Origin of the sequence: Enterobacter sp. MEB024 (assembly GCF_030209635.1) — a bacterium.
Lineage (GTDB): Bacteria > Pseudomonadota > Gammaproteobacteria > Enterobacterales > Enterobacteriaceae > Enterobacter > Enterobacter ludwigii.
Genome location: NZ_JARVRQ010000009.1, coordinates 57672 through 112363, shown reverse-complemented (window position 1 = coordinate 112363; position 54692 = coordinate 57672). Strand labels below are relative to the sequence as shown.

Here is a 54692-nt window from a genome sequence, read left to right as displayed (position 1 = left end):
TCTTTCAGAGTCAACCCTGAAGTTCAGGATTTTTTCTCTTCAACCGACCGGGTTAACTGTGAAGTGATTCACATCTGCCGTGTCGATGGAGGCGCATTATAGGGAGTTCTCAGCAGGCCGCAACCTAAAAGTTGCAAAAAGATGACTGACTGCTGTATTCCCCAGCAAAACCCCGCTTTATACCCTTTTACGCACAGACTTATCCACAATTGAGGCGGGATCTCTGTGCGATCCTACGGATTAACAGGCAAGATCAACTATACTAGCGACAAATATTCCCCCACCAGGCCACCCCATGACCACACAACAACTGACGCGTGACTGGCGCCTTCCTACAGCAGGCATCATGTTGCTGGCGATCCTCTTAGCCGGGTTTACCCTGCATACGCACTGGAACACCTTTCTTCAGTGGTGCCTTGCCACGCAAATTACCCTGCACCGTTATCTGGTGATGTACCTGCTCCAGCTTAACAACCACCAGTACAGCGGCGGGTTATGGCTATTAACCGGCGCCTTCTTCTATGGCGTGTTGCACGCCATCGGGCCGGGGCATGGGAAATTCATTGTGACGACCTACCTCACGACAAATAAAGAAAGCGAACGGGCCGCCCGGGTCGTTCCTTTTCTTGGCAGCCTGATGCAGGGCGTCAGCGCCATTCTCTTTGTCTTTATTCTGGCGGTAGGGTTTAACCTCGCATCGGGGGATATCAGTACCAGCCGCTGGTACGTCGAGAAGATCAGCGCGGTGCTCATCGGTGCATTTGGTGTATTTGTCATTTACCAGGCGCTGAAAAGCCTGCGACCTCGCCGGATGGTTATCTCAGCCATCACGCCCCTTCATCAACATAATGAACACTGTGGTTGTGGTCATCACGGTGTAGGTGCAGATCTGGCGCAAGGCGACTGGAAAACCCGGTTGGGCGTCATACTGGCGATTGGTGCGCGCCCGTGCAGCGGGGCGATCATGATCCTGATGTTTTCAAATGCGCTGGGTATTGTTACCTGGGGGATGGCCGCGGTCATGACCATGTCGCTGGGAACGGCGTTGTCGATTATGGGCCTGTCACTGGCGGTACGTTATGCCCGAGAGCGGACGGTGGCCTGGTTTGGCGGCGGGGCTTCACTCAGCTGGCTGGTTCCGGTCTTTAAAATAGCCGGAGGGATAGTCCTGATCCTGTTCGCGACCGTGCTGTTCCTGACGGTACTCCCCATCAGCGCCAATGGCGATTACATCGCCGCAGGCTGTTAATAAAAGAAAACCCGCCAACGGCGGGTTTTTTTATTACTCGTTGATTCGTGGATGCTGGTCCACCAGGCGGGAGCGTTTTTGCTGCAGCTCTTCAATCTCTGCATCAATGTCTTCAATCTTCTGCTCTACATTATCGTAGTGTTCGCGCAGGATCTCTTTCGCTTCCTGGATATCAGACGCCGCAGGCGTGGCCCCTTTAAGAGGACGATTCGCCGTCTCCTTCATGGTAATACCGGTAATCAAACCAATCACCGCGATAACCATCAGGTAATAAGCCGGCATCATCAGGTTCTGCGTACTTTCCACCAGCGAGGCGGCAAGCGTCGGGGTCAGACCGGCAATCAGCACCGAGATGTTAAAGGCAGCCGCCAGCGCACTGTACCGAATGTGTGTCGGGAACATCGCAGGCAGCGTCGAGGCCATCACCCCGATAAAGCAGTTGAGGATCACCGCCAGCATCAGCAGACCGGCAAAAATCAGCCCCAGCACATTACTGTTAATCAGAATAAAGGCCGGGATTGCCAGGGCAAACAGCGCGACACTCCCCAGAATAATGAACGGTCGACGGCCAAAGCGGTCGCTCAACAGCCCCATAATCGGCTGCACAAACAGCATACCCACCATGATGGCGATAATAATCAGCACACCGTGGTCTTCTGAATAGTGCAGGTTATGCGACAGATAGCTCGGCATGTAGGTCAACAACATGTAGTAGGTCACGTTTGTGGAGATGACCAGACCAATACAGGTCAGCAGGCTGCGCCAGTGCTTCGTCGCAATCTCTTTAAAGGAGACTTTCGGGCCATCCTGCAGTCCTTCGCGGTCGCCCTGCTCCAGCTTCTCAACGTGCTGCTGAAACGCCGGCGTTTCTTCAAGAGCATGACGCAGGTAAAGACCGATAATCCCTAACGGCAGCGCCAGGAAGAACGGAATACGCCAGCCCCAGGAGAGGAAGTTCTCTTCACCGACGACGGTAGAAATCAGCACCACTACGCCCGCACCCAGGACAAACCCGGCAATCGAGCCGAAGTCCAGCCAGCTTCCCATAAAGCCGCGCTTACGGTCCGGGGAATACTCTGCGACAAAGATAGAGGCACCCGTATACTCACCGCCTACGGAGAAGCCCTGGGCCATCTTACAAAGCAGCAGCAGAATCGGAGCCCAGATGCCGATGCTGGCATAGGACGGTATCAGGCCGATACAGAACGTACTGATCGACATAATGACAATGGTGATAGCAAGGATCTTCTGGCGACCATATTTATCGCCAAGCATACCGAAGAACAGACCACCCAGCGGGCGAATCAGGAAGGGGACGGAGAACGTACCCAGCGCGGCAATCATCTGCAGACTGGGGTCGGCGCCGGGGAAGAACACTTTACCTAACGCATAGGCCACAAAGCCGTAAACACCAAAATCGAACCATTCCATCGCATTACCCAGCGAGGCGGCGGTGATCGCTTTGCGCAGTTTGGCATCATCAATAATGGTGACGTCGCGAAGCGTGATGGGTTTGATTTTTTTCCTTCTGAGCATAGCTATCCTCGTAGACTCGGCCCTGTCCGTTTCACAGTCCCGTATGCGATCTGTGAACCATGGGATCCGCTCCATGCGAATCGCCTTATTCAAGCGTAGCAGGTTTACTTACATTGACGTTTTACGTCGATACAACCGAACCTGTTGACGCCTGCCTGGGCAGTTAATGACCTTTTTACCCTACCAGCGTTTATATTTGTGATCAACTTCACACATATATTTATGTTACGTCAGCTGGCTGCAGTTTTTGTCAATTAGCGCAAATCTGCACGTTCTCAATCGCCATAAAAACACATCCTCACACACATCATTATTTCCCGGACAACGGAAAATGAAACCCCATTACTTCACATCAGATTTACATAAATTCTAACCCTCCGACGCGCGTTTAAAACGTTTACGTCAATATGTGATGCAGATAACTAAAACAGTGTTTTATTTTCATTGAATCATCATTCCAATGATCGCATGATAATTCCGAACACCACGTTCCCGGTGCTGTGGCACCGCGTTTACCAGGATCGCTTTTTTAGTTTTATTGCATGGGTAATGACGCCATCGAACCCAGAGACATTCAATTCATTGAATTTATTGATTTATTTTTTGGTTTTTGCCGCCCGCCATGCGGGATACGATTTGAGGGTTATCTATGAAGATTAAAGCCACGATTGAACGCATACCGGGCGGTATGATGCTGGTTCCGCTTGTACTGGGCGCTATCCTGAATACCCTGGCCCCTGAAACCGGCGCTTATTTTGGCGGGTTCACAAAAGGGATGATTACGGGCACCGTTCCCATTCTGGCCGTCTGGTTCTTTTGTATCGGAGCCTCAATTAATTTACGTGCAACAGGCACCGTATTACGGAAATCCGGCACGCTGGTGATTACGAAAATTGCCGTGGCCTGGATAGTGGCAATGATCTGTGCAATGTTCATTCCGGAGAATGGAATTCAGACCGGATTCTTCGCCGGATTATCGGTTCTGGCAATTGTCTCTGCGATGGATATGACCAACGGCGGTTTGTATGCCAGCCTGATGAACCAGTACGGTACCAAAGAAGAGTCAGGTGCATTTGTCCTGATGTCTCTGGAGTCCGGTCCGCTGATGACCATGCTGATTCTGGGCTCTGCTGGCCTGGCGTCCTTTGAACCCCACCACTTTATCGGCGCGATCCTGCCCTTCCTGATCGGTTTTGCTCTGGGTAACCTGGATCACGATCTGCGTGATTTCTTCAGCAAAGCCACGCCGGTGCTGATCCCGTTCTTCGGTTTTGCGCTGGGTAACACCATCAACCTGAATGTCATCCTCGATACGGGTCTGCTGGGTATCGTGCTGGGCGTGGCGGTGATCATCATCACCGGTATTCCGCTGATTATTGCCGACCGGGTCATTGGGGGAGGAAACGGAACGGCGGGGATCGCCGCCTCTTCAGCCGCAGGCGCAGCCGTGGCCAACCCGGTAATCATTGCGCAGATTAACCCGGCTTTTGAACCGGTGGCCGCGTCCGCGACGGCACTGGTTGCAGCCAGCGTGATTGTGACCGCGATTCTGGTTCCCATCATCACCGCACTGTACGCAAAACGCGTCGGACATGTTGCTGAGGTTCAGACAGAGCCTAAGCCTGTTGAAACACACCACTAACCGGTGCTCCCCCTCCCGGTGAGAGGGGGATTTCAGCCACCAAAAATCTCTTCCACCATCCCATCCACAAGCCGTTTTGCCGAGCACAGCCTCGGCATACCCAGCGCGACAGTGTGCCAGCTTTGCGTCACCGACCAGCTCACCGGATGGTTATCCGCCTGACACCAGTCGCCCAGCCAGCCGAGCATGTCTTTATGATCTATCAGTCCCGGCGACGCGGGCGTTGTCAGCCACTGATGGTAGAAATGGCGGGTGGAAGGAGAAGCGTTGATGCCCTGCGCAAGATAGTTTGCCGCCATACTGCGTAAGTTATCCTTGAGCATCGCCGCCACGTCTTCATTCGCCAGGCGACAGGCATCACCAAATGCACCCCAGCGCAGCTCTTCCAGGACGACATAGCAACGCCCGGCCAGCGACCAGCCATCGTAGTGGCCGGCTCGCCAGCGGGTAAAAATTTGTTCACTGTGCTCACCCGCCTGCACCGTCAGCCCTCGCTGGGAGAGCGCCTTCTCTTTATAGGCGGCTCGTTGCGTAAAATGAGCGGAAAGCTCAGCGTACTGCTGAATCAGGCCGGGCGATTGCTGGGCCCGCGGGTTAGTCTGCTGACGCAGCGCAATCAATTTGTCTGCCATCAGCGTCAGCGCAAGGTGCCCGGGGTCAAGCATACCGGCCAGCTTTTCCGCCAGCCCCAGGCGCAGCGCCGCATTTTCATTAAGCATACCCGCCATCGCCCAGGGCCGTAGCCGGGTATGCGTCATTATCTCCTGGGTCAAACGCTCACGAAACTGCAGCTGTTGTGGTCCCGGGTGGGGATGACGCGCCGCGTCTACCCCCTGAACCAGATCGACCATAAATTTTGGATGAATACACTCCAGCGTTCGCCCGGGGCCGTCCAGTAGTTGTGTTGTCATGGTTGTTCTGCCGCGAATAGGGTTTGAATATCATCGCGTAACAGTCGGGTATCTTCCTGTATCCACGTCGCAGTCGTGATACTTTGCTTTAACAGCTGGCTGAGCGCTCGGGTCGAATGCTCATTTTGCTGACGTACTGCGAGGCTATCACGCAAACTTTCCTGTAACCCGGTTAGGCATAACGAAAATTCCGCAAAGAACGTTGCCATCCCCGCCGTAACAGAGACATCGACCTGGGCCGTCAAAGCTTTACGGATTTGTTCACAGAACTGGTCGATATGCTGCTTGAATTTTTCATGCAGCTGTTCAATATCAATGACATAGCGTGTTCGTGCGACAACATAATCTTCCCAGCCCCAGCCCGGGTTATTCAGCCAGCGAGAGACGGTTTCACGCATGCTCGCCGCGCCCGCTGGCTGGCCTGCCGGGCGGTGATCCTGCGCAATGGCATCGTTAAACAGCGCCCGGGTGTTGAAGTTAAGTTGATGCGCCTGAAACGCCGGGAAGCTTATCCGCGCGCGAAAACCCGCATGGCTGAGTTGTTCTTTAATACGCGTTTCGATTGGCCGCATGGCTTCATTCAGCGAGCGCGCCAACGTCGACTCCAGTTGATCGAAGCGTAACGCCAGCTCCCGGCCGATCTTCGTCTGCGCATCCAGCATGATCAGCTCGCAGGAGGAGCGGATTTTACTCAGCGCAATTTGCGCCTGCCCTTCATCATCCAGTACCAGCTGTTTCAGCGCCTGCGGCTCGTCACGGCGAAGATCCCGCGGTTCGATGCCAGCCAGGTCGAGAACAGAGCGGGCGCTAAACACATGGCTAATTGCCTGCTGGAGGGAAGTATTTTGCGACATCATAAAGTCAGCGGTGGCGTTAAGCGCCTGCTCCACTTCATGCTTCACTTCGTCGCTCACCACGCGCTGACGCGTATGCAGCAGGGCCATGTCCTCTTCCAGGCGCGCGATATTCAATTCCAGCGCCTCAAAAGCGACCGTCAGCCCCTGGTAGCGGAAGTCCAGGTACTCCCGGGCATTTTGGGCGTAGTTAAGCAGCTTATGCGACGCCGAACGCAGGGCGAAGAGCGATGCATTGGCATAGGCGGCATAAATAAGCTTGCGGATCGGCTGTTCAAATAACGAATCTTCCCATAGCAAATCGGCAGCATGACGAATATGGTCGATGTCGTCCAAATCCTCCGTACGCCAGCGGCGTCCCAACGCGGCTTCGGCAAAATCCTGAACCCAGCGCTGCTCCTTGTGATCCGGTAGCTGACCGTGGGTAGTCATCTCATAACGGGCGCGGTTCGCCAGATACGCCCACATCGACGAAACGGGATAAATTTGCCCCGGCGAAATATTCCCTTTCATTAAGGTGCCGGAGATCATCGCTTTAACCTGTTCTTCATCGTCGCTGTTACGGTCTTTCTGATCGAATTTATTGACCAGCGCATACAGCGGCACCGATTTACCGGCAACTGAAATGGCCTGCCGGACCTCGTGATCGGAAATCGATTTGAGCTGGGTGTAATCCATCACCGCCAGCACCGCCGACGCGCGGGATAACTGCTCGCTCAGCATTTTTTGCAGATGCGGTTGCCCGGCCTCATTCGGCCCGGGGGTATCAAGCAGCGTCAGTTGCCCAAGGTGGGCATCCAGACCCGCGAGATGCACGAACTCCACTTCAATCACCGGAATGTGTTCGATGGCCGCATATTCAGAGAACGGAAACTCGACGCCCAACGCCTGTGAGAGCCTCACCAGGTCGTTAAGGCTTTTCAGACAATGAAATATCGGCTGCGCACCCAGGTGATGCTTCTCGAAAGCCTCACCTTTTTCAATTCTTTCCAGCAGCATAATCATGTCCTTATCAATTTCCAGACACTGCGCCAGCTTCCCGCGATCGTAATCGCAGAGTTTTTTCTGTAACAGGAGGATTAATTCATCGATAGGAGAGACGTGAGCAAAATGGAGCACCGGCTCTTTCTGACCCGGCGTATGACGGATCAATGTCGGGAGCGCCGTCATCGGTCGGTTGCGGTTCGGCAACACTTCGGTTCCGACAATGGCGTTAATGGTGGTCGATTTCCCCGCTTTCATGGTGCCCACAATTGCCAGCACCATTTCCAGACGGGTTATTTTTCGTAATTCATTATTCAGCATAGCCTGCTGGGCTTCGACACCCCGCGCACTAAAATGCAAAGGTAAGACGTTGTTCTTTTCACCCGTAATGGCTGCGGCGGTGCTTTCCAGCTTCGCCGTCGGCATTGATTTCAACGTATCAAGATTTTGCAGGGCGAGCTGTAACAAACGCTCTGCTTCCTGGCTTAATTCAAAAATGGTCTGTGTGTGCATGATAAAAGCCTTTCCTTAACGCAAATTTATTACTTTTATTAAGCCACTGGTTTTAATTATGTTGTTCAGGCTTATATGATCACGTGTGGAAAACATGTTCACCGAAATATAACTGATTGAAGATAATCAGAAATAAATCGCTATCCTTGCATGGCGTGTAAAGCTTCCCCTCTGGCATGACAGCCAAAAGATAAAAGCCTGGCCCATTTTTAAGAAACTTCAGGATATATCATCATTATTTACCCACCTAAAAAGAGAGGTAATGCGTCACCGCCATAAGATATGGATGACGGGGAAGTCAGGAGATAAATAACAATGTGTCGCTTCACCTTATCCGAAATGGAGGTGCGTAGCAATTTGCTGCAATAAAATATTCGATATATTTACTGCCATTTCTTTCCACCGTGTTAATGCCGTCAGCATCGCTTAACTGACTGACAGGAAATGTCACTGGCGACACGCTTTTTGCTTTTTTTTTAAATAGAATATCACCGACAACGGTGTGGATTTGCGTTATACTTGCCCCCTTTTTCGGCACCCAGCCGTCATTTTGCTGGCACTTTCCAGCGTGTTACGCACTTTTTGAGGATACCCTTATGCAACTCCCACACTGCCCGAAATGCAATTCTGAATACACCTATGAAGATAATGGCATGTTCATCTGCCCGGAATGCGCTCACGAATGGAATGACGCCGAGCCGTCGCACGATACTGATACGCTTGTTGTAAAAGATGCGAACGGTAATCTGCTGGCTGATGGCGACAGCGTCACCGTGATTAAAGATTTGAAGGTTAAAGGCAGCTCTTCCATGCTGAAGATCGGCACTAAAGTGAAGAATATCCGTCTGGTAGAAGGCGACCATAATATTGACTGCAAAATTGACGGCTTTGGCCCGATGAAACTGAAATCAGAGTTTGTGAAAAAGAACTGATTTACCCGCCCGGTGGCGCTTCGCTTACCGGGCTGGCGAGAACTACACTTAACGGGCTCTTCTTACGTGAGGTATAGATTATGCCGTTAAGTCCCTACATCTCTTTCGCCGGTAACTGTGCCGAGGCCTCCGCCTTTTATCAGCACGCCGTCGGCGCAGAGCTCCTCTATAAAATCACCTTCGGTGAAATGCCAAAAGGCGACAGCAGCGAAGAAGGCTGTCCGTCTGGCATGCAGTTTCCGGATTCGGCGATCGCCCACTCGAATGTTCGCATTGCGGGCAGCGATATCATGATGAGTGATGGGCAGCCGCCCGGCAGCAAAGCGCAGTATGCCGGGTTCACGCTGGTGCTGGACACCCAGGACGTGGCAGAAGGCAAACGCTGGTTCGACAATCTGGCCGCGGAAGGCCATATCGAAATGGCCTGGCAGGAGACCTTCTGGGCGCACGGTTTCGGTAAAGTCACCGACAAATACGGCGTGCCGTGGATGATTAACGTCGTTAAGCAACAGCAGTGATCTTCTGGCGGTGGGCAGTCTGCCCCCGCCTGTCATCAAACTCCCCTCAACTCTTCAAACTCCCGCAACCGAGACTTAACCCAAATGTCATATTGATGCGCCAGCATGAGGCCACATTTATTGTGAGGCCCAGCATATGCAAACTGTTATCCGCGTCGAGAAACTGAGCAAGACCTTTCATCACAACAAGGCCCTGCATGCCGTTGATCTGACCGTCCAGCAGGGCGAAATGGTGGCGCTCCTGGGGCCATCCGGCTCTGGTAAATCCACCCTTATGCGTCATTTAAGCGGCCTTATCACCTGTGATAAGACCTCAGAAAGCCACGTCGAGCTGCTGGGCAACACCGTGCAGCGTGCAGGACGCCTGGCGCGGGATATCCGCAAAAGCCGCGCCCAGACGGGCTATATCTTCCAGCAGTTCAACCTGGTCAATCGCCTGACGGTACTGGAGAACGTGCTGATTGGCGCGCTCGGCAGCACCCCGTTCTGGCGCACCTGTCTGCGCTGGTTCTCCCCCTCTCAAAAGCAGGAAGCGTTGCAGGCGCTGACCCGCGTCGGAATGGCGCATTTCGCCCACCAGCGCGTCTCCACCCTGTCCGGTGGACAGCAGCAGCGCGTGGCTATCGCCCGTGCCCTGATGCAAAAAGCGCAAATCATTCTTGCCGATGAACCCATTGCCTCGCTGGACCCGGAATCGGCTCGCATCGTGATGGAAACCCTGCGCGACATCAACCTCAACGACGGCATCACCGTGGTGGTGACGCTGCACCAGGTGGACTACGCCCTGCGCTATTGCGAGCGCATCGTCGCGTTGCGTCAGGGGCATGTGTTCTTTGATGGCCCAAGCCATCAGTTTGATAACGACCGTTTCGACCATCTCTACCGCAGCATTAACCGCGTCGAAGAGAACGCGCAGGCTGCTTAATTAAAACCGATCCGAGGAAAGTACATGAGCTACAAAGCCGTTGCCGCGCTGGCGTTTACCAGCATGTTCAGCATAAGCACTCTGTTAAGCCCTGCGTACGCCCAGGAGCAGGAAAAAGCGCTGAACTTTGGCATTATTTCGACGGAATCACAGCAGAACCTGAAACCTCAGTGGGAACCGTTCCTGAAAGATATGGAAACCAAACTGGGGATCAAAGTGAACGCCTTCTTCGCCCCGGACTATGCGGGCATCATCCAGGGGATGCGCTTTAACAAAGTCGACATCGCCTGGTACGGCAACCTCTCCGCCATGGAAGCGGTGGATCGCGCGAACGGCCAGGTCTTTGCCCAGACCGTTGCCGCAGATGGCTCTCCGGGTTACTGGAGCGTGCTGATCGTCAATAAAGACAGCCCTATTAACAACCTGAACGACATGCTCGCCAAACGTAAAGAGCTGACGTTTGGTAACGGCGATCCCAACTCCACCTCAGGTTTCCTGGTGCCGGGCTATTACGTCTTTGCTAAAAACAACGCCTCTGCCAGCGAGTTTAAGCGCACCGTGAACGCCAGCCATGAAACCAACGCGCTGGCCGTGGCCAATAAGCAGGTGGATGTCGCCACGAATAACACCGAGAACCTCGACAAGCTGAAAACCTCGGCACCGGACAAGCTGAAAGCGCTGAAGGTTATCTGGAAATCCCCTCTGATCCCGGGCGACCCCATTGTCTGGCGCAAAAACCTGTCTGAGACCACCAAAGACAAGGTGTACGACTTCTTTATGAATTACGGCAAAACGCCGGAAGAAAAAACGGTTCTGGAACGTCTGGGCTGGGCACCTTTCCGCCCGTCAAGCGACCTGCAACTGGTCCCGATTCGCCAGCTGGCGCTGTTTAAAGAGATGCAGGGCGTGAAGGACAACAAGGGCCTGAAGGAGGAAGAGAAGAGCAGCAAAGTGGCTGCGATTCAGGCTCAGCTCGAAGACCTTGACCGCCTGACCGCGGCGCTCGGCGCCATGAGCAGCGTGAATAAAGCGGTGCAATAACGCTTACCGCCTTCTCCCGGTGGGAGAGGGCATTCAGACCAAAGGGGCATACATGCAAACCATCACCCTCCCACCGCCGAAACGCAGCTGGTTCTCGCTTTTTAGCTGGGCCATTTTGCTTGCGGTGCTCGTTATCTCCTGGCAGGGCGCGGAAATGGATCCGCTGCTGCTGTTTAAAGATGCCGGCAATATGGCCACTTTTGCCGCCGACTTCTTCCCGCCTGATTTCAGCCAGTGGCAGGATTACCTCAGCGAAATGGCGGTCACTCTGCAAATCGCCGTCTGGGGCACCGCCCTGGCCGTCATCCTTTCTGTTCCGTTCGGCCTGATGAGTGCCGAGAACATCGTACCGTGGTGGATTTACCAGCCGATGCGTCGCCTGATGGACGCCTGCCGCGCCATTAACGAAATGGTCTTTGCCATGCTATTCGTGGTGGCCGTCGGCCTGGGTCCGTTCGCCGGGGTGATGGCGCTGTTTATTCATACCACCGGCGTGCTCTCCAAGCTGCTCTCCGAGGCGGTGGAAGCTATTGAACCGGGCCCGGTCGAAGGGATCCGCGCAACGGGCGCCAACAAAATTGAAGAGATTCTCTTCGGCGTACTGCCCCAGGTGATGCCGCTGCTGATCTCCTACTCCCTGTACCGTTTCGAATCCAACGTTCGTTCCGCCACCGTCGTCGGCATGGTGGGCGCAGGCGGTATTGGCGTCACGCTGTGGGAAGCGATTCGCGGGTTCCAGTTCCAGCAAACCTGCGCCCTGATGGTGCTCATTATCATCACCGTCAGCCTGCTGGATTTTATGTCTCAACGTTTGCGTAAGCACTTCATCTGAGAAGCGAGGCTTTGATTTGTATGCACTTATCCAGACATCCGACCAGTTACCCCACCCGCTGGCAAGAGATAGCGGCAAAGCTCGAGGTGGAACTTCGCACCCACTACCGCTGCGGAGACTACCTGCCTGCCGAGCAGCAGCTTGCCGACCGCTATGAAGTGAACCGACACACGCTGCGCCGCGCCATTGATCAGCTTGTCGAGCGCGGCTGGGTGCAGCGCCGTCAGGGCGTCGGCGTGCTGGTGTTGATGCGCCCGTTTGACTATCCGCTCAATGCGCAGGCGCGTTTTAGCCAGAACCTGCTGGATCAGGGCAGCCACCCGACCAGCGAAAAACTGCTGTCGGTGCTGCGCCCGGCCTCAAGCCACGTCGCGGACGCGCTGGGCATTCAGGAGGGCGACAATGTCATCCACCTGCGTACCCTGCGTCGGGTCAACGGCGTGGCGGTGTGCCAGATAGACCACTACTTCGCCGACCTGGCGCTGTGGCCCGTGCTGCAAAATTTCTCCAGCGGCTCGCTGCATGATTTTCTTCAGGATGCCACGGGCATCGCGCTTAAACGTACCCAGACGCGCATCAGCGCCCGCCGCGCGCAGGCCAAAGAGAGCAACGTGCTGGAGATCCCCAACATGGCTCCGCTGCTCTGCGTTCGCACCCTCAACCACCGTGACGGCGAAATAGACGCGACGGAATACTCCGTCAGCCTGACCCGCGCCGACATGATCGAATTCACCATGGAGCACTGAATGCATTTCGACACCTCCACCCGCCAGCGCTGGATGGGCGTACTGGCGCACAGCCAGCCCGCTGCGCTTTCGGACCGCATGCAGGCGCTGAATCTGACGCCGGAATATGACCTCATCCGCGCGCCGGAAATCGGTCTGGTGCAGATCCAGGCGCGTATGGGCGGTACCGGTGAGCGCTTCTTCGCCGGCGATGCCACCCTCACCCGCGCAGTGATCCGCCTGAACAGCGGCACGCTGGGCTACAGCTACGTGCTCGGGCGCGACAAACCACACGCCGAACGCTGCGCGGTGATTGACGCCCTGTTACAGGAACAACCTCATTTCCAGACCCTGATGGAAACCCTTATTGCCCCGCTGGAAGCCGACCGTGCTGCACTGATTGCCGCCCGCCAGGCCCAGATAAACACCAGCCGGGTCGACTTCTTTACGCTCGTTCGCGGAGATAACGCATGACGCTTCAACCCGCTTTTACCCTGGCCGTCCAGGATGCCCAACAAAGTTTTCGTCGCCTGCTGAAAGCCATGAGCGAGCCGGGCGTCATCGTCTCGCTGCATCAGCTCTCTCAGGGCTGGCTGCCGCTGAATCTGGCGACCACCAGCGTACTGCTGACGCTCGCCGACAACGACACCCCGGTGTGGCTCTCTGGCGCGTTATCGAATGATATCGCCAGCCAGAACCTGCGCTTTCACACCAACGCCCCGCTGGTTGAACAACCCCGGCAGGCGGTGTTTGCCGTGGCCGACGAGCAAATCAGCCACGAGCAGCTTAATGCCCTGAGCGAAGGAAGCGCGGTGGCACCGGAGACCAGCGCCACGCTGATTTTGCAGGTATCAAGCCTGAGCGGTGGCCGCATGCTGCGCCTCACGGGGGCGGGTATTGCCGAAGAGCGCATGGTCGCGCCACAACTGCCGGAGTGCATCATTCATGAACTGACTGAACGCCCGCACCCGTTCCCACTCGGTATTGACCTGATCCTCACCTGCGGAGAACGCCTGCTGGCCATCCCTCGTACCACTCATGTGGAGGTGTGCTGATGTACGTTGCCGTCAAAGGGGGCGAGAAAGCTATCGCCGCCGCCCATGCCTTGCAGGCGCACAGACGACGGGGTGATGACGCGCTTCCCGAGCTCAGCGTCACCCAGATTGAGCAGCAGCTCAATCTGGCCGTCGACCGGGTAATGACTGAAGGCGGCGTCGCTGATCGCGAACTGGCGGCGCTGGCGCTGAAACAGGCCAGCGGCGACAACGTCGAAGCCATCTTCCTGCTGCGTGCTTATCGCACCACGCTGGCGAAACTGGCGGTGAGCGAACCGATCAATACGGCAGAAATGCGTCTGGAACGTCGTATTTCGGCGGTCTATAAAGACATCCCCGGTGGTCAGTTGCTTGGGCCCACCTATGACTACACCCACCGTCTGCTGGATTTCACCCTACTGGCGAACGGCGAAACGCCCCAGCTGAGCACCTCGGATGCAGAGCAGGTTCCCTCCCCGCACGTTTTTAGCCTGCTGGCGAAACAGGGTCTGGCGAAGGCCGAAGACGATACCAGCGCGCAACCTGACGACATCACCCGCACGCCGCCGGTTTACCCCTGTTCACGCTCGTCGCGCCTGCAGCAGCTGATGCGCGGCGACGAAGGGTATTTACTGGCGCTGGCCTACTCCACCCAGCGTGGCTACGGCCGCAACCATCCGTTCGCGGCGGAGATTCGTAGCGGCTACCTTAACGTCGAGATCGTGCCCGAAGAGCTGGGTTTTGCGGTGAACGTCGGCGAACTGCTCATGACCGAATGCGAAATGGTGAATGGATTTGTCGCCCCCGAGAACGAGGCCCCGCATTTTACCCGCGGTTACGGGCTGGTGTTCGGCATGAGTGAGCGCAAGGCGATGGCGATGGCGCTGGTCGACCGTGCCCTGCAGGCACCGGACTACGGCGAAGCGGTCTCCGGCCCGGCGCAGGACGAGGAGTTCGTGCTGGCCCATGCGGATAACGTCGAGGCCGCGGGCTTCGTTTCCCACCTCAAGCTGCCGCACTACGTCGATTTCCAGGCCGAACTGGAACTGCTGAAACGCCTGCAACGGGAGCGCGCACATGACTAACTTAAGCGGCTACAACTTTGCTTATCTGGATGAACAAACCAAACGCATGATCCGACGCGCCATTTTGAAAGCGGTGGCTATCCCCGGTTATCAGGTGCCGTTCGGCGGCCGCGAAATGCCCATGCCTTACGGCTGGGGTACCGGCGGCATTCAGCTGACCGCCAGCGTCATTGGCGAGTCGGACGTGCTGAAGGTCATCGACCAGGGGGCTGATGACACCACCAACGCCGTGTCGATTCGCCAGTTCTTTCAACGCGTGACGGGCGTCAATACCACCGAAAAAACCGAAGATGCGACGCTGATCCAGACCCGTCACCGCATTCCGGAAACGCCGCTGACGGAAGATCAGATTTTAATTTTTCAGGTGCCTATTCCGGAGCCCCTGCGCTTTATCGAGCCGCGTGAAACGGAAACCCGCACCATGCACGCCCTGGAAGAGTACGGCGTCATGCAGGTGAAGTTGTATGAGGATATCGCCCGCTTCGGCCATATCGCCACGACTTACGCCTATCCGGTCAAGGTCAATGGACGCTACGTGATGGACCCGTCCCCCATCCCCAAATTCGACAACCCGAAGATGGACATGATGCCTGCCCTGCAGCTGTTTGGTGCCGGGCGTGAAAAACGCATCTACGCCGTACCGCCTTACACCCGCGTGGAAAGTCTCGATTTCGACGACCACCCGTTTACGGTGCAGGAGTGGGACGAGCCGTGCGCCATTTGCGGCTCAAAACACAGCTATCTGGACGAAGTGGTGCTGGATGACACGGGCAAACGGATGTTTGTCTGCTCCGATACCGACTTCTGCCGCCAACAGAGCGAGGCGAAAAGCCAATGAAACCGCTGCTTTCGGTTAACAACCTGACTCACCTTTACGCGCCTGGCAAAGGCTTCAGCGACGTCTCGTTTGAGCTGTGGCCGGGCGAGGTGCTGGGCATTGTCGGCGAGTCCGGCTCGGGCAAAACCACCCTGCTGAAATCTATCTCTGCACGACTGACGCCGCAAAATGGCGACATTTTATATGAGGGCCGGTCGCTGTACGGCATGAGCGAGGCCGAACGCCGTCGCCTGCTGCGCACCGAATGGGGCGTGGTGCATCAACATCCCATGGACGGCCTGCGCCGGCAGGTCTCGGCCGGAGGCAATATCGGTGAAAGGCTGATGGCCACCGGCGCACGCCATTATGGCAACATCCGCGCCACGGCACAGCAATGGCTGAGCGATGTGGAGATCCCCACCTCGCGCATTGATGACCTGCCCACCACCTTCTCCGGCGGTATGCAGCAGCGCCTGCAGATTGCCCGCAATCTCGTCACTCACCCGAAGCTGGTGTTTATGGATGAACCCACCGGTGGGCTGGACGTCTCCGTTCAGGCGCGTCTGCTCGACCTGCTGCGCGGCCTGGTGGTGGAACTGAACCTGGCCGTGGTGATTGTCACCCATGATTTAGGCGTTGCCCGCCTGCTGGCGGACCGTCTTCTGGTGATGAAGCAGGGTCAGGTGGTGGAAAGTGGGCTGACCGACCGCGTACTCGACGATCCCCACCATCCGTACACCCAGCTGCTGGTGTCATCGGTATTGCAGAATTAAGAGGCCCCCATGATCCGCGTAGAAAATGTCAGTAAGACCTTTGTGCTCCACCAGCAAAACGGCGTGCGCCTGCCGGTCCTGCACAGCGCCTCTCTGGACGTTAGCAAGGGTGAATGCGTGGTGTTGCACGGCCATTCCGGCAGCGGCAAATCGACGCTGCTGCGCTCCCTGTACGCCAACTATCTGCCGGACGAAGGCCACATCTACATTCGTCATGGCAATGAATGGGTCGATCTGGTGCAGGCGCCGGCGCGTAAGGTGCTGGACGTGCGCCGCTCGACGATCGGCTGGGTCAGCCAGTTTTTGCGGGTGATCCCACGGATCTCCGCCCTGGACGTGGTCATGCAGCCGCTGCTGGACCTGGGCGTTCCGCGCGAGACCTGCGCCGCGAAAGCCGCCGGCCTGCTCACGCGCCTGAACGTGCCGGAACACCTCTGGCACCTTGCCCCGTCGACCTTTTCCGGTGGCGAGCAGCAGCGGGTGAATATCGCCCGCGGGTTTATCGTCGACTACCCGATTTTACTCCTTGATGAACCCACTGCCTCGCTCGACAGTAAGAACAGCGCGGCGGTGGTTGAACTGATCGAACAGGCCAAAGCACGCGGCGCGGCGATCGTGGGGATCTTCCACGACGACACCGTTCGCTCCCGCGTCGCAGACAGGCTGCACCCGATGGGGACGCTCGCATGATCGTGAATAACGTAAAGCTGGTGCTGGAAAATGAAGTCGTTGATGGCTCGATTGAGATCCAGGCCGGAGAGATCCGCGCCTTTGCGGAAACCCAGAGCCGCGCACCGGAAGCGATGGACGGTGAAGGAGGCTGGCTGCTGCCAGGTCTTATCGAACTGCACACCGATAATCTGGATAAATTCTTTACCCCGCGTCCGAAAGTCGACTGGCCAGCTCATTCCGCAATGAGCAGCCATGACGCGCTGATGGTCGCCAGCGGCATCACCACCGTGCTGGACGCCGTAGCGATTGGCGACGTGCGCGACGGCGGCGACCGTCTGGAAAACCTTGAGAAGATGATCAACGCCGTAGAAGAGACGCAAAAACGCGGCCTTAATCGCGCCGAGCATCGTTTGCACCTGCGGTGTGAACTCCCGCATCACACCACTCTGCCGCTGTTTGAAAAGCTGGTGGACCGCGAGCCGGTCTCACTGGTCTCGTTGATGGACCACTCGCCGGGGCAGCGTCAGTTCGCCAGAATAGAGAAATACCGCGAGTACTATCAGGGAAAATACGCGCTGACCAACGAGGAAATGGCGCGTTATGAAGAGGAACAGCGACAGCTTGCGGCCCAGTGGTCTCAACCAAACCGGCTCTCCATTGCCGCCATGTGTCGGGATCGCAACATTGCCTTAGCCAGCCATGATGATGCGACGCATGAACATGTGCACGAATCACACCAGCTTGGCAGCGTAATCGCTGAATTTCCCACCACGTTTGAGGCAGCAGAAGCCTCCCGCACTCACGGCATGAACGTCCTGATGGGGGCGCCGAATATCGTGCGCGGCGGCTCACACTCCGGCAACGTGGCGGCAAGCGCGCTCGCGTCGCTAGGTCTGCTGGATATCCTCTCGTCCGACTACTACCCCGCCAGCCTGCTTGACGCCGCCTTCCGGGTCGCGGCTGACGAAAACAATCGCTTTACGCTGCCGCAGGCGATTCGTCTGGTAACGAAAAACCCGGCAGCGGCACTCAATCTTCACGATCGTGGAGAGATAGCTGAAGGTAAACGGGCGGATCTGGTGCTGGTTCACCGTAAGGGCGAGCACATCCATATCGACCACGTCTGGCGTCAGGGAAAACGGGTGTTCTGATGGGAAGACTAATCTGGCTAATGGGGCCGTCAGGCTCCGGTAAGGACAGCCTGCTGTCCGCGTTACGGCAGCGGGAACATCCCCAGCTTCTGGTTGCGCACCGCTATATCACCCGTGCGGCGAATGCCGGGAGTGAGAACCATATCGCCCTGAGCGAGCCGGAATTTTTCACGCGCGCCGGGCAAAATCTGCTGGCGCTCAGCTGGCACGCCAACGGTTATTACTACGGGATAGGCATCGAGACAGACCTGTGGCTGCACGCCGGGTTCGACGTACTGGTCAACGGCTCACGCGCACACCTTCAACAAGCGCGCGCCCGCTATGAAGCAGCGCTGTTGCCGGTCTGTCTGCAGGTCTCGCCTGATGTGCTGCGCAGCCGGTTGCAGAGCCGGGGTCGCGAAAACGCCAAAGAGATCGAGCAGCGGCTTGAACGTGCGGCGCGCTATACCCCATCGAACTGTCATATCCTCAATAACGACGGAAGTTTGCTACAGTCAGTCGATAACTTTTTAACGCTTATCCGTCAGAAGGAGAAACAGCATGCCTGACTGCCAGCTTCGCCCCGCCACTGCCGACGATGCGCAGATTGTTTACGCGCTGATTTGCGAACTCAAGCAGAGTGAGTTTGATCATCAGGCGTTCCACGCCGGGTATCTTGCCAATCTGCAAGACCACAATATGCGCTACCAGCTGGCTGAATTAAACGGCCAGGTGGTGGGCATGATTGGCCTGCATATGCAGTTTCACCTGCACCACGCCAGATGGATTGGCGAGATCCAGGAGCTGGTGGTCATGCCACAGGCGCGCGGTCTCAGGGTGGGCAGCCAGCTGTTGGCCTGGGCGGAGAACGTGGCGCGGCAGGCGGGCGCTGAACTGACAGAGCTATCCACCAGCGTGAAGCGCCTGGACGCTCACCGTTTTTATGCGCGTGAAGGGTATACGCAGAGCCATTTTCGTTTCACCAAACTGTTGTAGAGGTGCACGATGAGTCTGACGATTACGTTAACGGGAACCGGTAGTGCTCAGCTGGTGCCGGTGTTTGGCTGCGACTGCGCCGCGTGTCGCCGGGCGCGTCTGCAGGATAACCATCGCCGTCGCCCCTGTAGCGCGGTAGTCAAATTCAACGATGCGGTAACGCTGCTGGACGCCGGTATCCCGCACCTGATGGACGACTGGCCGTCAGGCAGCTTTCAGCAGTTTTTACTGACCCACTACCATATGGATCACGTCCAGGGGCTGTTCCCCCTGCGCTGGGGCGTCGGTGCCCCTGTTCCGGTGTACGGCCCACCAGACGAGGCGGGGTGTGACGACCTGTTTAAACACCCGGGGATTCTGGATTTCAGCCATACGGTAGAGCCGTTTGTGGTGTTTGAACTGCAGGGCCTGCGGGTCACGCCGCTGCCGCTGAATCACTCGAAAATCACCTTTGGCTACCTGCTGGAGTCCGCCCACAGCCGTGTGGCCTGGCTCTCCGATACCGCCGGATTACCCGATAAAACGGTAAAATTCCTGCTCAATAACCGGCCGCAGGCGATGATCATCGACTGCAGCCACGAGCCGCGTGACGAAACGCCGCGCAACCATTGCGATCTGAATACGGTTATTGCCTTAAATGAGATCATCGGCTGTCCGCAGGTGATCCTGACCCATATCAGTCATCAGTTCGACGTATGGATGATGGATAACCCGCTACCCGACGGGTTCGAGGCGGGATATGACGGAATGACGTTGTTGCTGGATTAGGTCACTCCCTCTCTGAATGAGAGGGCGAGGCGTATGGATGCTAAACCGCGCGTATCAGCGATCGTAATCGTCTTCTAACCGGCGCTCATCTTCTTCTAACTGACGTCTGTCATCATCCAGCTGGCGTTGACGCTCATCCAGACGGCGACGGCGATCCTCCAGTTGCCTGCGGCGATCGTCATACTGACGGCTGTCGGTCTGGCGGCTGCGATCGTAGCGATCGTCGTCGTCATCGCTACTGCGACTGCTGCTGGGGTTATAGGCATCGTTGATCGCCTGCTGAATATTGCCAATGGCTTCATCAATAACATCGGCGTGAGCCAGTTGGCTGGTAAGTGACAGCAGACCAAATAACAGAGCGGTAGAGTAACGTTTCATAAGACCAGACTCGCAGGTGGACTGGCCTTACGGTAATGAACAACAGCTGGCTGGGGTAGCGGAGGAATCTCATTTCTGCGCCTGTTCAATCACCCCTATCGCTTCCACTCTCACCTGATGTCTCCCGCCCTCAAATTCTGCATTGAGCCAGGCATCGACAATCATTTTTGCCAGCTCAAGGCCAACAACACGTGAGCCAAATGCCAGTATATTGGTGTTGTTATGCTGCCTTGAAAGCTGCGCAGAATAAGGCTCACTACATACCACTGCACGAATGCCGGGGTATTTGTTGGCCGTAATAGAGATCCCAACGCCGGTACCACAAATTAAGATGCCGCCATCAACCTCACCGTCGAGCAGGGAGGTCGCAACAGCGCTGGCATAATGCGGGTAATCGGTGCGTTCGGGCGACCAGGTGCCCTTATCCACCACCTCTACGCCACGCCCACGCAGATGGGCCAGTATGTCCTCTTTCAGTATGAAGCCAACGTGATCGCAACCAAACGCAATCCTTTTCATGATTTGCCTCTCAGTGAGTAAACTTTACGAACACGATGTATTTTGTGATTTAAGACCGGTTAGTTGTGCAATAAAACCACAAAACCATCGCGTTCTGAGCGTGTTCTACACCCCTGAGGATCGCATTTCAACCCTGAGCTGATGGTTAAGTTTGCCTGTAAGTCTTAGTCCACTCAATGCCAAAGAAATTAAGTAATTGATTTACAACGAATGAAGCAACAACGCACAGCCCAAAACTTCACAACCAATAAAACTTTATGAATTTATAAATACTGTGAAGTTGGCAACATATTTCCCGGGAAGGTTGTGATGATATAGTGTCGTCTTCATTTTTAAGGACAACAGAGAGCGATGAGTCAGTCAGAATTTGAAAAAGAGCTGCCTAATGGCATCGGTCTGGCACCTTACCTGCGTATGAAACAGGAAGGGATGACCGACAACGAGAGCCGTATCGTCGACTGGCTGCTTCAGCCAGGTAACCTGAGCGGTGCGCCGGCAATTAAAGATGTTGCCGAAACACTGCTGGTCTCGGAAGCGATGATCGTCAAAGTGGCCAAGCTGCTCGGGTTTAGCGGTTTTCGTACTCTGCGCGCAGCGCTTGTGGACTACTTCTCTCAATCCGAGCAGGTCCTCCCCGCTGAACTCGCCTTTGATGAAGCACCACAGGATGTGGTTAATAAAGTGTTCAACATTACGCTTCGCACCATTATGGAAGGCCAGTCGATTGTTAATGTGGATGAAATTCATCGCGCAGCACGTTTCTTCGCTCAGGCTAACCAGCGCGATCTGTACGGCGTCGGCGGCTCTAACGCCATTTGTGCCGACATCCAGCACAAGTTTTTACGTATCGGCGTGCGCTGCCAGTCCTATCAGGACGCCCATATCATGATGATGTCAGCATCGCTGCTGAAAGAGGGAGACGTAGTGCTGGTGGTAACACACTCAGGACGCACCAGCGATGTGAAAGCTGCAGTAGAGTTAGCGAAAAAGAACGGTGCGAAGATTATCTGCATTACCCATAGCTATCATTCACCCATTGCCAAACTCGCTGATTATATTATTTGTTCGCCAGCACCAGAGACCCCTTTATTAGGGCGTAACGCCTCCGCGCGTATATTACAACTCACACTATTAGATGCTTTATTTGTATCCGTTGCACAACAGAATATTCAACAGGCCACACTTAATATGCAAAAAACCGGTGCTATTGTGGATTTCTTCTCCCCTGGCGCCCTGAAGTAACGATAAAATGTTGATCCCGTATTAGCGGGATCAACAAAATATACCCTACATTGAGAACACTGCTATGAATAAATATCTGAAATATTTCAGCGGCGCCGCTATGGGCTTAATGTTATCTACCAGCGCATTTGCTGCCGCAGAATATGCAGTAGTATTAAAAACATTGAACAATCCATTCTGGGTGGATATGAAGAAAGGGATCGAATATGAAGCAAAAACCCTGGGGGTAAGTGTTGATATTTTTGCTTCGCCGTCAGAGGGGGATTTTCAGTCTCAACTGCAGCTTTTTGAAGACTTGAGTAATAAGAAATACAAAGGCATTGCCTTTGCCCCACTCTCCTCGGTCAACCTGGTGATGCCCGTCTCACGCGCCTGGCAGAAAGGCATTTTTCTGGTCAACCTCGATGAAAAAATCGATATGGATAACCTGAAAAAAGCCGGCGGTAACGTTGAAGGTTTTGTCACGACGGATAACGTAGCCGTTGGGGCAAAAGGCGCAGGCTTTATCATTGATAAACTCGGTGTGCAGGGCGGTGAAGTCGCGATTATTGAAGGGAAAGCCGGAAATGCATCGGGAGAGGCACGCCGCAATGGCGCTACAGAAACCTTCAAAAAAGCAAGTCAAATCAAGCTCGTTGCCAGCCAACCCGCCGACTGGGATCGCATTAAAGCCCTGGATGTCGCCACCAACGTTTTGCAACGCAACCCGAATTTGAAAGCCTTCTACTGTGCAAACGATACCATGGCAATGGGCGTGGCACAGGCGGTGGCAAACGCCGGTAAAACAGGAAAAGTACTGGTCGTTGGCACGGATGGCATTCCTGAAGCACGTAAGATGGTCGATGCCGGACAAATGACCGCCACCGTCGCGCAGAACCCAGCGGATATTGGTGCTACGGGCCTGAAGTTGATGGTGGATGCGGCGAAAACCGGCAACGTGATCCCCCTAGAAAAAACGCCTGAATTCAAACTGGTTGATTCGGTTCTGGTGACGAAATAACTGATATCCGGTGCGGTCAGAAGCCCACACCCCAGCTCTCTCCCGCAGGATGAGAGGGAAAACATAAGGAGTAAACATGGTCACGCCATATATCTCAATGGCGGGGATCGGCAAATCCTTTGGTCCGGTTCACGCATTAACGTCGGTTGATTTAACTATTTATCCCCACGAGATTCATGCGTTATTAGGGGAGAATGGCGCCGGTAAATCAACCTTAATGAAAGTATTGTCGGGAATACATGAACCGACCAAAGGAACTATTACTATCAACGAGGTAAATTACGACAAGCTCGATCATAAACTGGCAGCACAGTTGGGCATTGGCATAATTTACCAGGAACTTAGCGTTATCGATGAATTAACCGTTCTGGAGAATTTATATATTGGCCGTCATCTGACGAAAAAAGTCTGTGGCGTCAATATCATCGACTGGAAAGAGATGCGTATTCGCGGCGCAATGATGCTTTTACGCGTGGGATTGAAAGTCGATTTAGATGAAAAGGTGGCGAATTTATCCATCAGCCACAAGCAAATGCTGGAAATTGCAAAAACATTAATGCTCAACGCTAAAGCGATCATTATGGATGAGCCCACATCGTCTTTAACCAATAAAGAGGTGGATTATCTTTTCCTGATCATGAATCAATTACGTAAAGAGGGCACAGCAATTGTGTATATCTCGCATAAGCTCGCAGAAATCCGCCGCATTTGCGACCGCTTTACCGTGATGAAAGATGGAAGCAGCGTCTGCACGGGCATGGTGAGTGATGTCACAAACGACGATATTGTGCGCCTGATGGTGGGCCGCGAGTTGCAAAACCGCTTTAACGCGATGAAAGAAAGTACCGGCAACCTCGAACGCGATACCGTGTTCGAAGTGAAAAACGTCACCAGCCGGGACAAGAAAAAAGTACGTGATATCTCGTTCAGTGTGAATCGCGGTGAAATCTTTGGCTTTGCAGGACTCGTCGGTTCAGGCCGCACCGAGCTGATGGACTGCCTCTTCGGGGTGGATAAACGCGCTAGCGGTGAAATCCGTCTCAACGGTAAAACCATCTCCCCACACTCGCCGTTGGATGCGTTGAAAAAAGGGATGGCCTACATCACTGAAAGTCGTCGGGAAAACGGCTTCTTCCCCAACTTCTCTATTGCTCAGAACATGGCGGTCAGCCAAAGCCTGAAAAATGGCGGCTACAAAGGTGCCATGGGCCTGTTTCGCGAACATGAAGAGCGCAAAACTGCTGAAACGCAGCGCCAGCTGCTGGCGTTAAAGTGCCATAGTGTGGAGCAAAACATCACTGAGCTCTCCGGCGGAAACCAGCAGAAGGTGCTGATTTCCAAATGGCTGTGCTGCAACCCGGACGTCATCATTTTTGATGAACCTACCCGCGGCATCGACGTCGGCGCAAAGGCCGAAATCTACAAGGTGATGCGCCAGTTAGCTGACGAGGGCAAGGTCATCCTGATGGTGTCATCCGAGCTACCTGAAATTATCGCCGTCTGCGACCGCATCGCCGTGTTCTGCGAAGGGCGACTGACGCAAATCCTGACCAATCGCGACGACATGGGCGAAGAGGAGATTATGGCATGGGCATTACCACAAGAGTGAAACGCGATATGGACGAAAAAAAACCGTTTAATTTCGCGCTGTTCTGGGACAAGTACGGCACCTTTTTCATCCTCGCGATCATCGTTGCCATCTTTGGCACGCTGTCGTCGGAATACTTCCTGACCACCAATAACATCACTCAAATTTTTGTCCAGAGTTCGGTGACGGTGCTGATCGGGATGGGCGAGTTCTTTGCCATTCTGGTGGCAGGTATCGATCTGTCCGTCGGGGCGATTCTGGCGCTGTCCGGGATGGTGACCGCCAAGCTCATGCTGGCCGGCGTCGACCCGTTCCTGGCAGCGCTCATTGGCGGCGTGCTGGTTGGCGGTGCGTTAGGCGCGATCAACGGCTGTCTGGTCAACTGGACCGGGCTGCATCCGTTCATTATCACCCTGGGCACTAACGCCATTTTTCGCGGCATTACGCTGGTGATTTCGGATGCCAACTCGGTATACGGCTTCTCGTTCGACTTTGTAAACTTTTTTGCCGCCAATCTCTTAGGTATTCCCGTGCCGGTGATCTTCTCGCTGGTAGTGGCGGTGATTCTCTGGTTCCTCACCACCCGTATGCGGCTGGGACGCAACATCTACGCGCTGGGCGGTAACAAGAACTCGGCGTTCTACTCCGGTATTGACGTGAAGTTTCATATCCTGGTGGTTTTCATTATCTCCGGTGTGTGTGCAGGGCTGGCAGGCGTGGTGTCAACGGCACGACTGGGGGCAGCAGAGCCGCTGGCTGGTATGGGCTTTGAAACCTACGCCATTGCCAGCGCCATTATCGGCGGAACCAGTTTCTTTGGCGGTAAAGGGCGCATCTTCTCTGTCGTGATTGGGGGGCTCATCATCGGCACCATCAATAACGGACTCAATATTTTACAAGTACAAACCTACTACCAGCTGGTGGTGATGGGCGGGTTGATTATCGCCGCTGTCGCCCTCGATAGATTGATCAGTAAGTAAGGAATTGACGATGAAAATTTCCCCCTCCCTGATGTGTATGGACCTGCTGAAATTCAAAGAGCAGATCGAATTCATAGACCAGCACGCGGACTACTTCCATATCGACATCATGGACGGTCACTTTGTGCCCAATTTGACGCTGTCACCGTTCTTTGTCAGCCAGGTGAAGAAGCTCGCCACCAAACCGCTGGACTGCCATCTGATGGTGACGCGCCCCCAGGACTACATTAGTCAACTGGCACAGGCCGGAGCGGATTTCATCACCCTGCATCCGGAAACGATTAACGGTCAGGCCTTCCGTCTGATTGACGAAATTCGCCGTCATGGCATGAGAGTCGGTCTGATCCTCAACCCTGAAACGCCCGTTGAAGCGATGAAATATTACATTCACAAGGCGGACAAAATTACGGTCATGACCGTCGATCCTGGCTTTGCCGGGCAGCCTTTCATTCCGGAAATGCTCGAAAAAATTGCCGAGCTGAAAGCCTGGCGCGAACGTGAAGGGCTGCGCTATGAGATTGAGATCGATGGCTCCTGCAATCAGTCCACCTACAAAAAACTGATGGCCGCCGGGGCTGATGTCTTTATCGTCGGGACGTCAGGACTGTTCAACCACGCAGAGAATATCGACGACGCATGGCAACTGATGGCCGGACAGATTCTGTCGGCAAAGAACGAGGCCCTTCCTCATGCAAAAACAGCCTGATGTCGTTGCCGGAGTGGATATGGGCGCTACCCATATCCGTTTTTGCCTGCTTACAGCCGAGGGGGCCGTGCTGCACTGTGAAAAACACCGTACAGCAGACATTATCCGTTCAGGCGTCATGTGCGGCGTCGCAGAAATGATCGTTGCAAGGCTTCGCCACTATCAGGTTCGCTGTCGGGGTCTGGTGATGGGTTTTCCTGCGCTGGTCGGCAAAGACAAACGCACCATTATCTCGACACCAAACCTGCCATTACAGGCAACAGACCGACGGGACCTGGCGGGTAAACTGGCGGACGCGCTGGGATGCCCGGTCGAATTCTACCGTGACGTTAACCTCCAGCTCTCTTTTGATGTTATGCAGCACAACTTGCAGCAACAGCAGGTTCTGGCAGCCTATCTCGGTACCGGCATGGGGTTCGCCATCTGGCTGAACGGCGCGCCCTGGACAGGTGCACACGGGGTCGCGGGCGAGCTTGGACATATTCCGCAGGGCGATATGTCACGCCATTGCGGTTGTGGTAACACAGGATGTCTGGAAACCGTCTGTTCCGGTATTGCCCTGAAACAGTGGTATGAACAACAGCCCCGTGATTACGCGATTGGCGAGATTTTTACCTCAGCGTGTCATGACCCCTTTGTCATACAGCTCTTAAATCATGCAGCCCGAGCCATTGCCACCAGCGTAAATCTCTTCGACCCGGATGCGGTGATCCTCGGCGGCGGCGTGATGGATATGGTCGATTTTCCACGCGACGCGCTGATTGCCAGAATTAAACAGCATCTGCGCCGTCCGCTGCCGTATGAGGCAGTCCGTTTCATTACAGCATCATCGTCATCCTTTAACGGTGCTCAGGGGGCGGCGACCCTGGCTCTCAGCCAGTTCCTGTCATCACCTTGCGCAACGCCTGCGCCAGCTGAACACGGGTAAAAGGCTTGCGCAGTAACGCCACGTCCGGCAGTTGCGGGTTATGCGTCGGACGCAGATCCTGGCCGCTGATCAGCAACACCGGAAGCTGCGGATAATGGCTGCGCACATGGTTGATCACCTCGGCACCACTGAGGTTGCCGGGCAGCATTAAGTCGCTAATAAACATGCCAATATCCGGTGACGCGTCCAGCATCTTCAGGGCCTGTTCGCCGTTGTCCGCTTCAAGCGTCAGATAGCCCAGCTGATGCAGCTGCTCGCACAGGGTCTGGCGGACATCGGCTTCATCTTCCAGCACCAGTACCAGGCGTTCATTTTCAACGGCAGCCGCGGCGGCATGGGTCTCATCAGCAGAACGAACAGGCAGCGTCGAGCGTGGCAGATGCAGCCGCACGGTGGTCCCCTGCCCCGGCGCGCTTTCAATCTCCACGCGCCCACCGGACTGGCGTACAAAACCGTAGACCATCGACAGGCCTAATCCGCTACCGCTTCCGGTTTGCTTGGTCGTAAAGAACGGTTCGAAGACCCGGGATTTGACCTCCTGCGACATTCCACTTCCCCGGTCAATAACCTCCAGCGCCACCATATCCTGCCTGCGTCCGTCACTGCGGGTCACGCGCTGATTCCACGTGCGGATCTTAATAACCCCCGTCTGTCCCTCCATCGCATCGCGGGCGTTCATCACCAGGTTAATAATGGCGTTTTCCAGCTGGCTGACGTCTATCCACGCCGGCCACGCCGGTGATTGCGCTTCAATTTCCAGCGTCAGGGTGGCCGGCAGCGAGTGGTACATCAACTCCCGCAGGTTCTCGAGCAGCGGTTTCATCTCTACCGCGTGCGGGGTCAGGGATTGCTTGCGGGAAAACGCCAGCAGGCGCTGGGTCAGCACCGCACCACGCTCGGCGGCCTTGAGTGCCCGGGTGATACGCGGGGCGTCATGTGAGTCAGGATCGGTGAGTTCCAGACTGCCAATGATCACCGCCAGCAGGTTGTTAAAGTCATGCGCCAGACCGCCCGTCAGCTGCCCGACGGCCTTCATCTTCTGGCTGTGCAGCAGCGCCTCTTCCAGCCCCTGACGCTCGATGCGGTCGATCTCCATCTGCGTGGTTTTTTCTTTCAGCAGGCGGGTGGTGTGGACAAGCGAGGCGGTGTTGCGGGCAAAAACGTTAAACGCTCGCGCCAGCTCACCCAGCTCATCACGGCGCTGCAGTCCAGGGACGGAAACATCCTGCTCGCCGTGGGCAAGGCGCGACATCGCCCGGGAGATGGCCGTCAGGTTGGAGGCCAGATTACGGTAGATATACCAACAGGCGCACCCGGTGATGATCAGCGCCAGCACGGCGAACACGCTGATAAATACACTGATGGAGCGCAGCTCCTGGTGACTCTGGGCAGTGCGCAGCCGGGAGGCCTGCGCCACCTGTTCAACGTACTGATTGATGTCGCTGTTTAATATCGCCACCAGCGCCTTGATGTGGAACATATACCAGCTGATCGCCAGATCGCTCTCCTCCAGCTGCGTCGAGAGCGGAACAAGCTTGTGAAGCTCGGCATTAAAATCGGGCAGGATAGCGTTCACCACGGGCTGCGTCACGCTCCGGGGCAGCGTTGCCGTCACGGCATCCAGCTGCTGAACCGTGGCGCGCGGCGAGGGCGTTTCAATAGCGGCGATGATTAGTCTGTCCATTTCCATAAGCTGTTGCGCATCCGGGACGTTGCTGGCGTAACGGCGGTTGATGTCCTGCAGATGGCGTAAATAGCTCTGGCTTTGATAGAGCGCGCTGAGAAGCGCATTACGCTCCAGATGACGCCGCTGCCCGCGCTCCAGCATGCCCGTCACGCTCTGCTGTAACTCATTACTTCTCTGAATAATTCGCGCCACCAGCGCGGGCTCCTGTTGCGCCAGTGGCGCATCGGCAAGCTGTTCCAGCGAGTGACGCAGCGCCATCTGCGTCTGCTTCAGGCGCTCGGCTTCGCCCTTGTATTCCAGCGCGCCCACAACTTGCGAGAGCCGCACCGCCGCCGTTGCCACATTGGCGGTATCGCGGGCGAGGTTCATGCTGCCGGTCATGTCATCCAGCGTCTGCTGCTGCACCTGTTCCTGGATCTGGCTGGCATGACGAAAGCCGAGCACCGCCACGCCGCTGACCATCAGCGTCACCGCCACCACCAGCAGATTAAAAATCAGCAGGCGACCACGGGCGCTGGCAAAGAAGGGCGGACGGTGTGATGGCATACGGTAAGCTCCGGTGCAATGTGATGCCCTCACCCTGGCCCTCTCCTGCTGAGAGGGAAAAAGCGGGGAATTGTGATGTAAGTTAACTATTCATAACTATGACAAATATGAACGGCTTCTGACATTTTGCATTTACCAACCTGTGATGAAGTGCGGATATCGACATTCAAGGAGATCCGCCATGAGCAGAACCCCGGTACTGGAGATGCGCAACATTGCCAAAACGTTTGGCCATTTCCACGCGCTCAAGGGTGTGGATTTGACGGTATACCCCGGTGAGATCCACGCGCTGATGGGGGAAAACGGCGCAGGAAAGAGTACCCTGATGAAGATCCTCGCGGGCGCCTACACCGCCACCAGCGGCGAGATCCTGATTGACGGACAGCCGTTTCACATCAAAGGGCCAAAGGATGCGCTGGCCGCGGGTATCACCCTCATTTATCAGGAGATGCAGCTTGCCCCCAATCTGACCGTCGCTGAAAACATTTTTCTGGGCAGCGAGCTGTCGCGCGCCGGGCTGATACAGCGCAAAGAGATGGCCGCACAGGCGCAGGCGGTGATTGACCGTCTGGGCGCGCACTTCAAGGCGACCGACCTGGTAATGAGGCTAACCATCGCCGAGCAGCAGCAGGTTGAAATTGCCCGCGCGCTACACCGCAACAGCCGCATTCTGGTGATGGATGAACCCACCGCCGCCCTCTCCTCACGTGAAACCCATCGCCTGTTCGAGCTGATACTGCGCCTGCGAGAGGAAGGAATGGCGATTATCTATATCAGCCACCGCATGGCGGAAGTGTATGAACTCTCCGATCGCGTCAGCGTTCTGCGTGACGGGCAGTACGTCGGTAGCCTGACGCGCGACAAACTGAACGCCTCTGAACTGGTGAAGATGATGGTCGGGCGTCCGCTAAGCGATCTGTTTAACAAAGAGCGCGATATCCCGCTCGGCAGCCCGCGTCTTAACGTGCATCACCTTACCGACGGCAAGAAAGTGCTCCCCTGCAGTCTGCAGGTGCGTTCCGGAGAAATTGTCGGGCTGGCAGGTCTGGTGGGCGCCGGACGTTCCGAACTGGCGCAGCTGATCTTCGGCGCGCGCAAAGCCACGGGCGGCATGATTGAAGTCGACGGCGAACCGGTGGTGATCCACTCCCCACGTGCCGCCATCGACAACGGGATCGGTTTTCTCACCGAGAACCGCAAAGAACAAGGGCTGTTCCTCGAGCTGGCCGCACAGGAGAACATCACCATGGCGACGCTGGAGCGCGACGCCACCTTCGGCATGCTGAACCGCAAAAAAGCGCAGACCATTTCTGACGATGCGATCGCCCTGCTTAACATCCGCGTGCCGCATTCACAGGTCCGCGCGGGTGGCCTGTCCGGGGGCAATCAGCAAAAGCTGCTTATCTCCCGCTGGGTGGCCATCGGCCCACGCATTCTGATTCTGGACGAACCGACGCGCGGCGTCGACGTCGGGGCGAAAAGTGAAATCTACCGCATCATGAACCAGATGGCGCGCAAGGGCGTGGCGATCCTGATGATCTCCAGCGAGCTGCCGGAAATCGTCGGCATGAGCGACCGCGTCTATGTCATGCGTGAAGGCAGCATTGCAGGTGAACTTCACGGAGCAGAAATTTCACAGGAAAACATCATGACGCTGGCGACCGGCGTGAACGACTCTCATCATCAGGCGGTGCAACTATGACAAATTCAACCCATCCGCAGCAGGTGGCGAAGTCCGCCTCTGCCAAAAAAATGCTGATGAGCGATCTGATGCAGACGGTCGGCATTTTGCCCATCTTGATCCTGATTGTGGCGGTATTTGGTTTTATCGCGCCTAACTTCTTTACCGAAAGTAATCTGCTCAATATCACCCGCCAGGCGTCGATCAACATCGTACTGGCCGCAGGGATGACCTTCATCATTCTGACCGGCGGGATCGACCTCTCTGTCGGCTCCATTCTGGGCACCACGGCCGTGGCGGCGATGGTGGTGTCGTTAATACCTGAGTTCGCCATGCTTTCTATTCCGGCAGCGCTCATGCTCGGCCTGGTGCTGGGTTTGTTCAACGGCGCGCTGGTCGCTTTTGCCGGGCTGCCGCCGTTTATCGTGACGCTCGGTACCTATACGGCACTGCGCGGTGCGGCTTATCTGCTGGCGGACGGTACGACCGTCATTAACTCCAACATTAACTTTGAGTGGATCGGCAATAACTACCTTGGACCCATTCCGTGGCTGGTGGTGATCGCGCTGGCGGTAATTGTGCTGTGCTGGTTTATTCTGCGTCGCACCACGCTTGGCGTTCACATTTATGCGGTTGGCGGCAACATGCAGGCGGCGCGTCTGACAGGCATTAAGGTCTGGCTGGTGCTGTTGTTTGTGTACGGCATGAGCGGACTGCTCTCGGGCCTGGGCGGCGTGATGAGTGCCTCGCGTCTCTACAGCGCCAACGGCAACCTGGGCATGGGCTACGAGCTGGATGCGATTGCGGCGGTGATCCTCGGCGGCACCAGCTTTGTCGGCGGGATCGGCACGATCACCGGCACGCTGGTGGGGGCGCTGATCATCGCCACGCTTAACAACGGCATGACGCTGATGGGCGTCTCCTACTTCTGGCAACTGGTGATCAAAGGGGCGGTGATCATCATAGCAGTGCTGATCGACAAATACCGTACCCGACACCATCAAAGTGCATAACAACAATACCCTACAAGCGAGGAAGAGAAGATGCGTTTGAAACCGTTAGTGACCGCGCTCTGTGCTGGCGCGCTGCTTGCCGCAACGCCGTTTGCGCAGGCGAAAGATCTGAAGTCCATCGGCGTGACGGTGGGCGACCTGGCCAACCCATTCTTCGTGCAGATCACCAAAGGTGCCGAGCTGGAAGCGCGCAAACTGGCGGGGGATAACGTCAAAGTGACGCTGGTCTCCAGCGGTTACGATCTCGGCCAGCAGGTGGCGCAGATAGACAACTTTATTGCGGCCAAAGTGGACATGATCATCCTTAACGCCGCGGATTCCAAAGGGATCGGCCCGGCGGTTAAACGCGCGAAAGAGGCCGGGATCGTGGTTGTCGCGGTTGACGTCGCGGCGGAAGGGGCGGATGCCACCATCACCTCCGATAACACCCAGGCGGGGGAAATGGCCTGTAAATACATTACTGACCGCCTGAAAGGCAAAGGCAACGTGGTCATCATCAACGGGCCGCCAGTGTCCGCGGTGCAAAACCGCGTCGAAGGCTGCCAGACCGAGTTCAAAAAACATCCGGATATCAAGGTGCTCTCTGATAACCAGAACGCCAAAGGTAGCCGTGAAGGCGGTCTGGAAGTGATGACCTCACTGCTGGCGGCCAATCCGAAGATCGACGGCGTGTTCGCGATTAACGATCCGACGGCGATCGGTGCCGATCTGGCAGCAAAACAGGCCCAACGCAATGAATTCTTTATCGTTGGCGTAGACGGCAGCCCGGACGGCGAGGAAGCGCTTAAGCGTGAAAACTCCCTGTTTGTCGCAACGCCGGCTCAGGATCCGCAGGTAATGGCGGCAAAAGCGGTTGAGATCGGCTATGACATTCTGCAGGGCAAACCTGCGCCTAAAGAGCCTGTGCTGATCCCGGTGACGATGATCGATAAAAAGAACGTCGGATCCTATAAAGGGTGGACAGTTAAGTGATGTAGTGCGGTTTGATGCCCTCACCCTGATCTTCTCTTCGCGCGAGAGAGTTGGGGTGAGGCCTGACATAGCGTCCAGGGGGCCCGATGAAACGCTCCGAAATCAATGAAATCCTTGGCCACACGCGGCAGTTCTTCTCCATGCACGATGTGCATCTCCCTCCCTTTGCCAGTTTTCCGCCAACGAAATGGCAGCAGCTTGATCCGGCCGCCTGGCAGGAAGTGTTTGATCTCAGGCTTGGCTGGGACGTAACGGCATTCGGCGGCGACCATTTTGCCGCACAGGGGCTAACGCTCTTTACCCTGCGCAATGGCTCACCGAACGGCGTGCCCTATGAAAAGTGCTATGCCGAAAAAATCATGCACGTCCGGGATGGTCAGGTAACGCCCATGCATTTTCACTGGCGTAAACGGGAAGACATCATCAACCGTGGCGGCGGAAACCTGATCGTCGAGTTATGGAATGCCGGCGCACATCAAGAACCTGAAAATACCGACGTGACCGTTACCCTCGACGGCTGTCTGCAAACCCACGCGCCCGGCAGTCAGTTACGCCTGCAACCCGGGGACAGCATCTGCCTCACCCCCGGCCTGTACCACAGTTTCTGGGGCGAACGCGGTTTTGGCGACGTACTGGTGGGGGAAGTGTCATCGGTGAATGACGATGAACACGATAACCATTTTTTACAGCCCATTGCCCGCTATAACAATATCGAAGAAGACGAACCGGCGGTGCTGGTGTTGTGCAACGAGTACAACCTGTTTCGGAAATAAGGAGTAAATAATGCCATTGATTTCTCTTGCCGACGGTCTTGAGCACGCCAGGAAACACCGCTACGCGCTCGGCGCGTTTAACGTTCTCGACTCCCATTTTTTGCGCGCGCTGTTTGCTGCCGCGAAACAGGAACGCTCGCCGTTTATCATTAATATTGCGGAAGTCCACTTTAAGTATGTCTCCCTGGAGTCGCTGGTCGAAGCGGTCAGGTTTGAAGCCGCCCGTCATGATATTCCGGTGGTGCTCAACCTCGATCACGGCCTGCATTTCGAGGCGGTGGTACGTGCGCTGCGCGTAGGCTTCAGCTCCGTGATGTTTGATGGATCCACTCTGAGCTACGAAGAAAACATTCGCCAGACGCGGGAGGTGGTGAAGATGTGCCACGCGGTTGGCGTATCGGTAGAAGCGGAGCTGGGTGCGGTAGGCGGTGACGAAGGTGGCGCGTTGTATGGCCATGCGGATGAAGCGTTGTTTACGGACCCGCTGCGTGCGCGCGAGTTTGTCGATGCCACCGGCATTGATGCGCTGGCGGTCGCCATTGGCAACGCGCACGGTAAATACAAAGGCGAGCCAAAACTCGATTTCCCTCGTCTGGACGCCATTCGCCAGCAGACCGGCCTGCCGTTGGTCTTACACGGCGGCTCCGGCATCAGCGATGCCGATTTTCGTCGCGCCATCGAACTGGGGATCCATAAAATCAACTTTTATACCGGCATGTCACAGGCCGCGCTCTCCGCCGTTGAGCAACGGATGGCAAAACGTCAGCCTCTGTACGATGAATTTGCAGAACTGTTGCTGGGCATAGAGGAGGCGATTACCGATACGGTCGCCGCGCAAATGCGCATCTTTGGCAGCGCGGGGCAGGCATAATGGAACGTAAAGGGATTATCGCCGCCGGCAATATGCTGGTGGATCATGTCCACCAGATTGTGCAATGGCCGGAGCGCGGCTGGCTGGCGGAAATTACCCACAGCGAACGTTCAACCGGCGGTGCGCCGCTGAACGTCCTGCTGACGCTGGCCAAAATGCACGTTGGCCTGCCGCTGCAGGCCGTCGGCCTGATTGGCGAAGATAGCGACGGCGATTACATCCTGGCGATGCTCGACCAGTATCACGTCAACCGCCAGCGGGTGCAGCGCACGACCTTTGCGCCAACCTCTATGTCGCAGGTTATGACCGACCCCAGCGGGCAGCGCACTTTTTTCCACTCCCCGGGCGCCAACCGTCTTCTGGATCTGCCCGCCTTCGACCGCCTCGACGGCGCGATGAAGATTTTCCATCTCGGCTACCTGTTACTGCTCGACAGCCTGGATATGCCCGATGACGAGTACGGCACCCGCAGCGCACGGCTGCTGGCCCAGATGCGCGATCAGGGGTATGAAACCTCGCTCGATCTGGTCTCGCGAAAGGGTGACCCTCGCTATCAGCCGCTGGTCCTCCCTGCCCTGCGCCATCTTGATTATCTGGTCATCAACGAACTGGAAGCAGGCGAGTTTAGCGGGCTGGAGATGCGCGACGAGAACGATGCCCCGCACATTGCCCATATCGCGGAAGCCGCCTCACAGCTTCTGGCAGCTGGCGTGCGTCAGCGGGTGGTGATCCACTGTCCGGAAGGGGCGTGGGGGTTAACACCGGACGATGAAGGGCGCTGGATCCCCTCCTGGTTGCTGGAGCGGGAAGAGATTATCGGCAGCGTCGGGGCGGGTGATGCCTTCTGCGCAGGCTTCTTATACGGCTGCCATGAAGCGTTGCCGCTGGTCGAGAGTATTTATCTGGCCCATGCCTGCGCGCGGGCAAGCCTGCTGGCTGCGAACGCCATTGATGGGGCAAAAACGCTGGCCGAGTTGCAGCTGTTTATTAAAGAGAATATTTAAGCCGCTTTCTCGCTGTGAGACACATCGGCAGCAAAGACGTAGCCCAGCCCCCGGACGGTTTTAATGAGTGCGGGCTGATGCGGGTTGGCTTCTATTTTACGGCGCAGGCGCATGATCAACACATCGATTGTGCGGTCGAACACCTCGGCACTTTCGCTGTGCGTCAGCTCGAGCAGTTGTTCCCGGCTGAGCACCCGCCGGGCGTTCTGGGTGAGCGCCAGCAGCAGACCATATTCTCCCTGGGTCAACGGTACGGGGTTACGCTGCGGATCGCTGAGTTCACAACGGGAGGTATCCAGCGTCCAGCCATTGAACGTCACGCCCGCCACGCGTGGCACCGGGGTGTCTGCGGCCAGCGCCCCGGTCCGGCGAAGCACGGCTTTAACCCGGGCAACCACCACGCGCGGGTTAAACGGTTTGCCAATATAATCGTCGGCCCCCATCTCCAGCCCCACCACCACGTCTGACTCACTGCCCAGCCCGGTCAGCATCACCACCGGCAGCTCCGGACGTTGCTTTTGCAGGTGCAGTAATACCTGCAGGCCGTTGATATCCGGCAGCATCATATCCAGCAGGACAAGGGCGATGTGTGGCTCATGCTGAACCAGACTCAGCGCGTCCTGGCCGTTATGGCAGACGAGCACGCTAAAGACGTGCTCACTCAGCACATCCTGCAGCAGCTCGCAGACTGCGGTATCGTCATCAACCACCAGAATCGCCGGTTTCATCGCATGCTTCCATCAGGGGATTATGTTAAGTCTGAACTATTCTGCCGTCGGCTCCAGCCAATTTGACTTTTACATGACGGAATTACAACCCATGTCACATCCACTGCCCATTCGACACGTCAATTTTGACGATTGGCTGTTTTTCGTCAGGGTTTTGCCCCTCTGTTGGCCGTAAAGTCTGCTGATACCCACAATAAAAACATGGCATAGAAGCTGCATAGTGGGGCGTAAGCATTGATTAACTGGAGCAGACTGATGAAAAAAGTCGTCACGGTTTGCCCTTATTGTGCCTCGGGTTGCAAGATCAACCTGGTGGTCGATAACGGCAAAATCGTCCGGGCGGAGGCCGCCCAGGGGAAAACCAACCAGGGCACGCTGTGCCTGAAAGGCTACTACGGCTGGGATTTTATTAACGATACCCAAATCCTTACCCCACGCCTGAAAACCCCTATGATCCGCCGCGAGCGCGGTGGCAAGCTGGAAGCCGTCTCCTGGAGCGAGGCGCTGGATTATGTCGCCACGCGCCTGAGCGCCATCAAAGCCAAGTATGGCCCGGATGCGATCCAGACTACCGGCTCTTCACGCGGTACTGGTAATGAAACCAACTATGTAATGCAAAAATTCGCGCGCGCCGTTATTGGTACCAATAACGTCGACTGCTGCGCTCGCGTCTGACACGGCCCATCGGTTGCAGGTCTGCACCAGTCGGTCGGTAACGGCGCTATGAGTAATGCGATCAACGAGATAGATAACACCGATCTCGTGTTTATTTTTGGCTATAACCCGGCGGATTCTCACCCTATCGTCGCGAACCACGTGATTCGCGCCAAACAGAATGGGGCGAAAATCATCGTCTGCGATCCGCGCAAAATTGAAACGGCACGTATTGCGGATATGCACATTGCACTGAAAAACGGCTCGAATATCGCGCTGTTGAATGCGATGGGCCACGTCATTATTGAGGAGAATCTCTACGACCAGGCGTTCGTCGCGACCCGTACGGAAGGGTTTGACGAGTATCGGAAAATTGTCGAAGGCTACACGCCGGAGTCCGTCGAAGCGATAACCGGCGTAAGCGCGCAAGAGATCCGTCAGGCAGCGCGGATGTACGCCGGAGCGAAAACCGCGGCCATTTTGTGGGGCATGGGCGTCACCCAGTTCTATCAGGGCGTGGAAACCGTACGCTCCCTGACAAGCCTCGCGATGCTGACCGGAAATCTGGGCAAACCGCATGTGGGCGTGAACCCGGTACGTGGTCAAAACAACGTGCAGGGTGCATGTGACATGGGCGCACTGCCGGATACCTATCCGGGCTATCAGTACGTTAAGTTCCCGGAAAATCGTGAGAAATTCGCGAAGGCCTGGGGCGTGGAGAGCCTGCCGGAACATACCGGGTATCGCATCAGCGAGCTGCCGCACCGTGCGGCGCACGGTGAAGTGCGTGCCGCCTACATTATGGGTGAAGATCCGCTGCAGACCGACGCCGAGCTGTCAGCGGTGCGTAAAGGCTTTGAGGATCTCGAACTGGTGATTGTCCAGGACATCTTTATGACCAAAACCGCGGCGGCGGCGGATGTGATTTTACCGTCAACATCATGGGGCGAGCATGAAGGTGTTTACACGGCGGCAGACCGCGGCTTCCAGCGCTTCTTCAAAGCGGTGGAGCCGAAGTGGGATCTGAAAACCGACTGGCAGATCATCAGCGAAATCGCCACCCGCATGGGTTATCCGATGCACTACAACAACACCCAGGAAATCTGGGACGAGTTGCGCAAACTGTGTCCGGACTTCACCGGTGCCACCTATGAGAAAATGGGTGAACTGGGGTATATCCAGTGGCCATGCCGCGATGAGTCAGAGGCCGATCAGGGCACGTCGTATCTCTTTAAAGAGAAGTTCGACACCCTGAACGGACTGGCGCAGTTCTTCACCTGCGACTGGGTCGCGCCAATCGATAAACTCACCGATGAGTATCCGATGGTGCTCTCTACCGTGCGTGAAGTGGGCCACTACTCCTGTCGTTCGATGACCGGTAACTGCGCTGCGCTGGCGGCACTGGCGGATGAACCGGGCTATGCGCAGATCAATACCGCTGACGCAGAGCCTCTGGGCATTGAAGATGAAGCCCTGATCTGGGTGCACTCGCGTAAAGGACGCATCATTACCCGTGCGCAGGTCAGCGACCGACCTAACAAAGGAGCGGTCTATATGACCTACCAGTGGTGGATTGGTGCCTGCAACGAACTGGTGACGGAGAACTTAAGCCCGATAACCAAAACGCCGGAGTATAAGTACTGCGCCGTACGCGTGGAGCCGATTGCTGACCAGCACGCCGCGGAACAGTATGTGATTGACGAATATAGCAAGCTGAAAGCCAGACTGCGTGAAAGCGCGTTGGGTTAATGCCGTTAATTAATCGATGAATAAAAGGGGGTGACTTATTCACCCCTTTTTTATTTCTTAATAAGCTATTTATATTATCAATATATATTGTGCACGCTGCCCCGCAGCAATAATGTCATTAGCACCGAAATAAATACCCGCCTTTGTATTTTAATTCAGTGAGAGAATCTCCCCTGCGAGCGTCTAATGCCCTCTTTCACAAGTATTATTGTGAGACGAAACGCGGCGGACGCCTGGAAATGTTCATTCACCTTTACCGCGCCCGTTTTTTTCTTCTGCGACGACGATTATACTGCGCGGCGTGTACCCAGATGATAAGAATCCATGAAATCAATTTTTCTGATGTTGTTATTTTTTACGTCACTCGTCCACGCGGATGAGATTGGCAGCCAGTACAAGCAACAGGCGGAAGCGGGTGACGCCCGCGCCCAGTATTACCTTGCCGATACCTACTTCAGTTCCGGCGACAGCAAGCAGGCCGCGCAGTGGGCAGAGAAAGCAGCAAAAGGGGGCGATGTCGACGCCATGGCGTTGTTATCGCAAATCCAGTTTACACAGGGCGATTACGCGCAGGCCAAAGCGCTGGCGCAGCAGGCCACTATCGCCGGCAGTAAACGTGGCGCAATTATGCTGGCACGCGTGCTGGTCAACACCCAGGCAGGGAAAACCGACTACCCACAGGCCATCGCACTGCTGCAAACGGCAACCGAAGATATCGACAACGACTCCGCGGTGGATGCACAAATGCTGTTGGGGATGATTTATGCCAACGGCGTTGAGGTGGCGCAGGACGACGTCAAAGCCGCGTCGTGGTTCAAACGCAGCTCCTCCCTTTCGCGTACGGGTTACGCGGAGTACTGGGCCGGAATGCTGTTCCAGCAGGGCGAGAAAGGCTTTATAACGCCGAATAAGCAGAAAGCGCTCTACTGGCTGAACCTGAGCTGTACCGAAGGGTTTGATACGGGATGTGAAGAATTTGACGCGTTGAGTGGGGAGTAAAGCCTCTTACACGGCCCTCTCTTTTGGCAGAGAGGGAATGCGAAAAGGCCGGGTTAACCCCGGCCTTTTTATTTTACTGGTCTGCGGTCTTATCAAAACGACCCAGCACTTCGCGTTCATACGCCAGCGCTTTTTTACGGTCGAATTTGTGCTCCCACTTAGCGATAACCAGCACCGCCAGGGCGTTACCCACCACGTTCAACGCCGTACGCGCCATGTCGAGGATACGGTCGACACCGGCGATAAACGCCAGACCTTCCAGCGGGATCCCTACGCTGCCCAGGGTTGCCAGCAGGACGACAAAGGAGACGCCAGGTACACCTGCGATGCCTTTTGAGGTCACCATCAGGGTCAGCACCAGCACGATCTCCTGCCACAGAGACAGGTCAATGCCGTACAGCTGAGCAATAAAGATAGCTGCAATACTCTGGTACAGCGTTGAGCCGTCCAGGTTAAAGGAGTAGCCGGTTGGCACCACAAAGCTGGTAATCGACGCCGGCGCGCCGTAGGCCTCCATCTTCTCGATAATACGCGGCAGTACGCTTTCAGAGCTTGCCGTGGAGTACGCGAGAATCAACTCATCTTTGAGAATACGGATCAGGATCCAGATGCTCAGCCCACACAGGCGCGCCACAATTCCCAGTACCACCAGCGCGAAGAACAGGATGGCGAAGTGAACCAGAATCACCAGCTTCGCCAGCGGCCACAGGGAGGCGAAACCGAAGTTCGCCACGGTTACCGCGATAAGCGCAAACACCCCAACCGGCGCGTAGCGCATCACCATGTGAGTCACTTTGAACATGGTTTCAGAAATTGAGCGGAACACGGTGACCAGCGGTTCACGGTGCGTGGCAGGCAGGGAGGAGAGACCCAGACCAAACAACACCGAGAAGAAGATGATCGGCAGCATCTCGCCCTTCGCCATGGAAGCCACGATGTTGGTCGGCACCAGCGAAAGGATGGTTCCCATCAGGCCATGCGCGTGGCTCTGTACTTCAGCGGTAGTGCTTTGATATTTCGAAATATCCACCGTCGCCAGCTGCGACATATCGATCCCGGACCCTGGCTGGAACACGTTCGCCAGTGTGATGCCCAGAATGATGGCAATCGTCGTGATCACTTCGAAATAAAGAATTGTCTTCGCGCCGATACGGCCTAACTGTTTTGCATCCCCCACACCGGCAATGCCGACGACCAGCGTTGAGATAACAATCGGTACGACAATCATCTTGATCAGATGAATAAAGATATCTCCTGCCGGGGAGAGCAGGTTCGCAATCAGCCACTCGCGGCTGTCGCTGTGATAATGCAGGTAGCTACCCAGCAGGATACCCAGCACAAGGGCTAGCAAGATTTGCCAGGCCAGGCTGACTTTAACGTTTTTCATAGAAACTGACTTCCTCAATGAAGCGCCCTATTCACATAAACTGCATGAATATGGATACATACTGAAAGGGTATGAATTGTGTTGCGTTGGTTTATGGGATTTTTTAACGCGGCGTATGAGTATCATTTGCGCGGCATGTTGCGCAAGCCTTAAAGAACGGCACATTTCGCTGCAAAAAGCGGTCATGACGTGAGTTTGTCACAATTCCCATCAATAACTTTTTGTTATAAAAAGGCTTTTTTAATCGAAATTGTGAATAATCGGCACGGTGAATTATTTTCCTTCAAAGTTTCATTCGCTCATTTTTCATACTCTTCAAACAATGCGTGATCTGTAGCCCAAATAATAAACAAAGCTTGTAAAGCCCCTACTATTAACGTTTTTGCGACATATTATTAACATCTTACAAGGAGAAAAAAAGCCATGAGCCAAGTACATAAACACGACATTCCCGCAAACATTGCGGACCGTTGCCTGATAAACCCGGAGCAGTACCACGAGAAGTATCAGCAATCCGTCTCCAGCCCGGACGTCTTCTGGGGTGAGCAGGGCCATATTCTTGACTGGATTAAACCTTATCAGAAGGTGAAGAACACCTCCTTTGCGCCCGGCAACGTCTCCATTAAATGGTACGAAGACGGCACGCTGAACCTGGCAGCAAACTGTCTTGACCGCCACCTTGCCGAACGCGGTAATGAAACGGCCATTATCTGGGAGGGCGACGACGCCTCTCAAAGCAAACACATTACATATAAAGAACTGCACCGCGACGTGTGCCGCTTTGCCAACGTTCTGCTGGAAAGGGGCATTAAAAAAGGCGACGTGGTGGCTATCTATATGCCAATGGTGCCTGAAGCGGCGGTAGCCATGCTGGCCTGCGCGCGCATCGGTGCGATTCACTCGGTGATTTTTGGCGGCTTCTCACCGGAAGCGGTAGCCGGACGTATTGTCGATTCCAGCTCGAAACTGGTGATCACGGCCGATGAAGGCGTGCGCGCTGGCCGTGGCATTCCCCTGAAGAAAAACGTCGATGAAGCGCTGAAAAATCCGAACGTGAAAACTGTCAGCAACGTCATCGTTCTCAAGCGTACCGGCGGCAAGATCGACTGGAATGAAGGACGCGACCTGTGGTGGAGCGATCTGATTGAAAAAGCCAGCGACCAACATCAGCCGGAAGAGATGAACGCGGAAGACCCGCTGTTTATTCTTTACACCTCCGGCTCAACCGGCAAACCGAAAGGCGTGCTGCACACCACCGGCGGCTATCTGGTCTATGCCGCTACCACCTTCAAGTACGTATTCGACTACCATCCGGGCGACATTTACTGGTGTACTGCCGACGTAGGCTGGGTCACCGGTCACAGCTACCTGCTTTACGGTCCGCTGGCCTGTGGTGCCACTACGCTGATGTTTGAAGGCGTACCGAACTGGCCAACGCCGGCACGCATGTGTCAGGTGGTCGACAAACACAAGGTCAATATTCTCTATACCGCCCCAACGGCGATCCGCGCATTAATGGCGGAAGGCGATAAGGCCATTGAAGGCACTGACCGCTCTTCGCTGCGCATCCTTGGTTCCGTTGGCGAGCCCATCAACCCGGAAGCCTGGGAGTGGTACTGGAAGAAAATCGGCAACGCAAAATGCCCGGTGATGGACACCTGGTGGCAGACCGAAACCGGTGGCTTTATGATCACCCCTATGCCGGGTGCGACGCAGTTAAAAGCCGGTTCAGCAACTCAACCGTTCTTCGGCGTACAACCTGCGCTGGTGGATAACGAAGGCAATCCGCTGGACGGAGCCACCGAAGGCAATCTGGTGATCACCGATTCCTGGCCGGGCCAGGCGCGTACCCTGTTCGGCGACCACGAGCGCTTTGAGCAGACCTACTTCTCGACCTTTAAAAACATGTACTTTAGCGGTGACGGCGCCCGGCGTGACGAGGACGGTTATTACTGGATAACCGGGCGCGTGGACGACGTGCTTAACGTCTCCGGCCACCGTCTGGGTACCGCGGAGATTGAATCCGCGCTGGTATCTCATCCGAAGATCGCCGAAGCCGCCGTCGTCGGGATCCCACACAACATTAAAGGCCAGGCGATTTACGCCTACGTCACGCTGAATCATGGCGAAGAGCCGTCACCAGAGCTGTATGCCGAGGTGCGCAACTGGGTACGTAAAGAGATTGGCCCGCTTGCCACGCCGGACGTACTGCACTGGACCGACTCTCTGCCGAAAACCCGCTCAGGCAAAATTATGCGCCGCATATTGCGCAAAATCGCAGCCGGTGACACCAGCAACCTCGGTGATACCTCAACGCTTGCCGATCCTGGCGTTGTGGAAAAACTGCTCGAAGAGAAGCAGTCCATCGCAATGCCATCGTAACGCGATCCCCCCTCTCCCCCCCCGGGAGAGGGAATAAAAAAACCTCCCCTATAAATACTTCTGGAGACCTCTGATGAATAACGATATTTGTCAGCAGATAGAGAATAGTGCGCACTACAGGGAGCTCGTGGATAAACGGCAACGGTTTGCCTTCTTACTTTCCATCATCATGCTGATTATTTACGTCGGCTTTATTCTGCTGATTGCCTTTGCCCCACACTGGCTCGGTACGCCGCTGCACGCGGGCACCAGCGTCACGCGCGGAATTCCGATTGGGATTGGCGTGATAATCATTTCGTTTGTGCTGACCGGCGTGTACGTCTGGCGCGCCAATGGCGAATTCGATCGTCTTAACAGAGCAGTCCTGGCAGAGGTAAAAGCATCATGAAGAGAGTCCTGACGGCGCTTGCCGCCACACTTCCCTTTGCCGCCAACGCCGCTGATGCCATCACCGGCGAGGTACAGCGCCAGCCAACCAACTGGCAGGCGATTATCATGTTCCTGATTTTCGTGCTGCTGACGCTGTACATCACGTACTGGGCCTCGAAACGCGTGCGCTCCCGTAATGATTACTACACCGCAGGCGGCAACATTACCGGTTTTCAGAACGGGCTGGCAATTGCAGGCGACTTTATGTCCGCCGCCTCCTTCCTCGGTATCTCCGCGCTGGTATACACCTCCGGCTACGATGGTCTGATTTACTCCCTCGGCTTCCTCGTGGGCTGGCCGATTATTTTGTTCCTGATCGCTGAACGCTTGCGCAACCTGGGCCGCTATACCTTCGCAGACGTGGCCTCCTACCGGCTGAAGCAGGGGCCGATTCGTACCCTCTCCGCCTGCGGCTCGCTGGTGGTGGTCGCGCTGTATCTGATTGCGCAGATGGTCGGCGCGGGTAAATTGATCGAACTGTTGTTCGGCCTGAACTACCACATCGCGGTGGTGCTGGTGGGTGTGCTGATGGTGATGTACGTCCTGTTCGGCGGCATGCTGGCCACGACCTGGGTGCAAATCATCAAAGCGGTCCTGCTGCTGTTCGGCGCCAGCTTTATGGCCTTTATGGTCATGAAACATGTCGGGTTCAGCTTCAATAATCTGTTCACTGAAGCGATGGCGGTACACCCGAAAGGGGAAGCGATCATGAGCCCTGGCGGGCTGGTGAAAGACCCTATTTCTGCGCTTTCGCTCGGTCTGGGTCTGATGTTTGGTACGGCTGGCTTGCCACACATCCTGATGCGTTTCTTCACCGTGAGCGATGCGCGTGAAGCGCGCAAAAGCGTCTTCTACGCCACGGGCTTTATGGGTTACTTCTACATCCTGACCTTTATCATTGGTTTTGGCGCCATCATGCTGGTGGGGGCGAATCCGGCGTTTAAAGACGCGGCGGGCGGGCTGATTGGCGGTAACAACATGGCGGCAGTGCATCTGGCCGACGCGGTAGGCGGTAACCTGTTCCTTGGCTTTATCTCGGCCGTGGCCTTCGCCACCATCCTCGCGGTGGTTGCCGGGCTGACGCTGGCGGGTGCGTCTGCGGTATCGCACGACCTCTATGCCAACGTTATCCGCAAAGGGGCAAGCGAACGTGATGAGCTGAAAGTCTCGAAAATCACCGTGCTGGTGCTGGGCGTGGTCGCTATTCTGCTGGGGATTTTGTTCGAGAAGCAGAACATCGCCTTTATGGTGGGGCTGGCCTTCTCCATTGCGGCAAGCTGTAACTTCCCTATCATCCTGCTCTCCATGTACTGGTCAAAACTGACCACCCGTGGGGCGATGATTGGCGGCTGGCTGGGGCTTTTGACGGCCGTGATTCTGATGGTCCTTGGCCCGACAATTTGGGTACAGATCCTCGGTCACGAAAGCGCTATCTTCCCGTATGAATACCCGGCGCTGTTCTCCATTGCCGTGGCGTTTATTGGTATCTGGGTCTTCTCCGCGACCGATAACTCGCCGGAAGGTAACCTGGAGCGTGAGAAATTCCGCGCCCAGTTTATCCGCTCACAAACGGGTCTGGGCGTCGAGCAAGGCCGCGCGCACTAACCTCGTCTCCCCGGCCTTACTGGCCGGGGAAATCAGAACATCACCCACGCCACCAGCGGTGCAATCAATACCATCACCACGCCCGAGAGCATCATCACCAGGCTTGCCACCACCCCTTCCTGCTGCCCGAGTTCATACGAACGTGCCGTTCCCGCACCGTGCGATGCCGCGCCAAATCCCGCCCCTTTCGCCATTCCTTCACGGATCGACAGCCGCAAAAAAAGCATGTCGCCAACCGCCATCCCGAAGACGCCCGTCACGACCACAAATAACGCGACCAGATCAGGCTGTCCGCCGAGCGGCTTGGCCGCGGCCAGCGCAAACGGGGTGGTGACCGAACGGACGGCCAGGCTGCGCTGAATTTCATCGGGCAGCGTAAACAGCCGTGCCAGCCAGACGGAACTGCAGACCGCCACCACCGTGGCCGTGATCACGCCAGCGCTGAGCGACATCCAGTGGCGTTTGATGATCGCCAGGTTGTCATACACCGGTACCGCAAAGGCAATGGTCGCAGGCCCCAGTAGCCACAGCAGCCAGTGGGATTCCCCAATGTAGTTCTGCCAGGAGATATGCCCGAAGACCAGCATCAGGACCAGCAGGATCGGCGTGAAGACCAGCGGCATCAGCGGCAGCGCGTGAAAACGGCGATACAGCCGTTTATTGGCAAAGTAGATCGCCAGAGTGGCAATCAGGCACAACACGCTTATCTGGAAGTTAGTCATGCTTTTGCCTGCTGATTTCAAACCGATACACTTTATCAACCACCCAGGCGGTGGCCCCCAGCACCATCAGCGTGCTCAGCGCAATGACCGCGAAGATGCGCCAGCCATCTACCCTCAGCAGTTGCGCATAGTTCACCACCGCGACCACGGCAGGCACAAAGAACAGCAGCATTTCCGCCAGCAGCCAGCGCGCGCCGGCGCGTACCCAGTTGAGGGGGATAACGCGGCAGAGGATAAGCGTCAGCATCAGCACCATTCCAACCAGGTTGGCAGGCAGCGGCAGATGCAACCAGTTGACAAGATATTCCGCGAAAACAAACAGTCCCGCATAAAGCAGTACCTGAACCGGTACCTGAAGTCGTTGCACAACGGCAGGCGTAACACGGCTTAACGCCACGGCCATGGGGGTTTTCCTCAAAAATGAGACGAGCCGCCAGTATAGTGAGCGCACGTAATGGACTGAAATGAATTAAAATCATCAAAGGTATAGTTCCGAGGAATAATCATGGACATAAGAACGCTGCGCTATTTTGTCGAAGTGGTTCGTCAGCAAAGTTTTACCCGCGCAGCGGAGAAGTTGTTTGTCACCCAACCCACCATCAGCAAGATGCTGAAAAACCTCGAAGATGAACTGAACTGCACCCTGCTTATCCGCGACGGACGCAAGCTGCTGCTGACCGATACCGGGCGGGTCGTCTTTGAACGCGGGCTGGCGATCCTGGCGGAGTTCCGCCAGCTGGAAGCGGAGCTTGGCGATATCAATCACCTGACAAAAGGGCTGCTGCGCCTCGGCATCCCACCGATGGTTGGGATGATGATGGCCGGCCCCATCAGCCTGTTTCGCCAGCGTTATCCCGGCGTTGAACTGAAAATTTCCGAGTTTGGCGGCTTAACGGTTCAACAGGCCGTCACCAACGGCGAGCTGGATGTCGCCATGACCGCCCTCCCCGTGGAGGAAGAGAGCGGTCTGGCGACGCTGCCGCTCTTTAGCCATCCGCTGTGCGTGCTGGTCCCCCGCTCTGGTGACTGGCTGAAGGTCGACACGGTGAAACCCGAACGGCTCGGTGAACACCCGCTGCTGATTTACAACGAAGATTTCGCCCTCAGCCGCCAGCTGATGGCGCTGTTTAATCAACACAACGTGAAGCCGCGCATTGCGGTGCGCAGCGGGCAGTGGGATTTCCTGGCCGCGATGGTGCAGGCAGGCGTCGGCATTGCGATATTGCCGCAGCCGATTTGCGAACGGCTCGATAAAAACACCCTGCGCTGGATCCCGCTGGAAAGCGATTTGCACTGGCAGTTAGGGATGATTTGGCGCGAAGGGGTTTATTTATCACACAGCGCGCAGGCGTGGCTGAAATGCTGTGAAGGATTTTGGGTCCCCTGACCCTCTCCGGGCGGAGAGGGTCAGGGTGAGGGTATCAGCCCGCACGGACTACTGATTCTCAATCAGCAAGGCTTCCAGCAAATCCAGATCGTGCAGCAGTTTTTGCAGCGTCTCATTGCTGATTTGCCGCGTGGCGCGCAGGTGGTACAGCTCGGCACGCTCTGAGCGCAGCGCCGCCAGACGGAACCGGCGCTCCAGGTTCTCCTCCTGCAGCGAACTTTCCACATCGTTGCGGCCATCGGCACGACGACGCAGGTTACCAATCACGCGCGAGCTCACTTCAGTCAGCAGCTGGTTGTCGATGTTCTCTTCCGTGTCCGCCGCAAGACGTTCTTCCATCTTCTGAATGGCCACAATCGCCACTTCGGCGGTCGCCGCGCGGGCAATACGCTCCTCTTTATGCTGCTGAGTCGAGTCACCCGTCTCAATATGCTGCAGCAGAAGAGGCAGCATTATCACGCCGACAAACAGTGAGAACAGAATCACCCCTGCCGCCAGGAACACCAGTTCATAGCGCGCCGGGAAGACATCGCCCGTGGGCAGCAGCAGCGGAATGGACAGCACACCGGCAAGCGTAATTGCCCCGCGAACGCCAGCAAAAGAAGCAATCAGCAGCTCCCGCGTGGTCCACGAGCCGAACTCCATCGGTTTTTTCGTCAGGAAGCGCATGCTGAATTTTTTCATCGTCCACAGCCAGCCGAAACGCACCAGCATCAGCGCCATGTAGATCAGCACGATGTCGGTGAACAACATCCACGTTTCGACGTTCGGGTCGGCCTCGGCCGCCACCAGCGAGGATTCCATAATGCCCGGCAACTGCAGGCCCAGGAGCAGGAACACCATACCGTTAAAGACAAATTCCAGCATCGCCCAGGTGCTGTTTGCACGCAGGCGCATGGCCAGCGGCGCGCGGCGCATTACGCCGGAGCGGGTGATGGTCATCCCTGCCGCCACCGCCGCCAGAATGCCCGACACGCCGATATGTTCGGCAATCAGGTAAGAGGCAAACGGCAGAAGGAACAGCAGCACAATCTGTGTCGCCGGTTCATCGCCGCCCCAGCGGCTGAGGAAGCGCAGCGAACGACCATACAGCCAGCTCACCACAAACCCGGCCAGGATACCGCCAATCGCCACCTTGAAGAATTCCAGGGTCGCGCCGCCTACGGTAAAGATCATCGTGCCCATCGCGACGGCCACGGCAAATTTCAGGGCAACCAGGCCAGAGGCGTCATTCATCAGCGCCTCACCCTGTAAAATCCCCATGATTTTCTTCGGAATACGGCCTTCACCGACAATGCCGGACAACGCCACGGCATCGGTTGGTGACAGCACCGCGGCCAGCGCAAAGGCCGGAATTAACGGAATGCCCGGTACCGCCCAGTAGATCAGGAAACCAATCCCAACCACCGTGACCACCACGAGCGCCAGCGCCAGACCTAATATCTCTCGCCCGTGCTCAAGGAATTCACGCGTGGGCGTTTTCCAGCCATCGGCAAACAGCAGCGGCGGAATAAACAGCACGAGGAACAGTTCGGGGTCGAACTCCACGTGCAGGCCAAACGTCGGCCACGCCAGCAGCGCGCCGATGGCAATTTGCATTAATGGCAGGGGGACCTGAAAGGGCAGTACGCGTGTGACTACCCCGGATAGCGAGACCACAAGAGTCATGATGAGTATTGTGAAGAAGATTTCCATGCGTTCCCTGTTTGCTGTGTTTCTTAAAAGCCAAACCTAAGGCGTCGTGCCTGTTATTCTATCTTCCCCAGAGTAACGCAAAAGACAACGGGATGAGTCCTGAAAATAAAAACGGGCGGCCTGAGCCACCCGTTTTCGCATCAATGGACAACTTAGATTGCCCAGCCGCCCGCGTAGAACGCCACCAGCGCGACGGCAATCACAACGGTGCCGATGTTCAGCTTGCGCCACTCGCCGGAGACCAGACGCCCAATCACCAGCGACGCGAAACCGATCATGATGCCGGTAACGATATTACAGGTCAGCACGATAAAGACCGCCGTGATGAGGCCTGACATCGCATCCACAAAATCAGCAAAATCGATTTTCGCCACATTGCTCAGCATCAGCAGACCAACGTACATCAGCGCAGGTGCGGTCGCGTAGGCCGGCACCAGGTAGGAGAGCGGAGAGAGGAACAGGATCAGCAGGAACAGCACGCCAACGGTAATGGCCGTCAGGCCGGTTTTACCGCCTGCCGCCGTACCCGCAGCGGACTCGATATACACCGCAGCCGGAGCCGCGCCCACCAGACCCGAGAAGACGCTGCTCAGGGAGTCGGTGGTCAGCGCTTTGCCGCCATCGATAATCTGACCGTCTTTATCCAGCAGGTTCGCCTGACCCGCGACGGCACGGATGGTACCCGTTGCATCAAACACCGCGGTCATCACCAGCGCCAGCACGCTTGGCAGGATCACCGGGTTCAACGCCCCCATGATATCCAGACTGCCAATCAGAGAGTTGCCTTTGTCATCGCTCAGCGACGGCATGGCGAAAATCCCGGAGAAGTGAACGTTAGGATCGAAAATCAGGCCAACAATGGACACCCCGATAATGGTCAGCAAAATGCCGCCCGGGACTTTCAGTTTTTCCAGACCAATAATCACCGCCAGACCGATCAGGGACATAATGACCGGGAAGCTCGCGAAGTGACCCAACGCCACCGGCAGACCGTCCAGCGGGTTCTTGATCACCAGGCCGACGCCGTTTGCGGCAATCAGCAGCAGGAACAGCCCGATACCAATGCCGGTGCCATGCGCCACGCCCTGAGGCAGGTTGCGCAAAATCCAGCTACGGATGCCGGTGGCGGAGATAACGGTAAACAGTACACCCATCAGGAACACGGCGCCGAGCGCAACCGGTACGCTGATGTGCTGACCCAGAACCAGGCTGAAAGCGGTAAAGGCGGTCAACGAGATTGCACAACCGATCGCCAGCGGCAGGTTCGCCCACAGGCCCATCACGATGGAGCCAACGCCCGCCACGAGACAGGTAGCAACAAAGACAGCAGCCGGCGGGAAGCCCGCTTTACCCAGCATACCCGGAACGACAATGACGGAGTAAACCATCGCCAGAAACGTGGTCAGACCGGCAACGATTTCCTGACGCACGGTGCTGCCGCGAGCCGAAATTTTAAAGATGGCGTCAAGCGAACCGCCAGTACGCGCAGATGGCGTAGACATAGAAAACATCCCCTGAGAGTTTTTATAGAAAGTCCGTAAGCGTGGTGGAGACGCCACTGCCAGCTAAACGTCAAATCCGTGTTTTGCATTTGCGACGAAAGGGGCGTCACAGAAAAAGCAAACGTTTAGCTCCGCGCTTACAAACGGGTGGTCAAATTAAGGCAAACGATTATCTAGCCTAATCCCCGCCCTTTTCAACTGAACTTTATCGTTTTTCGCTAAAATTCCCTTATGACGCTGAAGAAATAAACAGAGGATGCGCAAACGTTATCGTCTGTGCGCAATTTGTTTACATTTCACTCCCCACCCGGAATCGATAACGGGCCACCTTGCTCCAGCGTTTTTTGCCAGCCAGGGCTGCTCTCTACTTTTTTCTTCCAGGCCTGGGTATGCGGGAGGTTATCGATGCCACCGCGCGCCAGCAGGGCAAAAATCGGGAAACTCATCTGAATATCCGCCATGCTGAGCGCGTCGCCGGCAAACCAGCTGTTTTCGGCAAGATGCGACTCAATAAAGCGTGCATGGGTTTCAAGCTGGCGGTTGAGATACGCTTTTTGCACTCCCTGCCCCAGCGCTTTACCCAACGTGCGGATACCAAACGGCACGGGCGGCTTACCGAGGCTACTGAAAACCAGCTTCATCAACAGCAGCGGCATTAGCGAACCTTCGGCATAGTGCAACCAGAAGCGGTATTGCACCTTATGCGCAGGATCCAGAGGCTTAAGCCGCGACTCAGGATCGTAGGTTTCCTGAAGATATTCGAGGATGGCCCCCGACTCGGCGAGGATCAGGCCGTTATCTTCAATAACCGGCGATTTGCCCAACGGGTGCACTTTTTTGAGCGACTCAGGGGCCAGCATGCTCTTTTCGCGCTGGTAATGAACAATCTCATAGGGCAGGGAAAGTTCTTCCAGCGCCCAGATCACACGGTGTGAGCGGGACTGGTTCAGGTGGTGTACCGTGAGCATTGTGTTCTCCTTTTATTCATACTTTTTAACTATAGAAAATCGAACAACACCGCGAAAAAAATTCGCCTAAAAAATGGCCTGACCGACTGGCGAAAAGACGGGTCTTGCATAGAATTAAAGTGTCAGCACAATCCGGAACCTCCCCAACACGCTCGACATGAGGGGTGCTGATGTCGGGGGAAACCCTCCCGTGAACCAGCGGGATAGAGTGAAAGACAAAGACCGGGAAAAACTAAAGCGCCCTTTTGTGGCGCTTTAGTTCTTTATGAGGTGCGGTTTTCCGCCGGATCTCAGTCTTCCTCCAGCAACCGCGCCCCTGTCCCCTGCTCACCCAACCTGTCGCCCGGGTTACGCAACGGACAATCACTGCGCGACAAACAGCCGCAGCCAATACATCCGTCCAGTTCATCACGCAGCGCTACCAGCGTGTGAATGCGTCGATCCAGCTCTTCACGCCACTGAGAGGAAAGCTCTTTCCACTCTTTCGGGCTGAGAGAGTGCCCTTCCGGCAGCACGCCGAACGCATCGCCGATGGTGGCCAGGGGGATTCCGATTCGTTGGGCAATTTTGATAATTGCGACATAACGGAGCACGTCACGCGTGTAGCGTCGCTGGTTTCCGGCGTTTCGGATGCTTTTAATTAACCCTTTGCTTTCATAGAAGTGGAGCGCCGACACCGCAACGCCGCTTCGCTTCGCCACTTCGCCGGGGGTTAACAACGCTTTAATTCGCGGCAATCTCTTTTCCATAAAACCTCTTTACCTCAAGTTAACTTGAGGAATTATACTCGCCCGCAGAGAAAACGACGAATCAACCAGGGCAGTTGTATCTACAGAGGGGCAACCTTATGTCGCATCAGCAAATTATTCAGACACTTATTGAATGGATTGATGAACATATCGACCAACCGTTGAACATTGATGTGGTCGCTAAAAAATCCGGCTATTCGAAATGGTATTTACAGAGAATGTTCCGTACCGTTATGCACCAGACGCTGGGTGAGTACATTCGTCAGCGCAGACTGCTGCTGGCGGCGCAGGCCTTACGCTCAACGCAGCGGCCCATTTTTGATATCGCGATGGATCTGGGATATGTGTCGCAACAAACCTTTTCCCGCGTGTTTCGCCGCGAGTTTGACCGCACACCGAGCGACTATCGCCACCAGTTGAATTAATGGCTCTCAATGCAAAGGTTGCTGCTGCCAGGTCATAAACTCCTGGGGCGGCATCGCTTTCGCGAAGTGCCATCCCTGACAGAACTGAACGCCACGCTTCAACAACCAGCTCACCTGCTCTGCTGTTTCCACCCCTTCCGCAATGGTTTTAAGCCGCAGGCTTTGTGCCATCTCAATAATATGCTCGGCGATAAGGTGGCTGGTGCTGTTGGTTGTTAGGGTGTCGATAAAGGATTTGTCGATTTTCAGAATATCGACATTCAGCGAATAAAGGTTGTGCAGGTTAGAGTAACCCGTTCCAAAATCATCAATCGCCACTTCGTAACCCGCCTGACGGAACGCCTGAATAACCGGAGTGGTTTTAGGGACATCAATAAAACCGCGCTCCGTGACTTCGATTTTAATTTGCTGCGCACGCACGGCGTAGTGTCGGGCCTTGTCCGAAATCATGGCGATCAGCCGTGAAGAGTGGAAATCCGTGGCCGACAGGTTAATCGAAATATAGAGATGCGGATGCGTTGCCAGGAATGTCCCCAGATCGCTGAATACCTCTTCGACAACATAATCCGTAATTCGCTCGCTCATGCCCTCTTTTTCCGCCAGCGGAATAAATTCAGCCGGGCTCATGACCGGCCCGTTAAAGCCAGGCCAGCGTAATAACGCCTCGGCTCCCACGCACCGGTTGTTCTTGATATCAATAATCGGCTGATAGTGAACACAAAGCTGGCGTTTATTGAGCGCTCGCTGCAGTAACCGCCCGGGAGAATTGAGTTCACGATGGGTGCGAGACCACACCAGCAAAATAATTATGCTGCAGATCATCCCCAGCGGTAGCGTCAACGTCGCCTGGTGATAAAGCATTTCATAAAAACGTTTATTCGACGTCGACACGATAGCGGCAATAGGCCGTTTTGGGGATTTGACGACTGTATAAAAACGGTTATCTTTTTGAAATACCGATTCCTTATCCCGAATCATCGAACTTAATAAAGAAACATTCGCGCGCTGACTGACGGAAAAGAATGCATTCGTTACCGTGTCGTATACCCCCCACGAAAGGGAATGATCTGTCGACATTACTTCGCTGTAGGAAAGCGGATTGACCACCACAACATAATTTCCGCGCTGCATATATGTCATTTTATAGCCAGTAAAAAATGGCGTATCGCGATAATAATAGATAGCAACGTCAGGTTTACGTGTGTAATTAGCAGTGGATATCAGATAAGGATTGGCGGGTGTAAAAACGGTCGAACAAAGAAAATTCTGACCTTCTGCATAAATTAAATCCGCAACAAACAGACGACCCCGAACAACGTTCAACATATATTGGCGATGTTCTGGTGTACAACGCTCACCCTGATATTTTTCAGCCTCGTCGCGGGCCAGATCAACCTGTTGAATTACCAGCTCTGTTTTGTCTAACGCCAGTTCAGCAAAGGTGCGTAGTTGGGCGCTTGTTTCCGACACGGCTCTTATCTGGGCA

Annotated in this window: 52 protein-coding genes (1 of these 52 only partly in view); 37 read left to right on the top strand and 15 right to left on the bottom strand. The window is 55.7% G+C overall.

Features of this window, described 5'->3' with window-relative positions:
* Window positions 1–295: 295 nt before the first annotated feature.
* A complete protein-coding gene (locus tag QRN24_RS16200; protein WP_047355931.1) occupies window positions 296–1249 on the top strand; it encodes a nickel/cobalt transporter in 954 nt (317 codons plus the stop codon).
* Between the two features lie 33 nt (window positions 1250–1282).
* On the opposite strand, the gene proP is transcribed toward QRN24_RS16200, so the two are convergent.
* A complete protein-coding gene (gene proP, locus QRN24_RS16195; protein ID WP_020882807.1) occupies window positions 1283–2785 on the bottom strand; it encodes a glycine betaine/L-proline transporter ProP in 1503 nt (500 codons plus the stop codon).
* A gap of 649 nt (window positions 2786–3434) precedes the next feature.
* Between proP and kdgT the strand changes: the two genes are divergently transcribed.
* Window positions 3435–4427, top strand: coding sequence for a 2-keto-3-deoxygluconate transporter (kdgT, locus tag QRN24_RS16190; RefSeq protein WP_063215498.1), 993 nt, complete (start codon window positions 3435–3437; stop codon window positions 4425–4427).
* Window positions 4428–4459: 32 nt separating this feature from the next.
* On the opposite strand, the gene QRN24_RS16185 is transcribed toward kdgT, so the two are convergent.
* Both QRN24_RS16185 and crfC read right to left on the bottom strand, forming a co-directional pair.
* Window positions 4460–5338, bottom strand: a complete 879-nt coding sequence (locus QRN24_RS16185; protein WP_014168272.1) for a diguanylate cyclase regulator RdcB family protein — start codon at window positions 5336–5338, stop codon at window positions 4460–4462.
* Entirely contained in the window at window positions 5335–7689 is a 2355-nt protein-coding gene (crfC, locus tag QRN24_RS16180; protein ID WP_284942883.1) for a clamp-binding protein CrfC, read from the bottom strand. The genes QRN24_RS16185 and crfC overlap by 4 nt, the downstream gene beginning before the upstream one ends.
* Window positions 7690–8285: 596 nt before the next feature.
* Between crfC and QRN24_RS16175 the strand changes: the two genes are divergently transcribed.
* The 16 genes from QRN24_RS16175 to phnP all read left to right on the top strand — a co-directional run bounded on the left by QRN24_RS16175 (window position 8286) and on the right by phnP (window position 19937).
* Entirely contained in the window at window positions 8286–8621 is a 336-nt protein-coding gene (locus QRN24_RS16175; RefSeq protein ID WP_020882810.1) for a zinc ribbon domain-containing protein YjdM, read from the top strand.
* An 80-nt stretch (window positions 8622–8701) separates the two neighbouring features.
* A complete protein-coding gene (gene yjdN / locus QRN24_RS16170) occupies window positions 8702–9139 on the top strand; it encodes a VOC family metalloprotein YjdN (RefSeq protein WP_014168269.1) in 438 nt (145 codons plus the stop codon).
* Window positions 9140–9275: 136 nt separating this feature from the next.
* Complete coding sequence (phnC, locus tag QRN24_RS16165) at window positions 9276–10064, top strand: phosphonate ABC transporter ATP-binding protein (protein ID WP_014168268.1); 789 nt, start codon at window positions 9276–9278, stop codon at window positions 10062–10064.
* A gap of 24 nt (window positions 10065–10088) precedes the next feature.
* Complete coding sequence (phnD, locus tag QRN24_RS16160) at window positions 10089–11105, top strand: phosphonate ABC transporter substrate-binding protein (RefSeq protein WP_014168267.1); 1017 nt, start codon at window positions 10089–10091, stop codon at window positions 11103–11105.
* Window positions 11106–11157: 52 nt separating this feature from the next.
* Window positions 11158–11937, top strand: coding sequence for a phosphonate ABC transporter, permease protein PhnE (phnE, locus tag QRN24_RS16155; protein ID WP_025206369.1), 780 nt, complete (start codon window positions 11158–11160; stop codon window positions 11935–11937).
* Window positions 11938–11957: 20 nt separating this feature from the next.
* Entirely contained in the window at window positions 11958–12683 is a 726-nt protein-coding gene (gene phnF / locus QRN24_RS16150; protein ID WP_032679404.1) for a phosphonate metabolism transcriptional regulator PhnF, read from the top strand.
* On the top strand, window positions 12684–13136 hold the full coding sequence (gene phnG, locus QRN24_RS16145) for a phosphonate C-P lyase system protein PhnG (RefSeq protein WP_020882814.1): 453 nt from the start codon (window positions 12684–12686) through the stop codon (window positions 13134–13136).
* Complete coding sequence (gene phnH, locus QRN24_RS16140; protein ID WP_014168263.1) at window positions 13133–13717, top strand: phosphonate C-P lyase system protein PhnH; 585 nt, start codon at window positions 13133–13135, stop codon at window positions 13715–13717. Before phnG ends, phnH begins: the two co-directional genes overlap by 4 nt.
* On the top strand, window positions 13717–14781 hold the full coding sequence (locus QRN24_RS16135) for a carbon-phosphorus lyase complex subunit (RefSeq protein WP_252068944.1): 1065 nt from the start codon (window positions 13717–13719) through the stop codon (window positions 14779–14781). Before phnH ends, QRN24_RS16135 begins: the two co-directional genes overlap by 1 nt.
* Window positions 14774–15619, top strand: a complete 846-nt coding sequence (gene phnJ, locus QRN24_RS16130) for an alpha-D-ribose 1-methylphosphonate 5-phosphate C-P-lyase PhnJ (RefSeq protein WP_014168261.1) — start codon at window positions 14774–14776, stop codon at window positions 15617–15619. Before QRN24_RS16135 ends, phnJ begins: the two co-directional genes overlap by 8 nt.
* Window positions 15616–16371 (top strand): phosphonate C-P lyase system protein PhnK, encoded by a 756-nt coding sequence (gene phnK, locus QRN24_RS16125; protein ID WP_032679401.1) that lies wholly within the window; start codon window positions 15616–15618, stop codon window positions 16369–16371. Before phnJ ends, phnK begins: the two co-directional genes overlap by 4 nt.
* Window positions 16372–16380: 9 nt before the next feature.
* Window positions 16381–17061: a phosphonate C-P lyase system protein PhnL gene (gene phnL, locus QRN24_RS16120; RefSeq protein WP_014168259.1), complete on the top strand. Its 681-nt coding sequence runs from the start codon at window positions 16381–16383 to the stop codon at window positions 17059–17061.
* Window positions 17058–18194 (top strand): alpha-D-ribose 1-methylphosphonate 5-triphosphate diphosphatase, encoded by a 1137-nt coding sequence (phnM, locus tag QRN24_RS16115; protein WP_284942882.1) that lies wholly within the window; start codon window positions 17058–17060, stop codon window positions 18192–18194. Before phnL ends, phnM begins: the two co-directional genes overlap by 4 nt.
* The gene (gene phnN / locus QRN24_RS16110) at window positions 18191–18742 is read left to right on the top strand and encodes a ribose 1,5-bisphosphokinase (protein WP_040018699.1); all 552 of its coding nucleotides are present in this window, start codon (window positions 18191–18193) and stop codon (window positions 18740–18742) included. Before phnM ends, phnN begins: the two co-directional genes overlap by 4 nt.
* Entirely contained in the window at window positions 18735–19169 is a 435-nt protein-coding gene (gene phnO, locus QRN24_RS16105) for an aminoalkylphosphonate N-acetyltransferase (RefSeq protein ID WP_014168256.1), read from the top strand. Before phnN ends, phnO begins: the two co-directional genes overlap by 8 nt.
* Window positions 19170–19178: 9 nt before the next feature.
* Complete coding sequence (phnP, locus tag QRN24_RS16100) at window positions 19179–19937, top strand: phosphonate metabolism protein PhnP (protein ID WP_284942881.1); 759 nt, start codon at window positions 19179–19181, stop codon at window positions 19935–19937.
* Between the two features lie 54 nt (window positions 19938–19991).
* Here the strand turns inward: phnP and yjdP are convergent, their stop codons facing one another.
* Together yjdP and rpiB are read right to left on the bottom strand one after the other, a co-directional pair.
* A complete protein-coding gene (gene yjdP / locus QRN24_RS16095) occupies window positions 19992–20315 on the bottom strand; it encodes a DDRRRQL repeat protein YjdP (protein WP_014168254.1) in 324 nt (107 codons plus the stop codon).
* A gap of 69 nt (window positions 20316–20384) precedes the next feature.
* On the bottom strand, window positions 20385–20834 hold the full coding sequence (gene rpiB / locus QRN24_RS16090; protein ID WP_032681899.1) for a bifunctional allose-6-phosphate isomerase/ribose-5-phosphate isomerase RpiB: 450 nt from the start codon (window positions 20832–20834) through the stop codon (window positions 20385–20387).
* Between the two features lie 351 nt (window positions 20835–21185).
* Between rpiB and QRN24_RS16085 the strand changes: the two genes are divergently transcribed.
* The 6 genes from QRN24_RS16085 (at window position 21186) to alsK (ending at window position 27278) form a co-directional block, all read left to right on the top strand.
* Window positions 21186–22076 carry a MurR/RpiR family transcriptional regulator gene (locus tag QRN24_RS16085; protein ID WP_014168252.1) on the top strand — a complete coding sequence of 297 codons (891 nt, stop codon included), beginning with the start codon at window positions 21186–21188 and terminating at the stop codon, window positions 22074–22076.
* 64 nt (window positions 22077–22140) lie between these two features.
* A complete protein-coding gene (gene alsB / locus QRN24_RS16080; RefSeq protein WP_284942880.1) occupies window positions 22141–23076 on the top strand; it encodes a D-allose transporter substrate-binding protein in 936 nt (311 codons plus the stop codon).
* A 76-nt stretch (window positions 23077–23152) separates the two neighbouring features.
* Window positions 23153–24685 (top strand): D-allose ABC transporter ATP-binding protein AlsA, encoded by a 1533-nt coding sequence (gene alsA / locus QRN24_RS16075; protein ID WP_014168250.1) that lies wholly within the window; start codon window positions 23153–23155, stop codon window positions 24683–24685.
* A complete protein-coding gene (gene alsC / locus QRN24_RS16070; RefSeq protein ID WP_014168249.1) occupies window positions 24664–25644 on the top strand; it encodes a D-allose ABC transporter permease in 981 nt (326 codons plus the stop codon). The genes alsA and alsC overlap by 22 nt, the downstream gene beginning before the upstream one ends.
* A gap of 10 nt (window positions 25645–25654) precedes the next feature.
* Window positions 25655–26350, top strand: a complete 696-nt coding sequence (gene alsE / locus QRN24_RS16065) for a D-allulose 6-phosphate 3-epimerase (protein WP_020882821.1) — start codon at window positions 25655–25657, stop codon at window positions 26348–26350.
* Complete coding sequence (gene alsK / locus QRN24_RS16060) at window positions 26334–27278, top strand: allose kinase (protein ID WP_032681901.1); 945 nt, start codon at window positions 26334–26336, stop codon at window positions 27276–27278. Before alsE ends, alsK begins: the two co-directional genes overlap by 17 nt.
* Here alsK and QRN24_RS16055 read toward each other — a convergent pair.
* On the bottom strand, window positions 27223–29511 hold the full coding sequence (locus tag QRN24_RS16055) for an ATP-binding protein (RefSeq protein WP_284942879.1): 2289 nt from the start codon (window positions 29509–29511) through the stop codon (window positions 27223–27225). The genes alsK and QRN24_RS16055 overlap by 56 nt on opposite strands.
* A gap of 181 nt (window positions 29512–29692) precedes the next feature.
* Here QRN24_RS16055 and QRN24_RS16050 point away from each other — a divergent pair, with 181 nt between their 5' ends.
* The 6 genes from QRN24_RS16050 to QRN24_RS16025 all read left to right on the top strand — a co-directional run bounded on the left by QRN24_RS16050 (window position 29693) and on the right by QRN24_RS16025 (window position 35825).
* A complete protein-coding gene (locus QRN24_RS16050) occupies window positions 29693–31213 on the top strand; it encodes a sugar ABC transporter ATP-binding protein (protein ID WP_284942878.1) in 1521 nt (506 codons plus the stop codon).
* A complete protein-coding gene (locus tag QRN24_RS16045) occupies window positions 31210–32205 on the top strand; it encodes an ABC transporter permease subunit (protein WP_014168244.1) in 996 nt (331 codons plus the stop codon). The genes QRN24_RS16050 and QRN24_RS16045 overlap by 4 nt, the downstream gene beginning before the upstream one ends.
* 30 nt (window positions 32206–32235) lie before the next feature.
* Window positions 32236–33177 carry an ABC transporter substrate-binding protein gene (locus QRN24_RS16040; protein ID WP_014168243.1) on the top strand — a complete coding sequence of 314 codons (942 nt, stop codon included), beginning with the start codon at window positions 32236–32238 and terminating at the stop codon, window positions 33175–33177.
* Between the two features lie 86 nt (window positions 33178–33263).
* Window positions 33264–33950 (top strand): D-lyxose/D-mannose isomerase, encoded by a 687-nt coding sequence (locus QRN24_RS16035; protein WP_014168242.1) that lies wholly within the window; start codon window positions 33264–33266, stop codon window positions 33948–33950.
* 10 nt (window positions 33951–33960) lie between these two features.
* The gene (locus QRN24_RS16030) at window positions 33961–34821 is read left to right on the top strand and encodes a ketose 1,6-bisphosphate aldolase (protein ID WP_025206378.1); all 861 of its coding nucleotides are present in this window, start codon (window positions 33961–33963) and stop codon (window positions 34819–34821) included.
* Window positions 34818–35825, top strand: a complete 1008-nt coding sequence (locus QRN24_RS16025) for a carbohydrate kinase family protein (RefSeq protein WP_086462941.1) — start codon at window positions 34818–34820, stop codon at window positions 35823–35825. Before QRN24_RS16030 ends, QRN24_RS16025 begins: the two co-directional genes overlap by 4 nt.
* Here QRN24_RS16025 and QRN24_RS16020 read toward each other — a convergent pair.
* Window positions 35822–36553, bottom strand: coding sequence for a response regulator (locus QRN24_RS16020; RefSeq protein WP_014168239.1), 732 nt, complete (start codon window positions 36551–36553; stop codon window positions 35822–35824). The genes QRN24_RS16025 and QRN24_RS16020 overlap by 4 nt on opposite strands.
* Before the next feature lie 255 nt (window positions 36554–36808).
* On the opposite strand from QRN24_RS16020, the gene fdhF reads away from it, so the two are divergent.
* Window positions 36809–38956: a formate dehydrogenase subunit alpha gene (gene fdhF, locus QRN24_RS16015; RefSeq protein ID WP_081750655.1), complete on the top strand. Its 2148-nt coding sequence runs from the start codon at window positions 36809–36811 to the stop codon at window positions 38954–38956.
* 324 nt (window positions 38957–39280) lie between these two features.
* Window positions 39281–39955, top strand: a complete 675-nt coding sequence (locus tag QRN24_RS16010) for a tetratricopeptide repeat protein (protein WP_014168236.1) — start codon at window positions 39281–39283, stop codon at window positions 39953–39955.
* 73 nt (window positions 39956–40028) lie between these two features.
* Here the strand turns inward: QRN24_RS16010 and gltP are convergent, their stop codons facing one another.
* On the bottom strand, window positions 40029–41342 hold the full coding sequence (gene gltP / locus QRN24_RS16005; RefSeq protein WP_013095082.1) for a glutamate/aspartate:proton symporter GltP: 1314 nt from the start codon (window positions 41340–41342) through the stop codon (window positions 40029–40031).
* A gap of 423 nt (window positions 41343–41765) precedes the next feature.
* Between gltP and acs the strand changes: the two genes are divergently transcribed.
* From acs to actP, 3 genes are all read left to right on the top strand, one after another.
* Window positions 41766–43724 carry an acetate--CoA ligase gene (gene acs / locus QRN24_RS16000; protein ID WP_151712588.1) on the top strand — a complete coding sequence of 653 codons (1959 nt, stop codon included), beginning with the start codon at window positions 41766–41768 and terminating at the stop codon, window positions 43722–43724.
* 73 nt (window positions 43725–43797) lie between these two features.
* A complete protein-coding gene (locus QRN24_RS15995; protein ID WP_014168233.1) occupies window positions 43798–44112 on the top strand; it encodes a DUF485 domain-containing protein in 315 nt (104 codons plus the stop codon).
* Window positions 44109–45758, top strand: coding sequence for a cation/acetate symporter ActP (gene actP / locus QRN24_RS15990; protein WP_014168232.1), 1650 nt, complete (start codon window positions 44109–44111; stop codon window positions 45756–45758). The genes QRN24_RS15995 and actP overlap by 4 nt, the downstream gene beginning before the upstream one ends.
* Before the next feature lie 32 nt (window positions 45759–45790).
* On the opposite strand, the gene QRN24_RS15985 is transcribed toward actP, so the two are convergent.
* Together QRN24_RS15985 and QRN24_RS15980 are read right to left on the bottom strand one after the other, a co-directional pair.
* On the bottom strand, window positions 45791–46480 hold the full coding sequence (locus QRN24_RS15985; protein ID WP_023310063.1) for an LrgB family protein: 690 nt from the start codon (window positions 46478–46480) through the stop codon (window positions 45791–45793).
* The gene (locus QRN24_RS15980; RefSeq protein WP_032679393.1) at window positions 46473–46883 is read right to left on the bottom strand and encodes a CidA/LrgA family protein; all 411 of its coding nucleotides are present in this window, start codon (window positions 46881–46883) and stop codon (window positions 46473–46475) included. Before QRN24_RS15980 ends, QRN24_RS15985 begins: the two co-directional genes overlap by 8 nt.
* A gap of 102 nt (window positions 46884–46985) precedes the next feature.
* Here QRN24_RS15980 and QRN24_RS15975 point away from each other — a divergent pair, with 102 nt between their 5' ends.
* Window positions 46986–47867: a LysR family transcriptional regulator gene (locus QRN24_RS15975; protein WP_025206385.1), complete on the top strand. Its 882-nt coding sequence runs from the start codon at window positions 46986–46988 to the stop codon at window positions 47865–47867.
* Window positions 47868–47915: 48 nt separating this feature from the next.
* Here QRN24_RS15975 and QRN24_RS15970 read toward each other — a convergent pair whose 3' ends face one another.
* The 4 genes from QRN24_RS15970 to soxR form a co-directional block, all read right to left on the bottom strand.
* On the bottom strand, window positions 47916–49562 hold the full coding sequence (locus tag QRN24_RS15970; RefSeq protein ID WP_014168228.1) for a Na+/H+ antiporter: 1647 nt from the start codon (window positions 49560–49562) through the stop codon (window positions 47916–47918).
* 152 nt (window positions 49563–49714) lie between these two features.
* A complete protein-coding gene (ghxP, locus tag QRN24_RS15965; protein WP_020882835.1) occupies window positions 49715–51064 on the bottom strand; it encodes a guanine/hypoxanthine transporter GhxP in 1350 nt (449 codons plus the stop codon).
* A 296-nt stretch (window positions 51065–51360) separates the two neighbouring features.
* Window positions 51361–52032, bottom strand: a complete 672-nt coding sequence (locus QRN24_RS15960) for a glutathione S-transferase family protein (protein ID WP_063157163.1) — start codon at window positions 52030–52032, stop codon at window positions 51361–51363.
* 290 nt (window positions 52033–52322) lie between these two features.
* Entirely contained in the window at window positions 52323–52781 is a 459-nt protein-coding gene (gene soxR, locus QRN24_RS15955) for a redox-sensitive transcriptional activator SoxR (protein WP_014168225.1), read from the bottom strand.
* Window positions 52782–52879: 98 nt separating this feature from the next.
* Between soxR and soxS the strand changes: the two genes are divergently transcribed.
* A complete protein-coding gene (gene soxS, locus QRN24_RS15950; RefSeq protein WP_013095071.1) occupies window positions 52880–53206 on the top strand; it encodes a superoxide response transcriptional regulator SoxS in 327 nt (108 codons plus the stop codon).
* Window positions 53207–53212: 6 nt separating this feature from the next.
* Here soxS and pdeC read toward each other — a convergent pair whose 3' ends face one another.
* Window positions 53213–54692 carry the 3' portion of a cyclic di-3',5'-guanosine monophosphate phosphodiesterase PdeC gene (gene pdeC, locus QRN24_RS15945; protein WP_086533135.1) on the bottom strand. Its footprint extends 86 nt past the window's final position, so the window shows 1480 of its 1566 coding nt (coding positions 87–1566); its start codon lies beyond the right edge, outside the window — the gene reads right to left on this strand; its stop codon occupies window positions 53213–53215.

What these genes read in the sequence shown, in the direction of transcription:
- QRN24_RS15985 (WP_023310063.1), bottom strand. Translation starts at nt 46,480, where the DNA reads ATGACTAACTTCCAGATAAGCGTGTTGTGCCTGATTGCCACTCTGGCG.
- proP (WP_020882807.1), bottom strand. Translation starts at nt 2,785, where the DNA reads ATGCTCAGAAGGAAAAAAATCAAACCCATCACGCTTCGCGACGTCACC.
- QRN24_RS16030 (WP_025206378.1), top strand. Translation starts at nt 33,961, where the DNA reads ATGCCATTGATTTCTCTTGCCGACGGTCTTGAGCACGCCAGGAAACAC.
- QRN24_RS16055 (WP_284942879.1), bottom strand. Translation starts at nt 29,511, where the DNA reads ATGCCATCACACCGTCCGCCCTTCTTTGCCAGCGCCCGTGGTCGCCTG.
- yjdN (WP_014168269.1), top strand. Translation starts at nt 8,702, where the DNA reads ATGCCGTTAAGTCCCTACATCTCTTTCGCCGGTAACTGTGCCGAGGCC.
- QRN24_RS16050 (WP_284942878.1), top strand. Translation starts at nt 29,693, where the DNA reads ATGAGCAGAACCCCGGTACTGGAGATGCGCAACATTGCCAAAACGTTT.
- QRN24_RS16200 (WP_047355931.1), top strand. Translation starts at nt 296, where the DNA reads ATGACCACACAACAACTGACGCGTGACTGGCGCCTTCCTACAGCAGGC.
- phnP (WP_284942881.1), top strand. Translation starts at nt 19,179, where the DNA reads ATGAGTCTGACGATTACGTTAACGGGAACCGGTAGTGCTCAGCTGGTG.
- yjdP (WP_014168254.1), bottom strand. Translation starts at nt 20,315, where the DNA reads ATGAAACGTTACTCTACCGCTCTGTTATTTGGTCTGCTGTCACTTACC.
- QRN24_RS15960 (WP_063157163.1), bottom strand. Translation starts at nt 52,032, where the DNA reads ATGCTCACGGTACACCACCTGAACCAGTCCCGCTCACACCGTGTGATC.
- phnG (WP_020882814.1), top strand. Translation starts at nt 12,684, where the DNA reads ATGCATTTCGACACCTCCACCCGCCAGCGCTGGATGGGCGTACTGGCG.
- alsB (WP_284942880.1), top strand. Translation starts at nt 22,141, where the DNA reads ATGAATAAATATCTGAAATATTTCAGCGGCGCCGCTATGGGCTTAATG.
- alsK (WP_032681901.1), top strand. Translation starts at nt 26,334, where the DNA reads ATGCAAAAACAGCCTGATGTCGTTGCCGGAGTGGATATGGGCGCTACC.
- QRN24_RS15980 (WP_032679393.1), bottom strand. Translation starts at nt 46,883, where the DNA reads ATGGCCGTGGCGTTAAGCCGTGTTACGCCTGCCGTTGTGCAACGACTT.
- phnH (WP_014168263.1), top strand. Translation starts at nt 13,133, where the DNA reads ATGACGCTTCAACCCGCTTTTACCCTGGCCGTCCAGGATGCCCAACAA.
- alsE (WP_020882821.1), top strand. Translation starts at nt 25,655, where the DNA reads ATGAAAATTTCCCCCTCCCTGATGTGTATGGACCTGCTGAAATTCAAA.
- actP (WP_014168232.1), top strand. Translation starts at nt 44,109, where the DNA reads ATGAAGAGAGTCCTGACGGCGCTTGCCGCCACACTTCCCTTTGCCGCC.
- alsC (WP_014168249.1), top strand. Translation starts at nt 24,664, where the DNA reads ATGGGCATTACCACAAGAGTGAAACGCGATATGGACGAAAAAAAACCG.
- QRN24_RS16175 (WP_020882810.1), top strand. Translation starts at nt 8,286, where the DNA reads ATGCAACTCCCACACTGCCCGAAATGCAATTCTGAATACACCTATGAA.
- kdgT (WP_063215498.1), top strand. Translation starts at nt 3,435, where the DNA reads ATGAAGATTAAAGCCACGATTGAACGCATACCGGGCGGTATGATGCTG.
- phnK (WP_032679401.1), top strand. Translation starts at nt 15,616, where the DNA reads ATGAAACCGCTGCTTTCGGTTAACAACCTGACTCACCTTTACGCGCCT.
- acs (WP_151712588.1), top strand. Translation starts at nt 41,766, where the DNA reads ATGAGCCAAGTACATAAACACGACATTCCCGCAAACATTGCGGACCGT.
- QRN24_RS16035 (WP_014168242.1), top strand. Translation starts at nt 33,264, where the DNA reads ATGAAACGCTCCGAAATCAATGAAATCCTTGGCCACACGCGGCAGTTC.
- phnD (WP_014168267.1), top strand. Translation starts at nt 10,089, where the DNA reads ATGAGCTACAAAGCCGTTGCCGCGCTGGCGTTTACCAGCATGTTCAGC.
- crfC (WP_284942883.1), bottom strand. Translation starts at nt 7,689, where the DNA reads ATGCACACACAGACCATTTTTGAATTAAGCCAGGAAGCAGAGCGTTTG.
- QRN24_RS15970 (WP_014168228.1), bottom strand. Translation starts at nt 49,562, where the DNA reads ATGGAAATCTTCTTCACAATACTCATCATGACTCTTGTGGTCTCGCTA.
- QRN24_RS16135 (WP_252068944.1), top strand. Translation starts at nt 13,717, where the DNA reads ATGTACGTTGCCGTCAAAGGGGGCGAGAAAGCTATCGCCGCCGCCCAT.
- QRN24_RS15975 (WP_025206385.1), top strand. Translation starts at nt 46,986, where the DNA reads ATGGACATAAGAACGCTGCGCTATTTTGTCGAAGTGGTTCGTCAGCAA.
- phnM (WP_284942882.1), top strand. Translation starts at nt 17,058, where the DNA reads ATGATCGTGAATAACGTAAAGCTGGTGCTGGAAAATGAAGTCGTTGAT.
- phnO (WP_014168256.1), top strand. Translation starts at nt 18,735, where the DNA reads ATGCCTGACTGCCAGCTTCGCCCCGCCACTGCCGACGATGCGCAGATT.
- rpiB (WP_032681899.1), bottom strand. Translation starts at nt 20,834, where the DNA reads ATGAAAAGGATTGCGTTTGGTTGCGATCACGTTGGCTTCATACTGAAA.
- phnC (WP_014168268.1), top strand. Translation starts at nt 9,276, where the DNA reads ATGCAAACTGTTATCCGCGTCGAGAAACTGAGCAAGACCTTTCATCAC.
- alsA (WP_014168250.1), top strand. Translation starts at nt 23,153, where the DNA reads ATGGTCACGCCATATATCTCAATGGCGGGGATCGGCAAATCCTTTGGT.
- QRN24_RS16010 (WP_014168236.1), top strand. Translation starts at nt 39,281, where the DNA reads ATGAAATCAATTTTTCTGATGTTGTTATTTTTTACGTCACTCGTCCAC.
- phnE (WP_025206369.1), top strand. Translation starts at nt 11,158, where the DNA reads ATGCAAACCATCACCCTCCCACCGCCGAAACGCAGCTGGTTCTCGCTT.
- QRN24_RS16040 (WP_014168243.1), top strand. Translation starts at nt 32,236, where the DNA reads ATGCGTTTGAAACCGTTAGTGACCGCGCTCTGTGCTGGCGCGCTGCTT.
- gltP (WP_013095082.1), bottom strand. Translation starts at nt 41,342, where the DNA reads ATGAAAAACGTTAAAGTCAGCCTGGCCTGGCAAATCTTGCTAGCCCTT.
- QRN24_RS16085 (WP_014168252.1), top strand. Translation starts at nt 21,186, where the DNA reads ATGAGTCAGTCAGAATTTGAAAAAGAGCTGCCTAATGGCATCGGTCTG.
- soxS (WP_013095071.1), top strand. Translation starts at nt 52,880, where the DNA reads ATGTCGCATCAGCAAATTATTCAGACACTTATTGAATGGATTGATGAA.
- QRN24_RS15995 (WP_014168233.1), top strand. Translation starts at nt 43,798, where the DNA reads ATGAATAACGATATTTGTCAGCAGATAGAGAATAGTGCGCACTACAGG.
- QRN24_RS16020 (WP_014168239.1), bottom strand. Translation starts at nt 36,553, where the DNA reads ATGAAACCGGCGATTCTGGTGGTTGATGACGATACCGCAGTCTGCGAG.
- ghxP (WP_020882835.1), bottom strand. Translation starts at nt 51,064, where the DNA reads ATGTCTACGCCATCTGCGCGTACTGGCGGTTCGCTTGACGCCATCTTT.
- phnL (WP_014168259.1), top strand. Translation starts at nt 16,381, where the DNA reads ATGATCCGCGTAGAAAATGTCAGTAAGACCTTTGTGCTCCACCAGCAA.
- phnF (WP_032679404.1), top strand. Translation starts at nt 11,958, where the DNA reads ATGCACTTATCCAGACATCCGACCAGTTACCCCACCCGCTGGCAAGAG.
- soxR (WP_014168225.1), bottom strand. Translation starts at nt 52,781, where the DNA reads ATGGAAAAGAGATTGCCGCGAATTAAAGCGTTGTTAACCCCCGGCGAA.
- phnJ (WP_014168261.1), top strand. Translation starts at nt 14,774, where the DNA reads ATGACTAACTTAAGCGGCTACAACTTTGCTTATCTGGATGAACAAACC.
- QRN24_RS16045 (WP_014168244.1), top strand. Translation starts at nt 31,210, where the DNA reads ATGACAAATTCAACCCATCCGCAGCAGGTGGCGAAGTCCGCCTCTGCC.
- QRN24_RS16185 (WP_014168272.1), bottom strand. Translation starts at nt 5,338, where the DNA reads ATGACAACACAACTACTGGACGGCCCCGGGCGAACGCTGGAGTGTATT.